This window comes from Cupriavidus sp. GW823-FHT07A04, from assembly GCF_058794615.1.
The window spans coordinates 1-56,057 of record NZ_JBXAHA010000003.1; the positions used below are offsets into that span (position 1 = coordinate 1).

A 56,057-nucleotide genomic window follows, 5' to 3' on the forward strand; every position below is an offset into this window, starting at 1 on the left:
CTTTGCCTACTTTCTTGGCAAGACAAGAAAGTAGGTCGCCGCCCCGCAGGGGTGGTGAAACTGCAGTTGCAGTTGCCGTTGACGTTAAGCGTTGCAGTTGCAGTTGCAGTTGCAGTTGCAGTCATCACCCCCCCACAACCTCAACCCCGATTCCACCACCGCAACCGCGCCACACCACCACCCAGCGTAAACCGGCAACTCGCCCCATAACCAAGATCCCACCCCAGCGTAGTAGCCAGCGGCACCCCGAGCCAGTGCGCTGCCAGCATACGCATCGGCCCCGCATGCGCAACAACCCACAGCCGGTCCGGAGCATCCACCGGCAAGGCATCAGCCCAAGCCGCCACACGCGCCATCGCCTGCGCGACGGTCTCGCCCCCATGCGGCCGCGCATGCAGCAGATCCGCAGCCCACGCATCCAGCTCGGCGCGCGGCACGGCGTCCCATGCGAGGCCTTCCCAACGGCCAAAATCGAGTTCGCGCAACCGCGCATCGGCTTGCGGCAGCAGGCCGAAATCCCGCGCAAGCAAATCTGCCGTGGCGCGAGCCCGCGTCATCGGGCTGCAAACAATGCGCTGCGGCGCAAGGCCATCGAGTGCCAGCAGCATGCGGGCAGGCTCGGGCAAAACGGGCTGAGCCAGCGGCAGGTCAAGCGCGCCGTAGCAGATCCCCTGCGCCACCTCGGGCGCCGCGTGTCGGATCAGGACCAGGTCCATGCCGCCGCCACCAGATAGATCAACAACTCGGCCAGCTGCTGCGCCATGCCGAGGCAATCGCCGGTGTAGCCGCCTATGCGGCGAACAAAGTAGCGTCCCAGCAAAAAGCGCAGCACCACCAAGGCAACGATCACCACAGCAGCAAACAGCGGCGACACCAGCAGCAGCGGCAATGCACCGCAAAGCAGCGTGAAACCCAGCCCCATGCCGGACAGCCGCTGTGCCACCGGCTTGGCCTTGCCCTCGGCACGCACGTAATCCAGCGTGGCAAGATAGCTCACCGCCATGGCGCGGCTGGCCGCATGCGCGGCCACCAGCACCAGCAGCAACTCCGCCATGCCGCTGCGCGCGGCAATCGCCACCAGCAGTTGCCACTTGAGCAGCAACGCCACCACCAGCGCGATGGCGCCAAATGCGCCAATGCGCGAGTCGTGCATGATGCGCAGCACGTCCTCGCGCCGGTAGCCGCCGCCAAAGGCATCCACGCAGTCGGCCAGGCCGTCCTCGTGAAAAGCGCCGGTGGCCAGCAGCGTCACGGCCATGCCCAGCAGCAAGGCCACGCCCGGCGGCCACCACTGCAGCGCGCCCCAGCTAGCCAGCGCGCCCAGCACGCCAACCAGCAACCCCACCAGCGGAAAGTAACGCGCCGCCGCGTTCAGGTAGTGCGGCGCAAAGCCGACCCAGCGCGGCACCGGCACCCGCGTGAAGTAGCCAACGGCGGTCAGGAAGTAGCGAAGTTCGTCGAGCATGGGCGGGTGCGTTGGGCCAGGTAGCGAAAGCGTGCCGCAGTCTACGCCGACGCGGTGCTGACGCCGGCCGCGCCGAAGGTGGCCATCTCGCGCAGGAAGGCCGCGGCGGACGCGACCAGCGGATAGGCCAGCGCGGCGCCGGTGCCCTCGCCCAGGCGCAGATCCAGCGCCAGCAGCGGCTCGGCGCCGAAATAATCCAGCAGGCGGCGGTGGCCATGCTCGTGCGAGCAATGCGAGAACACGCAGTATTCCAGCACCTCGGGCGCGAGGCGCTGCGCCACCAGCAGCGCGGCCGAGGCGATAAAGCCATCGACCAGGATCACCATGCGGCTGGCCGCCGCGGCCAGGAAGGCGCCGGTCATCATGGCGATCTCGAAGCCGCCGAAGGCGGCCAGTACGTCGAGCGGCTCCACCGCATCCGCATGCAGTGCCAGTGCCTGCGCCAGCACCGCGCGCTTGCGCGCGAGGCCCGCGTCGTCCAGGCCGGTGCCGCGGCCGATGCAATCTTCAATCGGTGTATCGGTAAGCCGGCTCACCAGGCAAGCGGCCGACGAGGTATTGGCAATGCCCATCTCGCCAAAGCCAATCACGTTGCTGCCCTGCTGCGCGTGGCGCAGCACGCGCGCCATGCCGGCGGTGAGCGCCGCCTGCACCTGCTCCGCGCTCATGGCGCGCTCAAAGGCAAAATTGCGCGTGCCCGCGGCAATGCGGCAGTTGACCAGCCCGGGCGCGGACGGCAGCGGCGCGCGCACCCCCGCGTCCACCACCTCCAGCGCCAGCCCGTGCAGGCGCGAGAACACATTGATGGCCGCGCCCCCGGCCAGGAAGTTGAGCACCATCTGCGCCGTGACCTCGGCCGGATAGGCGCTCACGCCGGCATCGGCCACGCCGTGGTCCCCGGCGAACACGATCACCGCGGGACGCTTGAGCTCCGGCGTGCCACTGCCGGTAATCAGGCCGATCTGCAAGGCCAGATCCTCGAGCCGGCCGAGCGCGCCGAGCGGCTTGGTCTTGGCATCGATGGCGGCTTGCAGGGTCGGGCGCAGGGAGGCGTCGAGCGGGGTGATGGCGGGTAACTGCATGGTATTTCTTGGTGTGGCTGAGAAAAGATTCGATTCGCTGGAACAAGAATAGACGTTTTACATCTCGACGCCACGTTGGGCCTTGATGCCTTGCTGGAAGGCATGCTTGACCGGCGTCATGTCCGTCACGGTATCCGCCGCCTCGATCAGCGCGGGCGGTGCGCCGCGGCCGGTGATGACCACGTGCTGCATCGGCGGGCGGGCACGCAGGTCGGCGATGACGGTGTCGACATCCAGGTAGTGCAGCTTGAGCGCGATATTGAGTTCGTCCAGCAGCACCAGCCCGATCGACGGGTCGCGCAGCAGCGAGCGCGCCACCTCCCACGCGGCCTGGGCCTTGGCCACGTCGCGCGCGCGATCCTGCGTTTCCCAGGTGTAGCCTTCGCCCATCACATGGAAGGCGCACTGCTCTGGAAAGCGCCGCAGGAACAATTCCTCGCCGCTGGGAATCGCGCCCTTGATGAATTGCACCACGCCGGCCTGCATGCCGTGGCCAAGCGCGCGCACCACCATGCCAAAGCCGGAGCTGGATTTGCCCTTGCCATTGCCGGTGGTGATGACGATCACGCCGCGCTCGTCCTGCGCGGCGGCAATCTTGGCATCCACGACATCCTTCTTGCGCAGCATGCGCGCCTTGTGGCGCTCGTCGCGGGCGGCGTCTTCCGACGTGGAGGTCTCAAGGGCTTTGGGTTCAGTCATGTTGGGTTTCGTCTGGTGCGGGAGAATGCGCCCCGTCGGCGATCAGCGCGGTATGGCGGCCGTCGCTGACGCTGACAATGGGCGTGCGCAGCGCGTGCGAGCAATGCGCGGGAGTCAGGACCTGCGCAGCGGGGCCATGCAAGCACAGGCCGTCTTCGGCCAGCAGCAGAGCATGGGTCGCGTAGCGCCGCGCCAGGTTAAGGTCGTGCAGGATCACCACGATGGCGTGGCGGCCGGCGCGCGCCAGCCGGGCCAGGGTTTCCAGCACCATGATCTGGTGGCGCAGGTCGAGGTGGGCGGCGGGTTCGTCCAGCATCAGCAGCGGCGCCTGTTGCGCCAGCGTGGCAGCCAGCGAAACGCGCTGGCGCTCGCCGCCGGACAGGGTCAGCACGTCGCGCCCGGCCAGCGCATCGAGATCCATCTCGCGCATCACTGCCGCGACCACCGCGTCATCCTCGCGGCCGGCCCAGCCCCAACCGGAGAGATGCGGGTGACGGCCCACCGCCACGGCGTCGCGCACCGACATCGAGAAGGTGTCGTGCACCGCCTGAGGCAGGTAGGCACGGCGCAATGCCAGGGCCGCGGGCGGCGTCTCCAGCGGCGCGCGGCCATCGAGCAGCACCACGCCGCCGTCCGGCTTGCGCAGCCCGGCCAGCACCGACATCAGCGTGGACTTGCCGACGCCGTTCGGGCCCACGATGCACCACAGCTCGCCCGCCTGCATGGACAAGCTCAGGCCATCGAGCAAAGCGCGCGTGCCGGCGCGCAACTGCAGGGACTGCAGCACCAGCGGCGGACAAGCGCAGACGGGTTCGTTCCAGGTCGGCATGGTGCTCAGCGCGGCCTGCGCAGCAGGAGAAAGAGGAAGGTCGGCACGCCCAGCAGCGCGGTGATCACGCCCACCGGCAACTGCGCGGGCGCAATCACCGTGCGCGCCACCAGGTCGGCGGCCATCAGCAACGTGCCGCCGAGCAACGCCGAGGCAGGCAACATCAGGCGTTGGTCGTTGCCCCAGGCAAGGCGCACCAGGTGCGGCACCACCAGCCCGACAAAGCCAATCGAGCCAGCCGAGGTAATGGCCACCGCGATCGCCAGCGAGGCCAGCACGAACACCGACAGGCGCACCGCGCCGACGCGCACGCCCAGCGCCTGCGCCACGGTCTCGCCCATCAGCATGGCATTGAGCGAGCGCGCCATCGGCATGGCCAGCAGCACGGCCAGCGCCAGCGCACCTAGCGCAAGGCCGTAGCTGGCGGTGCCGCCCAGGTCGCCGGTCAGCCAGAACAGCATGCCGCGCAAACGGGCCTCGGGCGCCACGCTCAGGATCAGGGTAATCAGCGCGCCCCAGCCGGCGGCCAGGATCACGCCGGTCAGCAGCAGGCGCGAGCCGGCCTCATGATGGCCGCCCTGCACCTGCGGATGCAGCAGGTCGCGCCGCGCCAGCGTGGCCACCAGCACCATCGAGAACAGCGCGCCGCCGGCCGCGCCGGCCTGCACCGTCCACAGTGGCCACATCATCAGCATGGCGGTGAGCGCACCGGTGGCCGCGCCGCCCGATACGCCGAGCACATAGGGCTCGGCCAGCGGATTGCGCAGCAGCACCTGCATCAACGCGCCGGTCAACGCCAGCAGGCCGCCGCACGCGAATGCCGCGGCCGCGCGCGGCAGCCGCAGCTCACGCACGATGGCCCCGGCGGTATCGTCGGCGCCGACGGACAGCGCGTGCCAGACCTGCGCCCCCGACAGCGGCACGCTGCCCACCGCCAGCGACAGCAGGAACACCGCCACGCCGGCGGCGGCAAGCATCAGCCAGACGGCTAGCGCGCGGCGCATGTCAGGCGGCCACCATCATTTCTGGCGCCAGCCCAGCGTGACAAAGCCGGCGCGTCCCTGCGTGTTGTAGGGATAGGCGAGCTGGTAGTTCTTGTCGAACAGGTTTTCCACACGGGCGGCCACGAACCATTGCTTGTCGATGTTATAGCGGGCATTGAGGTTGACGATACCGTATCCGCCCAGCGTGCGCGAGCCGCTATCCATGCGCGTCGAGGAAATGATCCACTCGCCGCCGAGGCGGAAGTCGCCAAACTGGCGGCCCACGTCGAAGGCGGCATGGCGGCGCGCGCGGCGCAGCAACTGCGTATTGCTCTGCTCATCCACCGGGTTCTGGAAGGTGATGCTGGCGCCCACGTCGGTGCCCATCAGCTTGGCGCGCCAGGAGGCTTCAATGCCTTGCACCTTGGCCTTGTTGACATTCTGCGCCAGGAACAAGCCATTGGGCTGCAGCGCCGCGGTAATCAGGTTGTCGTAGCGGGTCTCGAACGCGGTCACGCGCAGCAGGCCGGCGGCGTCCGTGTTGTACTGCGCGCCCAGCTCGACCGACTTGGCGCGCTCGGGCTTGATGCCCGGCTGGCCATAGCCCGGGTAGTACAGCTCGTTGAACGTCGGCGCGCGGAAGGCGTTGCTGGCGTTGGCGATCAGCTTGAACGCCTCGGTCACGTTATAGCCATAGCCGGCGAAATAGCTCGCCTGGCTGCCGAAATCCGAGTAGTGGTCGTTGCGCACATTGAGCTGCAGCTGGTGCTTGCCCAGCCGGCCATCGTAGCCCCCGAACACCGACGCAATATTGCGGCCCGGCGCGCCATACGTGTTCGAGCTGAATTCCTGCTGCGCATACTCCGTGCCGAACAGCAGCTTATGGGTCGGCGCCAGCGCATATTCGTTCTGCCAGGTGTACTGGCGATTGCGCGTGTTGAAGTTGCTGTTGAACAGTCCGTTCAAGGTGTTTTCGCTATTGTCCCCGCTCTGCGCGACCTTGAAATGCGTGGTCCAGTCCCGGGTGAGCTTGCCGTTGACAAAGGCGGATACAGTGTACAACTCGCTGTTCATCCACCAGACATCGGTCGGTTTGCCTGTCGTGGTGTCGTAGGAGAGCTTGCTCTTCGAGTAATAGGCTGTGACGCCGGCGTCCCAGTCGCTGGTGAAACGATGCTTCACCTGGCCCGATACGCTCTTGTTGTCATACGGGTTGTCGTTCGGGTTCGGGCCCATGCCCTTCTTTGCCTTGGCCGGATTGTCACCGTTCCATTGGGCCGCATTGATCGCCGAAAAACCGTCTGTCTTGACTGCCGACCCGGTGATATTGAACGAGGTATCGCCCACCTGCCCGCCGTAGCCCACCGTACCCTGGCGCGTATTGTTGCTGCCGTATTCAATCTGAGCGTTGGCTGCGGGAGCCTGGCCCGCACCGCTCTTGGTGAAGATCTGTACCACGCCGCCGATCGCATCCGAGCCATAGAGCGCCGAGACATTGCCGCGCACGATCTCGATATGGTCGATCTGGTCGGGCAGGATATTCGAGAGCTGGGCCGTGCCGCTGCTGGCCGCCGAGATCCGCACGCCGTCGATCAGGATCAGCGTCTGGTTGGAGTTGGCCCCGCGCATGAACAGGCTGGTATTGGCACCCAGGCCGCCGTTGGCGGCAAACTCCACACCGGCCTGCGTGCGCAGCAACGAGCGCAGGTCGATGGCTTGCGAGTTGACGATGTCCTGCTGGGTCACCACAGTGGTATGCGGCAGCGCCTCGGTCAACGGCTGGACAGTGCGGGTGGCAGTGACCACCACCGGGTCGAGCTGCGCGTCGGGCGCGGGCTGCGCAGCGGATTGCCCGGCGGACTGGGCCATGGCGGCGCCGGGCGCGCTCATGGCGAGCCAGGCGGCGAGCGCGGCGGGCAGTTGCCGCGAGACGAAAACAGGTATGGTGTGGCGGCGCGCCGGCAATGCCGGACGGCTCGACGTGGGGGGCGAAAAGCGCATGATGCTGAGTGGGAGAGAGCTGCCTGGTCCGTTCCCCCGCGGACCGTCTGGCGACGAAGCGCGCCGCTGGCTTGCGCGGCAAAAAGCAGCGGAGGGCGGCGCACTCTCGTTCAGGCCGGTATCCGGGCTGACGACACCAGTCCGACCGCCTTCCCGAACCTTGCGGTTCAGTGGCTGAGTGGTCGGCCTTGCGATCTTGCGATCACGGTCGCTTACCGTTGCGGGGGCAGCACAGGTTGGCTCGGCCCTGCCCTGGCGGCGGTGGCTGGCTCCCTGTTTCCCGTTGAACTGCAACCCTGTAGTGAATAGGATTACGAGCACCTGGAACGTGCGCGAGTGTAGGCAGTTTCGAGGCAAGCGTCAATGCCGCGGCAAAACAAGGCGAAAGCGCCTGGAAACAGGCATAAAGCCGTCGCCACGGATGCCGTTAAACGACGATGCATGCAACTTCGGCGCGCAGGCCTGGTCACACACGTCTGCGTTCGCCGTCCGCACGATAGCGCTTGGGCTAAAATCCCAGAACCCGAGACCCTAGATATGACAGGCTCTATGCTCACCGAACTCGAACAACTCGCCGCCAAGATCGGGCGTGTGCTGCACCATGCCGATACCCTGGCGGCTGAGAACCAGCGGCTGCGCGAGGAGATCGAACGCCTGCAGGCCGACGCCAGCCAGCTGCGCGGCGACCGTGAAGCCATGGCCGCCGACCGCGAGCTGCTCAATATCAAGATCGAGGAAGCGCAGCTGCGCATCCAGTCGATCCTGGACAAGCTGCCCACCGCCAGCGACGCCCGCCAGCTCGACCTGCTGGGCGAAGGCGACGCGGCCGGCCGCGCCGAACAGAAGGCACCCGGAGAAAACGCATGAGCAATAAGCAAGTCGAAGTGAACATTGCCGGCCAGTCCTACCGGTTCGCCATTGCCGCCGACAACGAGGCCGCGCTGCTGGAGGCCGTGGCACTGGTAGACGGTCAGATGACGCGGCTCAAGGGCGGCGTATCCGCCAAGGGCGTGGAACGCGTTGCCGTGATGGCCGCGATCAGCATCGCCTCGGACCTGCTCTCGCTCAAGCGCAAGCAGCAAGAAGATGGTGCGATTCCCGTTGATGCAGTGCGTGCGCGCATTCGCGAGCTGAACGAACGCGCGGACGAAGCCCTGCGCCAGTACGCGCATGTGGGCACCAATTCGCCCGTGCCGCGCAACTGATGCCCTGCCCTGCGCCGGCTGTACCACACGGCACAGGCAGGCGGTGATACGCTCGCGATTTCGGCCCGATGTGCCCCACATGCCGCGCGCGTCAGCAAAATGTAACGACACGCAAAGACGGGCTTGGTATGGAAAGCCTCGCGGTGTATAGTGGAGCCAAGCCGCACCAAGCCACATAGTTGCGGCACCTTAGGTCGGGTTATCGCGCCTGACCGCCGTTTTCATCCCATCCAAGTTAGAAACGGCAAACGTCTGACAGCCATGCCAAAGCAGTATGCGTTTGGCAGTGCAAAAAAGTCAGACGTTTGACAGTTTCCCTGCCTGGTTCGTCAGGATCATATTCCTTGAACCGATAAGCATTTGTTGGTGCGGGATTATGCCGTGTGGGCGAGCGCGTCGCATGGTTCATAGTTGCAGTCTGGACTCCCTGAACCGGTGATGTACCCGAAATGCGGCTTCCGCAGCCACTCTGAACCTCACTTGGGTTCAGGATGCCGATCCAGCGGCCGAGGCGGGGACCCCTCTAAAGGCGGTGGTTATTCAACCACCGCCTTTTCCTTTTGTGGCGCAGATTGACCTGCGCTGCCTCTGCAGTGCCCTCCCTCTGTTTCTGCGCCACGACCCACGCCCACATCCGCCAGACGGTTTTCTTTTGGCCGTGCTTGCTGCACCATATCGCTGTCGCCAACGTCACGCCCGCCCTGCCCGCCCATGAGCCGATCCACGCAAGCCAATGCCGCCGCGCGCGCCCGCCAGTACTGGCTGATGAAGTCGGAACCCGACGAGGCCAGCATCGATACGCTAGCCGAACGCGGCACCCTGCCATGGACCGGCGTGCGCAACTACCAGGCCCGCAACTTCATGCGCGACGGCATGCAAATCGGCGACGGCGTGCTGTTCTATCACTCCTCCTGCCCACAGCCCGGCATTGCCGGCCTGGCCGAGGTCAGCTCGCAGCCCTACCCCGATCCCACCCAGTTCGACCCGAAGAGCGATTACTACGACGCCGCCGCCAAGCTGGATGCACCGCGCTGGATGCTGGTTGACGTGCGCTTTGTCGGCAAGGGCCCGCTGATCTCGCTGGCCGACTTGCGCGCGCATGACGAACTGGCCGACATGGTCGTGCTACGCCGTGGCAACCGGTTGTCGATCACGCCGGTGACCCCGGCCGAATGGCGCTTCATCACCACGCGGCTGATGCGCTAGCCTGGCACCGGCGGTCACAGCAGCGGCATGACACAATGGCTGCCGACGACATAACTACAACGCCAACAAGGTCGATTCCGCGTCATGAGCTTTTCCCTGATTCCCGGACTGCTGCTGCTCGGCGCCTTTACCGGCTTCTGCGCCGGCTTGCTTGGCGTAGGCGGCGGCATGCTGATGGTGCCCTTCCTCACGCTGCTGTTCACCGCCCTGGCCTTCCCCCATGAGGCCATCGTCCATATGGCCATCGCCACCTCCATGGCGACCATCCTGTTCACCTCGCTGTCCTCGGTGCGCGCCCACCACAAGCGCGGCATGGTGCGATGGAAGCTGGTGCTGGCCCTGGCGCCCGGCATCCTGATTGGCGGCATGATCGGCGGCGGCAAGGTCTTCGCGGCGCTCAAGACCAGTTGGCTGTCGCTGCTGTTCGCCGTATTCGTAGGCTTTTCGGCGTGGCAGATGCTGCGCAACCGCAAGCCCGCCCCGCACCGGCAACTGCCGGGCACGCCGGGCATGCTGGGCGCGGGCGGCGTGATCGGCTTCCTGTCCAGCCTGGTGGGCGCGGGCGGCGGCTTTGTCTCGGTGCCGTTCATGACCTGGTGCAATGTGCCAATCCACAACGCCGTGGCCACCTCGGCCGCACTCGGGTTTCCCATCGCGGTGGCGAGCGTGATCGGCTATGTGTGGAGCGGGCTGGGCCAGACCGGGCTGCCGGCAGGCTCGCTCGGCTACATTTACCTGCCCGCGCTGGCGGTGATCGCGGTTGCCAGCGTGCTGACCGCGCCGCTGGGCGCGCGCACCGCGCACCGCATGGATGTCGCACAGTTGAAGAAAGTCTTCGCCTGCCTGCTGTTCAGCCTGTCGGCCTACATGATGTGGAAGGCCTGGCACGCGTTCTGAGGCCACAGGTGCCAGCGATGCACGCCGCGGATACAAGTAGATACAAGGTCGCACGGGACGTAGCGGAACGATCACCTGGGCGGCGCGTCTGATACCCATCGTCTGACAAGGGAGAATCCAATGAAACATCTGCTTGCCGCCACGCTGCTCGGTACCACCGCCATGGTTGCCTCCGCCCAGGGCGGCGGCCCGACCCACGAGCCGGCCCCTGCCGGCGTGCTGTCGCTGTCCGCCCAGGCCGCCACCGAAGTGCCGACCGACGTGGTGCACCTGACGCTCGCCGCCGAGCAGGAAGGGGCGGAACCGGGCGCGATTTCCTCGGCGCTGTCGGCCAAGACCGCGGATGTGATCGCGCAGGCCAAGCGTACCAATGGCGTGCAGGCGCAATCGGGCGGCTTCACCATCTATCCGTCCAACGACAAGAACGGGCGCATCAGCACTTGGCGCGGGCGCGCCGAGGTGATTCTGGAATCGCGCGATTTCACCGCCGTGTCCAAGCTCGCGGGGCAGCTCGCCAGCCAGATGCAGGTGCAGAACATCAGCTTCTCGCTCTCGCGCGAAGCCCGCCAGGCGGCCGAGACCAAGCTGACCGAGCAAGCCGTGGCCTCGTTCCGCGACAAGGCTCAGGCCACCACCAAGCTGTTCGGCTACGGCAGCTACACCATCCGTGAAGTGCAGGTGGGCGAAGTGGGCGCGGTGCAACCGATGCCGCGCATGTACGCGGCCAAGGCCATGATGGCCGATTCCGCGCCGGTGCCGGTCGAGGGCGGCAAGGCCCAGGTCACCGTGACTGTGAACGGCTCGGTGCAGATGCTCAAGTAAGCGCCGTCCAAAGCCACAGGCTCAAGGGGCAAGGCAGAAGGTAGAAGGTAGAAGGCAGAAGGCACGGAACAAGGCCCCTGCCGCGCAAGCGGCAGGGGCCTTGTCTTTGATGCATGAGCCATCAAGGAGCGGCGGTGCTTACAGCGCCCCGAACTGCTGGCGCAGCACGTTCTTCTGCACCTTGCCCATGGTGTTGCGCGGCAACTCATCCACCACGTGCACGCGCTTAGGCACCTTGAAATTGGCAATACGACCCTTGAGCCCGCCAATCAGGCTCAGCGCATCCAGCGAGGCACCTGGCTTGCCAACCACCACCGCCACCACCGCCTCGCCGAAGTCGGCATGCGGCACACCAATCACGGCGCTTTCCGCCACGCCCGGCATCTCGTCGATAAAGCTCTCGATCTCCTTGGGGTAGACGTTGTAGCCACCGGAGATGATCAGGTCCTTGCTGCGGCCGACGATGGTCAGGTAGTCGTCAGGCACCTTGCGCTCGCCAGCCTGGCTGACGATGGCACCGCCAAAGCGGCCCACGTCGCCGGTCTTGAACCAGCCGTCGGCGGTGAACTCTTCCTGCGTCTTCTCCGGCATGCGCCAGTAGCCCTTGAACACATTCGGGCCACGCACTTCCACATTGCCGATCTCGCCGGCCGCGCAAGGCTTGCCGTCGCCGTCCACCACGCGCACCGACACACCCGGCAGCGCCTTGCCGACGGTACCGCCGATACGCTCGCCGTCTTGCGCCTCGTACGGGTTGGAGACCAGCATCACGGTCTCGCTCATGCCGTAGCGCTCCAGGATGGTGTGGCCCGTGCGCTCGCGGAAGGCATCGAAGGTTTCCATCAGCAGCGGCGCGGAGCCGGACACGAACAGGCGCATGCGGCGGCAGGTGTCGTCGTCAAAGCGCGGCTCCTGCACCATGCGCACGTAATACGTGGGCACGCCCATCATCACGGTGCAACGCGGCAGGAATTTCAGGATCTGCGCCATGTCGAGCTTGGGCGCCCAGATCATCTTGGCACCGGCCAAGAGCGCGCCGTGCGACGCGACGAACAGGCCATGCACGTGGAAGATCGGCAGCATGTGCAGCAGCACGTCGTCGCTGCGCCAGCCCCAGTACGCATGCAGCGTCTTGGCGTTGGAGGCCAGGTTGCCGTGCGTGAGCATGGCGCCCTTGCTGCGGCCCGTGGTGCCCGAGGTGTAGAGAATGGCGGCGAGTTCGTCGGCGCCGCGCGCCACCGTGGCGAAGCGGTCCGGTTGCACGGCGGCGCGGGACAACAGCGAGCCTGAGCGGTCGTCGTCCAGCGTGAAGACGTGCTTGGTGCCGTGGCGGAACGCCACCTTGGACACCCAGCCGAAGTTAGCGCTGCTGCACACCACCACCGCCGGCTCCGCGTTGCCGACAAAGTAGTCGATCTCGGCTTCCTGGTAGGCGGTATTGAGCGGCAGGTAGATGTAGCCTGCGCGCAGCGTGGCGAGGTACAGGAACAGCGCCTCCGGCGATTTTTCCACCTGCACCGCCACGCGCGCGCCCTCGGGCAGCTTGAGCGCGGCCAGCAGGTTGGCCATCTTGGCGGTGGCGCGGTCCAGGTCGTCCCAACTGTAGTAGAGGCCGTCGTGGGTTTCAATGCAGCAGGCACTGCGGTCCGCCGGGAAGCGGGATTCGAATAGGGCGAACAGGTTGGCGTTCATATTGCGGAAGATGAAAAACGGAATCGGCAATAGCATGGGCAATCCGCATGGGCAATCCGATCAATAGCCGGCAATGATACCTAAAGCGATTGCCCGTGCTATTGCCCGTGCTATTGACCGCTGAAGCGCGGCGGCCGGCGTGCCAGGAATGCCGCCACGCCTTCGGCATGGTCGGCGCTGTCGCCATAGCGGAAATGCGCGTCGAGCTCCGCCGCGGTGAGCGGCGCGGGCACCGGCGCCAGGCGGCGGATGCTCTGCTTGTTGATGCGGGCGGCCAACGGCGCACCGGCCACGATGCGCTTGACGGCCGCGGCGACTTCCTCGCCGAGTGCCGCTGCCGGCACCACGCGCGTCAGCAGCCCTTTCTCGCGCGCCTCGGCGGCGTCGAACACCCTGCCCTCCAGCAGGATCTCCAGCGTCACGGCGCGGCCCGCCAGGGCCAGCAGCCCGGTCAGCTCGCCGGGCGCCATGGGAAAGCCGAGCCGGTTGATCGGCACGCCGAAGCGGCTGTCGTCGGCGGCGATGCGCAGGTCGCAATGGCAGGCGATCTCCAGCCCGCCGCCCACGCAAACCCCTTCGATCATGGCAAGCGTCGGATGCAGGCAGCCCGCGATGGCGGCCAGCGCAGGCGCAATCACCGCCTCGTGGTAACGGCGCAGCGCGGCGGCGTCGCCCCGCTCCTCGGGGAACTCGGCAATGTCGGCGCCGGCGGCAAAGTTGCCATCGGCGCCGCGCACCACCACGCAGCGCAGCGAGGGATCGGCGGACAGGTCCGCAAAGCCCTGCGCCAGCGCGCGCCACATCGCCACGGAGATGGCATTGAGCTTGCCAGCGTGGGACAGCGTGACCGTGGCCACGTCGCCCTCACGCGCGAACGCTACCGTGCCGCTCATGCCTGCGCTCCACGCGCACGGGAAACATCGGAAACCATGCGGCGATCCTCCATCAGTCGATCTTGGCGCCGGACTGCTGCACCACCGTAGCCCAGCGCTTGATCTCGGCGCGCTGGAACTGCGCGAACTGCTCTTGCGTGAAAGCCGGCGTATCGGAGCCGTTGGCAAGCCAGATCTGCTTCATCTCGGGCGTGTTCAGTGCCTTCTCCACTTCGGTGTAAAGCCGGTCGACGATGTCCTTGGGCGTGCCCTTGGGCACCCACATCGCGTACCAGGTGGAGACTTCGTAGTTAGGCACCCCAGCCTCGGCAGCGGTAGGCACATTCGGGAACGCGGCCGAGCGCTTGGTCGATGCCACCGCCAGCGCCTTGATGCGGCCGGCGCGGATATGCTGGGCCGAAGAACCGAGACCGTCGAAATCCATATCCACCTGGCCCGCGATCAGGTCGGACAGCGCAGGGCCCGCACCCTTGTAGGGAATATGCGTGATGAAGGTCTTGGTCTGCAGCTTGAACAGCTCGCCCGCCAGATGGTGGGACGAGCCGTTGCCGGCCGAGGCGTAGTTCAGCTTGCCGGGGTTCTTCTTGGCATAGGCGATCAGCTCGCCCAGCGTGTTGGCGGTGACCTTGGTCGGGTTCACCACGATCACCTGCGGCGGCTGCGCGATCACCGTGACGGGGATGAAATCCTTCTCGATGTCGTAGTCGAGCTTCTTGTAGAACGACGGCGCGATGGCGTGGTGCGCGCCGCCGATGAAAACGGTATAGCCATCCGGCGCGCCCTTGGCCGCGATGCTCGCGCCCACGGTGCCGCCAGCGCCGCCACGGTTATCGATCACGAACTGCTTGCCGAACTGCTTGGAAAGCTGCGCGGTCAGCGGGCGGGCGAAGGCATCGGTGCCACCGCCGGCCGGGAACGGCACGATGACGGTGATCGGCTTGGACGGCCAGGCGTCAGCCTGCGCCACGGGCGCTACCGCGCCCAAACCCGCGCCCAGCGCGCAAGCCAGCCCTGCCAGTTGAAACTGACGACGATTCATGACTCTGTCTCCTCTCTCTTCTCTCTTCTGCTGTGGAAAGTCAAAACGAAGAACTGCTGGAATGGCCCATGAACGCGGCCCGCGGCCTTGTCTTTTACCTGACCAGGGTTACAACAGCTTGCTCACCGCGCGGCTCATGCGCGGGGATCCGTTGCCAAGGCGCACCAGATTGTCATCTAGCGCCTCGGGCACGTAAAGATAATTCACCATCATCCCGCACGACTGCGCACGGCCCTTGCGCGACAGGTCGGCGGCCCAGTTCAGGCGCTCCACGCAGGCGCCATTGCCCAGGTGAAAGCGCGCCACCGGATCGGCCGGCAGCGCCTGCTGGCGCTCGCGCACCAGGTAGTGCGCGGCCAGCGCCAGCGCGATGTCGCGCACCGTCGCATCTTCGGAATCGGCAGGCAGCGCGGCCAGCCAGCCGGCGCCGTCGGCGGGTGGCGTGCCGTGGCGCTCGCTCCAGCGCGCCAGGCGCTTGTCGCCCAGCACCTTGGCCACCGCTTCTCCGTCGCGCTTGCGCAGCCAGTCGGCAAACCCGGGGATGGGCGAGAGCGTGGCGAACTGCTTGAGCTTGGGAAACTCGCGCTGCAACTCCCCGATCACGCGCTTGAGCAGGAAGTTGCCGAAGCTCACGCCGCGCAGGCCTGGCTGCGTATTGGAGATGGAATAGAAGATCGCCCACTTCACGCGGCGCAGGTCCTCCAGCGGCGCGGCTTCGTCCAGCAGCGCGTGGACGTTGGCGGCCATCTCGGGCACGAAGGCCACCTCGACAAAGATCAGCGGCTCGCGCGGCATGCGCGGGTGGAAGAAGGCGTAGCAGCGGCGATCAGAATCGAGCCGGTTGCGCAGGTCCGCCCAGGACGCGATCTCGTGCACCGCCTCGTAGCGGATCAGCTTTTCCAGCAGCGATGCGGGCGAGTCCCACGTGATGGGTTGCAGTTCCAGCAGGCCCACGTCGAACCAGTTGGAGAACAGCGCCTCCAGATCGTCGTCAAGCGGGCGCAGTCCCGGCACGCGCTTATGCCAGCGCAGCATGTCAGCACGCAGGCCGATCAGGAAATGCAGGCCGCAGACGCTTGCGCCCTCCTGCCCGTGCAGCGCGGCCAGCCGCTTGAAGAAACGGATGCGCGCGTTGGACATGGCCTGCGCAAGCCCCGACGCGGATTTGGGCGTCTTGCCATCCTTGGCATCGTCATCCGATTCCGGGCCGCCGCTGGCCGCGACTTCCGCCAGCACGCCGAGCATGGCCTGGCGTGCGTCATCGCCCGCGGCTTCGTATTCGGCCCGCCAGGTTTGCGCTGCGGTATTGGCGGCGCTGTCGGTCAGGCGCGCATCGAAGCATTGACGCAGTTGCTCGCGCTGCCGGCGCAGCACGCGCGCCGGCAGCCCCACGGCCTTGGCGTCCGCCTTGGCATCGGCATCCGTATTTGGCTTGGCGCGGTCATCGCCCTTGCGGCCCCACCACCGGCCAAAGCGGGACAACAGGGATTGCGCCGACGGCTCCAAGCCGCTCAGGGGCGCGCTGACTTTCTGTTCGCTATTGCTGAGGGAATCCATGGGCGTACCTGCTCTGTGCGCGTCAGTTGGCCGCTATCGATCAACGGGGGACTTACCGGCCAAGTGCAGGCGGCCGGGCTGTGCTTCGGGGATGGGATCGCCACCGCTATCGGCGACCTCGGCGACCTCGGCGGCGTCCAGTGCCCTGAGCGCGCCGCGCTGGCGCAGCAAGTGCGTCTTCATCAGGGTTTCGGCGCCCTCCGGGTCATGCGCCTTGAGCGCGGAGAACACCGACAGATGCTCGGCGCAGGATTCGCGGATGCGGCCCGGCAGCTTCAGGCTCTTGTGGCGCGACAGCCGCAGCACCTTGCGCAGGTCGCTGATCAGGCCGGACAGCCAGCGGTTGCCGGCGAGCCGCTGGATGGCTTCGTGGATCTGGTAGTTGGTTTCGTAGTAGGCGTCGATATTGCCGGCCTGCGCATACTGGGTCAGGTCGGCATGCAGGCTTTCGAGCGCGTCGAGGTCCTCGGCGGTGGCGTTGCGCGCCGCCTCATAGGCGCAGCGTCCTTCCAGCAGCGCCATCAGCGGGAAGATCTCGTCGAGGTCCTGCTCGGACAAGGCGTTGACAAAGCAGCCGCGGCGCGGCTCCAGCCGCACCAGGCCTTCGGCGGCCAGCACCTTGAGCGCCTCGCGCATCGGCGTGCGCGAGATCCCCATCGACTCGGCCACCGTGGCCTCATCAATCCAGGCGCCGGGCATCAGCGCGTGCTCGTCGATCATGGCGCGCAGGCGCTCCGCGACTTCGAGGTACAGGGCCTGCTGGATGATGCGCATGGTGCCTCCGGACGGAAGAATGCAATGGCATCGGGGTGGCTTGCGGCACGGTGAAATGTGTCTTGCCAGGCCCAATAATTCATAATTATGAATAACGGCGACCGGATGACAAGACAATTCGATGTTGCACAGCCGCATGTGCGGCATCTTCCAGCGCTCGCGCAACGCTTGCGCGCCGATCAACAGGAGGGTCAGTCTCACCATGCGCCAGGGGCGGCGCGGACGAATGCAAGGCAGGGAACGCCACGGGGCGCCGCGTGCGGACTAGCCCGCCGAACCCCTTGCCGCGTGGACGCCGAACCAGTGCGGCACGTGCGCAATGGCCTCATGCAGCGTGCCCAGTACCCGGAAACTGAATCCGGTCACGACCGGCGAAGGCGGCTTGATATCGGGCACCACCACCACCTGCGCCCCCGAGCGGTTCGCGGCCGTTGCGCCGTTCTCGCTGTCCTCGAAGGCCAGGCACGCCCGCGGCGCCACGCCGAGGCGCTCGGCGGCGAGCCGGTACAGCGCCGGGTCCGGCTTGCCGCGGCGCACCTCATCACCACCCGAGACGGAAGAAAAGAAATCCAGCATGCCCACGCGCCCGAGCCGGTCCCTGATCTCCTCGACACGGGATGACGATGCCACCGCGCAGGGAATGCCCGCGCCGCGCAGCGCCGAGAGCAATTCCCTGGCGCCGGGCTTCAGCGGAAACCGGGGCCCGGTGGCCGGCGCATGCAATTGCGCGCCCGCCATCGCCTGCACCTGGCGGAAGGCATGCTCGTCGCCAAGCAGGGAAACCAGGAAGGCATCGGACTCCGGCTTGGCCTTGCCGATGACCTGCACGTAGTCGCTGGCCGCCAGCGTGATGCCGATCTCGCGCGCGGCGCCGATCCAGGCTTGCATGATGGCGCGCTCGGAGTCGATCAGCAGGCCATCCATATCGAAGATGGCAGCGGTGAACAAAGTCATCTGCGCCCGCTTTAACGGATCGGGGCCTGCGCCGCCTGTCCGTGACGGTTCGCCCAGACCACCATGGCAATGCCAGCCAGGATCATCGGCAGGCTCAGCCACTGGCCCATGGAGAAGTTCAGCGCCAGCAGGCCCAGGAAGTTATCCGGCTCGCGCGCGAACTCGGCGAGGAAACGGAAACCGCCGTAGCCGATCAGGAACACGCCCGAGACCGCGCCCATGGGGCGCGGCTTCCTGGCGAACAGCCACAGGATGATGAACAGCGCCACGCCTTCGCCGGCGAATTGATAAAGCTGCGAAGGATGGCGGGGAATGTTGTCGCCGGCCTGCGGGAAGATCATGCCCCACGGCAGGTCCGTGGGACGGCCCCACAGCTCGCCGTTGATGAAGTTGCCGATGCGCCCGGCCGCCAGCCCGCAGGGAATCATCGGCGCGATGAAGTCGGTGACCTCCATCCAGTGCCGCCCACGCAGCTTGGCGAACAGCCACATCGCCACGATCACGCCCAGGAAGCCGCCGTGGAAGGCCATGCCGCCCTCCCACACCTTGAAGATCTCAAGCGGATGGCTCAGGTAGTAATCGGCCTTGTAGAAGAACACGTAGCCCAGCCGCCCGCCCAGGATCACGCCCAGCACGCCGAAGAACAACATGTCGTCCAGGTCCTTGACCGTCCAGCCCTGGGCCGCGATATGCGGCTGGCGGATGCGCAGGCGCCCGAACCACAGGAACATGATGAACCCGGCGAGGTACATCAGCCCGTACCAGCGGATGGCGAGCGGGCCGAGATGAATCGCAACCGGGTCGAATTGGGGATGAATCAGCATGTGTGCCGTGGTTAGGGTTGTAGGTAGAGAGATCGCGCACGGGCAACCTGGCGTCCGGCGCGATATCAGGGTTCAGGCTGCGTTAGTCAGGTGCGTTGCCGCAGCGGCAGTGCCAAGCTCCGCGCCCGGCTCCGTGCCCGGTGTTATGCCAGCGTTTTGCGTCAGCGTCATGGCAGCGGCCAGCGCGCCGGCGATCTCGATAAACGATCTCAGCACGGGGCTCACGCTGTCGGCACCAGCCTCACGCCACACCAGCCCGGTTTCGATATCGGGCCCGGCGTCGCGCAACGGCAGGTAGGACACACCGGTACGGCGAAGGTTGCAAAGCGAGGCCGGCACCAGCGCCACCCCCATGCCGGCGGATACCAGGCTGACGATCGTCTGCATCTGGATGGCCTCCTGGGCGATCACCGGCGTGAGGCCTTCGCGCGCATAACAGCCCGTAATGATGTCATAAAACGCCGGCGCGCTTCGCCGGGGAAAGATGATAAGCGGCTCGTGCGCCGCATCTTTGAGCGAAACGCCCTCCTCGGCTGCCGCCGCGCCATCCGGGCGCCAGCCTTCCGGCACGGCCAGCACCAGCGGCTCGCGCACCAGCGGCAGGTAGGCCACGCCATGCGGCATGGCCGGCAGTTGCGGGCGGATCACCAGCCCGGCGTCGATGCCGCCGTCCATCAGGGCCTCCAGCTGGATATCGCTGGTGGCCTCGCGCAGTTGCAGCTGCACATTGGGGTGCCGCGCCCGGAAGCGCCGCAGCAGGTCGGGCAGGATGCCGTAATCGGCCGTGCTGACAAAGGCCAACGACAGCGTGCCGGCCTCCCCGCGCGCCAGCCGCTGGGCCAGGCCCGGCAGCGCGGCCGCATCGGCCAGCACGCGGCGCACCTCGGGCAGCCATTGCTGGCCCGCAGGGGTGAGCGCCACCGAGCGCCGCGTGCGGGCGAACAGCTGCACGCCAATCTCCTCCTCCAGCGCCTGGATCTGCTGGGACAGCGGCGGCTGCGTCATGGTGAGCCGCCGCGCGGCGCGGCCGAAATGTAACTCCTCCGCCACGGTAACGAAGTAGCGCAACTGGCGCAGGTCCAAAGGAGCTCCTGATATGTTTATCGACTCAATAAAGGTTGAATAATATATTTGACACGATAAAAGGCAAGCGGCATGCTCTCGTCCACAACATGGCAAGAGCCTGCCCGGTCCTCGGAACCCTGAGGCGCCCCGCGCAGGCCGGCACACTTCCCCCGGAGATTCCCATGGCATACAACAAACGCTCGCAGCACATCACGCAAGGCGTGGCGCGCTCCCCCAACCGCTCGATGTACTACGCGCTGGGCTACAAGAAGGAAGACTTCGACAAGCCGATGGTGGGCATCGCCAACGGCCACTCCACCATCACGCCGTGCAACTCCGGCCTGCAACGCCTGGCCGACGCCGCCGTGGCGGCCATCAAGGCCTCCGACGCCAACCCGCAGATCTTCGGCACCCCGACCATCTCGGACGGCATGTCGATGGGCACCGAAGGCATGAAGTATTCGCTGATCTCCCGCGAAGTCATCGCCGACTGTATCGAGACCGCGACCCAGGGCCAGTGGATGGACGGCGTGGTCGTGATCGGCGGCTGCGACAAGAACATGCCGGGCGGCATGATCGCGCTAGCGCGCACCAACGTGCCGGGCATCTATGTGTACGGCGGCACCATCAAGCCGGGCAACTGGAAGGGCAAGGACCTGACCATCGTGTCGTCGTTCGAGGCCGTGGGCGAGTTCACCGCCGGCCGCCTGAGCCAGGAAGACTTCGAGGGCGTCGAGAAGAACGCCTGCCCGTCGTCGGGCTCGTGCGGTGGCATGTACACCGCCAACACCATGAGCTCCTCGTTCGAGGCGCTGGGCATGTCGCTGCTGTACTCGTCGACCATGGCCAACCCGGACCAGGAAAAGGTCGACAGCGCAGCCGAATCGGCACGCGTGCTGGTCGAAGCCATCAAGAAGGACATCAAGCCGCGCGACATCATCACGCGCAAGTCCATCGAGAACGCCGTTGCGCTGATCATGGCCACCGGCGGCTCCACCAACGCCGTGCTGCACTACCTGGCGATCGCCCACTCGGCAGAAGTGGAATGGAGCATCGACGACTTCGAGCGCATCCGCCGCAAGGTGCCGGTGATCTGCAACCTGAAGCCGTCGGGCCAGTACGTGGCAACCGACCTGCACCGCGCGGGCGGCATTCCCCAGGTCATGAAGATCCTGCTCAAGGCAGGCCTGATGCACGGCGACTGCCTGACCATCACCGGCCGCACCCTGGCCGAGGAACTGGAAAACGTGCCGGACACCCCGCGCGCCGACCAGGACGTGATCATGCCGATCGAAAAGGCGCTCTACAAGGAAGGCCACCTGGCCATCCTGAAGGGCAACCTGGCACAGGAAGGTGCCGTCGCCAAGATCACCGGCCTGAAGAACCCGGTCATCACCGGCCCGGCCCGCGTGTTCGAGGACGAGCAAAGCGCCATGGACGCCATCCTGGCCGACAAGATCAACGCCGGCGACATCCTGGTGCTGCGCTACCTGGGCCCCAAGGGCGGCCCCGGCATGCCTGAAATGCTGGCCCCCACCTCGGCCATCATCGGCAAGGGCCTGGGCGAATCGGTCGGCTTCATCACCGACGGCCGCTTCTCGGGCGGCACCTGGGGCATGGTGGTCGGCCACGTCGCGCCGGAAGCGCACGTGGGCGGCAACATCGCGCTGGTGCAGGAAGGCGACTCGGTCACCATCGACGCGCACAAGCTGCTGCTGGAACTCAACGTGAGCGAAGAAGAGCTGGCCAAGCGCCGCGCCGCCTGGAAGCAGCCGGCACCGCGCTACACCCGCGGCGTGCTGGCCAAGTTCGCCAAGCTGGCTTCGACCGCCAGCAAGGGCGCTGTGACGGACTGAGGCTGCGGCTTCATCGCCAGAAGGACAAAAGCCCGCGAGCAATCGCGGGCTTTTTTTTGGCAGCGCAGACTCAAGCTCCCGCGTGGTTGCTCCCCTCTCCCGCCTGCGGGAGAGGGGTTGGGGGAGAGGGCGGGCGCTGGATACGTCGCCATGCTGGAAACAACCACGGGCTTCGCTTCAAGTGGCTCCTAGCTAAGCCACCCCTCTCCCCGGCCCTCTCCCCCTGAGGGGAGAGGGAGAGACAGCCGTCGTCATCGCCGGCGGCTTTGGCCTGTTCGCCGGCTTCGTTCGGTGCCTGGGGCCTTCACATGCCGCCCGGGTCCCGCTCGATTTCTTCCAGCGTGGCGTCCAGCCACTCCACCAGCCGGGCCTCCATCGCCTGTGTCAGTTCCGCCGCCAGTTGCGCGGTCAGCGGGGCCAGGCGCGATTGCAGCGTGGCTTCGGTATGGGCCTCCACCACCTGCGGCCACTCAGTGCGAAACCGCATCATCACGCGGGTCAGCAGCTCGCTGCGCACGGCGCGCAACTCGTCCGGGCTGGGCGGCGGGCTGGCGTGGTGCGTGGCGTGCGAGACCGAGTAGGCGCCATCCTGGGTTGACGGGGTTGGCTGGTGCAGTGCCGGGATATCGGGCGCGGGCATGCCGTCGCCGGTCTCACGGGGCATGACGACGTGGGTGACCGGGCCGGGCCAGGTCATGTCATGCACGGGCTGGGCATGGCTGGGGCTGCTAGCGCCGGCGTCCGACCACGCTACCGTCTGCGGCGCTCCTGCCGCATCCGGCGCCGGTTGCCTGGCGCCGTCGGTGGGCAGGTCGATCACCTCCGTCAGCAGCGGAATGCTGTCGTTGGGCCCGATGCGCGGGATCACCCGCGAGGTGGTGCGTTCGGTCATGCGGCATCCCCCTTACCCTGTGTTGGCTGGCCGGCCTGGGCGATATCGTGATGCGCCAGCGGATAGCCGCGCTCGCGGTACAGGCGAAAGCGCTCGCGCCCGGCGGCACGGTCGTCGGCGTCGCTGCCGACCACCTCGATCATGCGCTCGAAGCTGGCGAACTGCACCGGCGGCTCGGCGCTAAGGTTGATCAGCAGCTGATGGTGCGGAGCCTGGTCCAGCGCGGCCGCCAACACGATCGGCGTCACCCCGGCGTTCGGGCTGTCCACGCCGCAATGCGGCAGGAAATCCAGCGCGGAGAACGTCCACAAGCGCGCATCGAGCTGCGCCAGCTGCTCCGGCGCGCCATGCACCACCAGTTTCTGGCCGGCGCCGTACGCCTTGCGGATCAGCCGGCAAGCGTAGCCGAGCTTGTCGGGCACGTTGCTGTGGAAATCGATACGCGTCATGGTTGAAAGCAATCCTGTGAGAATGAAGCTAAACAGGGACGGACCCGCGCAGATGCCGGCGCCGGCCCGTCCCTGCTGTCAAGCATCAAGCTTAACCATCCAGCTTCAGCCAGCGCGATCCATCAGGAACTGCGCCAGCAGGGGCACCGGGCGGCCGGTGGCGCCCTTGGCGGCGCCGCTCTTCCAGGCCGTGCCGGCGATGTCCAGGTGGGCCCAGTCGTACTTCTCGGTATAGCGCGCCAGGAAGCAGGCGGCGGTCACGCTGCCGGCCGGGCGGCCACCGATATTGGCCATATCCGCAAAGTTGGACTTGAGCTGGTCCTGGTAGTCATCGTCCAGCGGCATGCGCCAGGCGGTGTCCATGGCCTTGCGGCCGGCTTGCAGCAACTGGTCCGCAAGGCCGTCGTTGCGCGCGTACAGGCCGCTGTTGACGTGGCCCAGCGCGATGATGCAAGCGCCGGTCAGGGTTGCCACATCCACCACGGCGGCCGGCTTGAAGCGCTCCACATAGGTCAGCGCGTCGCACAGGACCAGGCGGCCTTCGGCGTCGGTGTTGAGGATCTCGATGGTCTGGCCGGACATGCTGGTGACCACGTCGCCGGGCTTGGTGGCGTTGCCGGACGGCATGTTCTCGCAGGTGGGGACCACCGCGACCACGTTCAGCTTGAGGCCCATCTCGGCCACCGCCTGCAGCGTGCCCAGCACCGAGGCGGCGCCGCACATGTCGTACTTCATCTCATCCATGCCCTCGCCGGGCTTGAGCGAGATGCCGCCGGTATCGAAGGTGATGCCCTTGCCCACCAGCACCACCGGCGCCTGCTTGGCCGAGGCGCCGTCGTAGCGCAGCACGATGAACTGGGGCGGCTCCACCGCGCCCTTGGTGACCGCCAGGAAGGCGCCCATCTTCAGGGCCTCGAGCTGCTTGCGGCCCAGCACTTCCACCTTGAGCTTGTGGCGCTTGGCGATGCCGCGCGCGGTATTGGCCAGGTAGGTCGGCGTGCAGATGTTGGACGGCAGGTTGCCCAGGTCCTTGGTCAGCTCCATGCCGTTGGCGATGGCCGCGCCGCGAATCACGGCCTGGGCGGCCGCCTTGGCGTCAGCCGCGTCCACGGTCAGCACCACCTTGCGCAGGCCGGTGAGCTTGTCGGCGCCGTTGCCGTTGCCCTTGGCGTTGGCATTGGTGCGCTTGAGGCCCGGATGGCGCTCCAGCAGGCGGTAGCCCGCCTCGCGGATCAGGGTGACGGTGGTGATCAGGCGCCAGGCCAGGTCGCGGGCGTTGCCAGCTTGCTGCGGGGCCTGCTGCTGGGCCAGGCACCACAGCACATTGGCGGCGCGCGTGCCGGACAAGGCACGCAGCGCGGTGCGCACGGCCTCGGCGAACGCCTTGTCGCCGAACTCGGCTTCCTTGCCAAAGCCCACCAGCAGCACGCGGGCAGCGCCCACACCGGCCACTTCGTGCAGCATCAGCTGGGTACCGCGCTTGCCTTCGAAATCGCCCAGCTTGATGAGCCGGGAGACCAAACCCTTGGTTGCCACGTCGAGTGCCTTGGCCACACCGGCCAGGCTCTGTCCTTCAAACAGGCCCACCACCAGACAATCGGTCTTGGTTGCCAGGAAACCATTTTGGCCCGCTTTGCTCCAATCCAAGGCTTTTGTGCTAAATTCCATCGCGCTTCCTTCCAGGGGCTTGTCCACCACGAAAGCTCCTATTATCCGCGATTTGCTGCCGGCGGTCCGCTATGCTTGCTAGCAAGCCCCCCGGCACCGACATCGCCCGCGCCGGCCGGCAGCCCGGAACCGACTCCGCATGATCTTTCAACAAGCCTTGCGTCGCGAGCTCGCATACACCGCCGGCGCGGTGTTTCTGGTCATGCTGACCTTCATGCTGACCTCGCTCGTGATCCGTATTCTCGGCATGGCCGCCAATGGCCAGGCCAGCCCCAATGACGTCCTGATGCTGATCGGCCTGGCCACCATCGGCTACCTGTCGATCCTGCTGTCCGCCACCCTGTTCATCTCCACCCTGATCGTGCTCACGCGCTGGTACAAGGACTCGGAGATGGTGGTGTGGTTCTCGGCCGGCATCTCGCTGCGCGACCTGGTCAAGCCGGTGCTGCAGTTTGCCGCGCCCTTCATCATCATGTCGCTGCTGCTGGGCATGTTCGCCTGGCCGTGGGCCAACCAGCAAAGCGCGCTGTTCCGCGACCGCTTCGAGCAGCGCGGCGTGCTGTCCATGATTGCCGCCGGCCGCTTCATCGAGCCGGCCAAGGGCAATTACGTGCTGTTCATCGAAGGCATCGACGCCGACATGAAGCACGCGCGCAATGTCTTCGTGGCCAACGCCGAGGCCGACAAGATCGGCGTGGCACTGGCCCACCAGGGCCAGTTCCAGACCATGCCCAACGGCGACCGCATGGTGGTGATGGAAAACGGCCGCCGCTATGCCGGCACGCCCGGCAAGATCGACTACCGCATCGTCGAGTTCGACCAGTACGCGGTCAAGGTGGACAACAAACCACCTGAGTCGGACGCCAACCTGCCGACCAAGAGCCGCGACACCATCGACCTGCTGCGCAACCGCACCAACGAGAACCTGGGCGAGTTGCTGTGGCGCCTGTCGCTGCCGCTGCTGGCCTTCAACTTTGTGCTGATCGCCATCCCGCTTGCCTACGTCAACCCGCGCCTGGGCCGCTACACGCCCCTGGTCTTCGCGGTGCTGATCTACCTCACCTACAGTAACGTGATCAATCTCTCGCAGGCCTGGGTGCGCTCCGGCTCCATCCCGTTCGCGTTGGCCTGGTGGCCGTTCCACCTGATCGCCCTGCTGGGCGCGGTGATGCTGTTCCGCTACCGCCAGAACCGCAGCCTGGGTGGCTGGCGCGCGGTCTTCGGCCTGCCCCGCAAGGGCGGCGCCCGGGGGAACCAGGCATGAAGGTATTGCGTGTCTACGAGCGTTATTTCGCGCGGCTGATCTACGGCGTCTTCGCCTTCATCCTGTTTGCGGTGCTGGCGCTGTTCGTGTTCTTCGACATGCTCAGCGAGCTGGAGAGCGTGGCCGGCCGCTACACCTCGCTGGTGGCGTTCTTCCACGTCATCCTGCAGGCGCCCACCCGCATCTATGAGGTGCTGCCGATCGCCGTGCTGATCAGCGCCATCTATGTGTTCTCGCAACTGGCCAGCCAGTCCGAGTACACCATTTTCCGGGTGGCCGGGCTGAATACGCGCCAGGCGCTGTTCTCGCTGTTCAAGCTGGCGATTCCGCTGGCCATCGCCACGTTTATCTTCGGCGAGTTCATTGGCCCCAAGGCCGAGCAGTATGCGCAAAAGGTCAAGCTCGAAGCACTGGGCGCCACGGTGTCGGCGGGCTTTCGCTCCGGCGTGTGGGTCAAGGACCGCGACCGCGATGCCTCCAAGGGCCATGAGGTCACGCGCTTCGTCAACGTGGCCGGCCTGCGGCCCGACCAGAGCATCACCGGCGTCACCATTTACGAGTTCGACGACCAATACCGCCTGAGCGTGATCCGCGTGGCCAAGGAAGGCCGCTACGAGGGCGGCCAGTCCTGGCAGCTCACCGGCGTGACCGAGACCCACTTCCTGGAACTGCCCAGGGGCGAGCCCGGCAAAGCGGACGCCCTGGCACCGGCCTTCCGCGGCGAGCAGCAAAGCGTGCCCACCATGGCCATGCGCTCCGAGCTGACGCCGCAGATCCTGTCGGTGCTGCTGGTGGAGCCGGAGCGGATGTCCACGGTGGACCTGTTCCGCTATATCCGCCACCTGCGCGACAACAAGCAGGACACCCAGCGCTACGAGATCGCCTTCTGGAAGAAAGTGATCTACCCGCTGACCCTGTTCGTGATGGTGGCGCTGGCCCTGCCCTTTGCCTACCTGCACGCGCGGGCCGGCGCGGTGGGCGTGAAGGTGTTCGGCGGCATCATGCTGGGGCTGTCCTTCCACTTGTCCAACACCCTGTTCTCGCACGTGGGGCTGCTGCATACCTGGCCGCCCATCGTCTCGGCGCTGATCCCCGGCACGCTGTACCTGCTGGTGGCGCTTGGCGCGTTGCGCTGGGTGGACCGGCATTAAGCCAGCCAGCGCAAGCACTAAGGCTCGAAGATGAATACCACGCCCCTTCCCCGCCAGGCCATGGTGCTGTTTGGCCACGGCGCGCGCGATGCGCGCTGGCGCGAGCCGTTTGACCGGCTGCACGCCAGGCTGACCGCTGCGCTGCCGGATTGCGCGGTACGCCTGGCCTTCCTGGAACTGATGACGCCTTCGCTGCCGGATACGCTGGCGGCGCTGGCCGCAGGGGGCGTTACCGACATCAATGTGGTGCCAGTGTTCTTTGGCCAGGGCGGGCATCTGCGGCGGGACCTGCCGGCGTTGCTGGATGATTGCCGGGGCAAGCTTCCGGGGGTGACGATCCGCTGCGCGGCGGCTGTTGGCGAGGATGACAGCGTGCTGGATGCGATTGCGGCTTATTGCGTGGGGACGCTCGGCAGCGCGGAACAGCGCACCTGAAACATCGAACGAAGCCGAAGAACGGGCCACAACCCCGCGCTACGACGACGGCAGTCGCTCCCTCTCCCCTCAGGGGGAGAGGGCTGGGGAGAGGGGTGGCTTAGCTAGGAGCCACTTGCAGCGAAGCCCGTGGTTTTTGACGGCACGACGGCGTAACGAGCGCCCGCCCTCTCCCCCGGCTTGCTCTCCCGCAAGCGGGAGAGGGGAGCAAACCGGCGCAGCCCGAAAGCTCACAAGCACACAAGCACAAAGAAAAAGCCGGACAACGCTACGTTGTCCGGCTTTTTTACATCGCACCCAGTGCTTCAGGCCGCGCGAGTCTGCGCGTATGCAACGTCGCCATCCACATCCTGCGGCACCACCTCGCTAGCCCGCGAGGCCAGCGCTTCGCCGATCATCAGCAGGCTGGGATGCACCGGATTGATCCAGGCCGCCGCTTCGCCCGCCGCCATCTGCCGCAGCGTGAACTGGCGGCTGCGCTGGTGCGCCGAGGTAGCGGCCTCGACCACCCAGGCAGGCGTGGAAGCCGGCTTGCCGTGCGCGATCAGCTGCGCGGCGATGGCTGCTGCCTGGTCGCGGCCCATGTAATACACCACCGTATCGGCCTTGACATCCGCCTCCACGTCGATCGTGTCAGCCGCCTTGGATTGCGTCGCAAACGCCACGCTGCGCGACACACCGCGCTTGGTGAGCGGCTTGCGGATCGCGGAAGCCGCCGCCAGCGCGGCGGTGATGCCCGGCACGATCTCGTACTCGATGCCGGCCTCTTCCAGCGCCTGCAACTCCTCGTCGGCGCGGCCGAACAGCATCGGATCCCCGCCCTTCAAGCGCACCACGCGCTCGAACTTGCTGGCCTGGTCCACGATCTGGCGGTTGATGAACAACTGCGCGGTGGAGCGCTGGCCGCAGCGCTTGCCCACCTCGATCAGCTGCGCCTGCGGACACCATGCCAGCATCTCGGGCGAGACCAGCGCATCGTGCAGCACCACCTGGGCTTCGCCCAAAAGCCGTGCACCGCGCACCGTAATGAGGTCCGCGGCGCCGGGACCCGCGCCGATCAGATAGACCTTGCCCATGCCATGCTCCTTCGCGCTCACTGGATCGATTTGTCTATGCACTCGCCTTAAGCGAACGCACGGATCATGCCAGCGGCCACGGTGTGGTTGGTGGCTTCGTCGATCAGCACGAACGCGCCGGTTGCCGGGTTGTCGCCATAGTTGTCGCAGACGATGGGCTTTTGCAGCGAGATCTGCACCGAGCCGATATCGTTCAGGCCGATCTCGTGGCGGTCGGTCTCGTGCAGCAGCGTATGCACGTCCAGCACGCGATCCACCGACGACACGCGCGCGAACACACTGGCCGTGGTGTGCTTGAGCACATATTTGCGGGCCGGATTGAGCGATTCATCGTCGAACCAGCACAGGTCGGCGGTCAGCTTCTTGGCCGAAACGCTGTCCGCCGCGGCAGCCACGAACATATCACCGCGTGACACATCCACGTCTTCCGACAAGCGCACCGTCACGGTCTCGCCCACGCTGGCCGATTCGGCCACGCCGTTGGGGGTCAGCACTTCCGCCACCAGCGCATCGCGGTTGGCGGGCAGCACGCGCAGCTTCTGGCCCACGCGCACGGTGCCTGCCTCGACCCGGCCGGCATAGCCGCGGAAATCGTCAGCCTGGGCGCCGTCCTGGCGGATCACCAGCTGCACCGGGAAACGCAGCGCGGCGTCGCCTTCGGGTGCGGGTTCTTCCACCGGCAGGGCTTCCAGCAGCGGCAGCAGCGGCTCGCCCTGGTACCACGGCATGGCCTGGCTGGCGTTGACGATATTGTCGCCACGCAGCGCCGACACCGGCACGTAGCGCACATCCTTCAAACCCAGCTGGCTGGCCAGCTCGGTATAGGCCGCGCGGATCTGGTTGAAGCGCTCTTCGCTGAACTCGACCAGGTCCATCTTGTTGATGGCCACGATCACGTGTTGCAGTTCCAGCAGCTTCAGGATGGCCGAATGGCGCTTGGTCTGCGCCAGCAGCTCGGCGCGGCCGTCCGTCACCGTCACGCGGGTGGCGTCGACCAGCACGATGGCGGCGTGCGCGGTTGAGGCGCCCGTCACCATGTTGCGGGTGTACTGCTCATGCCCCGGCGTGTCCGCGATGATGAACTTGCGGCGCGCGGTGGAGAAATAGCGGTAAGCCACGTCGATGGTGATGCCCTGCTCGCGCTCGGCTTCCAGGCCATCGGTCAGCAGCGAGAAATCGATCTGCTCGCCGGCGGTACGCTTGTTCTTGGCGTTGGTCAGCGCGGTCAGCTGATCGGACAGCACAGCCTTGCTGTCGTACAGCAGGCGGCCAATCAGGGTGCTCTTGCCATCGTCGACCGAACCGGCGGTGATAAAACGCAGCAGGCCTTGGTGTGTTGCTTGGGTGCTCATTTTAAATCCTTTCTTCGTCCCTCTCGCAGCGCTCGCTCCGGCGCATAGGCGGGAGGCAGCGCTAGGCGCGTGAGGGCGACGTGTACATTGGTACACGAGCACTCTCGCAACGACGCGATGTGCCCGCCTATGCGTCCGGGTTAGAAGTAGCCTTCTTTTTTGCGGCGTTCCATGGACGCTTCGCTGGTCTGGTCGTCCATCCGCGTGGCGCCGCGCTCGGTGATCTCCGTCACGGCCGTCTCGGCGATGATCTCGATCGGCGAGGCCGCAACGCTGGCCACCGGGCAGGTGCAGCTGATGTCGCCCACGGTGCGAAAACGCACCGAGATCACTTCGCTGACGTCGCCGTCTTGCTTCGGCGTGATCGGGGTGACCGGCACCAGCAGGCCGTTCTTCTTCACCACTTCGCGCTGGTGCGCGTAGTAGATCGGGGGCAGCTCAAGCGCTTCGCGGGCGATGTACTGCCACACATCCAGCTCGGTCCAGTTGGAGATCGGGAACACGCGCATCTGCTCGCCGGCCGCCATGCGGGCGTTGTACAGGCTCCACAGTTCCGGGCGCTGGGCCTTCGGGTCCCATTGGCCGAACTCGTCGCGGAAGGAGAAGATGCGTTCCTTGGCACGCGCCTTTTCTTCGTCGCGGCGGGCACCGCCCATCAGCGCGTCGTACTTGTTGGCTTCGATGGTTTCCAGCAGGGTCACGGCTTGCGCGGCATTGCGCGAGTCGGTTTCCTTGCGCAGGCGCACGGTGCCGCGCTTGATGGAATCTTCCACATGGCCCACCACCAGGCGCGCGCCAAGCTCGGCCACGCGCTGGTCACGGAAGCGGATCACTTCCGGGTAGTTGTGGCCGGTGTCGATATGCACCAGCGGGAACGGCAGTTCGGTCTTGCGGTCGCCCAGGCGGAAGGCCTTGAGCGCCAGGTGCAGCATGACGATGGAGTCCTTGCCGCCCGAGAACAGCAGCGCCGGGTTGCGGCACTCCGCCACCACCTCGCGGATGATGTAGATGGATTCCGCCTCGAGCTTGTCGAGGTGATCGTTTTGCACTTGCAGCAGGTGCGCCACTTCCGGCGCGCCGGTCAGTTCGTTCATGATGCCCATTTCGTCTGGCCTCAATGCTTGATGTTCTGTTCGTGAAGCCCGCACTCTTTCGAGTCCTTGCTCTCCCACCACCACCGCCCGGCGCGTACATCCTCGCCAGCGCGCACGGCACGCGTACAAGGCTCGCAGCCGATGCTGGGGTAACCCTTGGCATGCAGCGCGTTGACCGGCACGTTGTGGCGCTTCAGGTAAGCCCACACCTCGGACTCGCTCCAGTCGGCGAGCGGGTTGAACTTGGGAATGCCGCGTGCCTCGTCCATTTCCTCGAACGGCAGCTCCGAGCGCGTCACCGCCTGCTCGCGGCGCTGGCCGGTCAGCCAGGCGTCCGCGTGGGACAGCGCGCGGTTCAGCGGCTCCACCTTGCGGATGCCGCAGCAGTTCTTGCGCAGGTCCACGCTGTCGTAGAACGCGTTCAGGCCGTGGTTCTTCAGGTAGTTCTCCACCGCCTCGGGATCCGGCGTGAAGCGCTCGATGTCGTAGCCGTAATGCGCCTTGACCTCATCGAGCACCGCCAGCGTCTCGGCATGCAGGCGCCCGGTTTGCAGCGTGAACACGCGGATGCCGGCGCGCACGGCCTCGGTGCCGCGCAGGATGGCATCGGTCACCACCATGTCTTCGGCTGCCAGGCTGGACGCAAAGCGGGCGCGGAAAAAGCGGCCGGCGATCTGCGCCAGGCGCAGGCCCAGCGCACGCTCCTTGGCCTCCAGATCCGCCACGCTGCCGGTGTACGCCGGCGCGGTCCACAGCGCCGGCGGGCGCAGTGACGAGACGGCAGCCTCGACGATTGCAATCTCGCTCATGCCGTTTCCTTGCCCAGCGCTTCGGCGCGGTTGCGGCGAAACAGCGGCAGCGGCTCATCCACCGATGCCTGGTAAGCCACGGTGAACTCGGTGAAGCCCTTGATGGCGTCATCGATGTTCTTGTCCGCGCGCACCGCAAAGGCGTCAAAGCCGCAGCGCTTCATGAAGTTCAGCTGGTCGCGCAGCACGTCGCCGATGGCGCGCAGCTGGCCGGTCCAGTTGTAACGGGTGCGCAGCAGGTAGGCGGTGGAAAAACCACGGCCATCGCGGAACACGGGGAAATCCACCGCCACCACGGCCACGCTGGCAAACGCGGCCTGCGCGTCGGCCGGCTCGTCTTCCGGCGCCAGCCAGATGCCGGTGATGTCGGCAGCGCGGCCAGCCAGCACGCCGTCCTTGTGCGCCAGCCATGCGGTCAGCGGGAACAGCACAGCGTCCTTGCCTTGCGCGGCGGCGGCGATCTGCTCTTCCGTCAGGGCCGCGCCCTCGGCACCGCGCAGCACCGTCCATGCGTCGTCGATGATGACCGGAACCGGGTTGGCGCCTTCGCCGCGTTGCAGTTGAATAATCTTTGCCATGTCGTTATCTCCGGTGCTCAGGCTTCGGCGCGTTCGCGCTGCTTGTCGGCGTAGACGCGTTCCTTGAACGGGGCGATGCCGATACGGCCCAGCACATCGATGAAGCGTTCGTCGTCATGGCGGTTGGCCACATAGGTGTCGATGATGTGCGACACCACATCCGGCATTTCCTCAGCCTTGAACGACGGGCCAATCACCTTTCCGATGGCGCTCTTGTTGCCTTGCGCGCCACCCAGCGTGACCTGGTACCACTCCTCGCCGTCCTTATCCACGCCCAGCACGCCGATGTTGCCAACGTGGTGGTGGCCGCAAGCGTTGATGCAACCCGAGATATTGAGCGAGATCTCGCCCAGGTCGTGCACGTAGTCCAGGTTGTCGAAACGCTCCTGGATGGCCAGCGCGATGGGGATCGACTTGGCATTGGCCAGCGAGCAGAAATCGCCGCCCGGGCAGGCGATGATGTCGGTCAGCAGGCCGATGTTGGCGGTGGCCAGGCCGCCCTTCTTGGCCTCTTGCCACAGCGCGTACAGGTCGCGCTTCTTCACGTCCGGCAGCACCAGGTTCTGCTCGTGCGCCACGCGCAGCTCGCCGTAGCCGTAGCGGTCAGCCAGGTCAGCCACCAGGTCGATCTGCGCATCGGTGGCATCTCCCGGGGGCGATGCCGGGCCGGGCTTGGTCGACAGCGTGATCGCCGCGTAGCCCGGCACCTTGTGCGCATGCACGCTGCGGCTCACCCAGCGGGCGAAAGCCTTGTCTTCCAGCAGGTGCTTTTCATATGAAGCGTCGGTGTCCGGCAGCTTGTCGTAAGCCGGGGGCGCGAAGTACTGCGCCACGCGGTCGAACTCGGCCTGCGTGATGGTGGCGGGACCATCCTTGCTGTGCTGCCATTCTTCCTCGACTTCCTGCGCGAACTTCTCCGCGCCGATGGCCTTCACCAGGATCTTGATACGCGCCTTGTACTTGTTGTCGCGCCGTCCATAGCGGTTGTACACGCGAATGGCCGATTCCACGTACGACAGCAGGTGCTGCCAAGGCAGGTCGTCCTTGATCACCGAACCCAGGATCGGGGTGCGGCCCAGGCCGCCGCCGGCCAGGATGCGCAGGCGCGTTTCGCCCTCGGCATTGCGGTAAGCGTAGATGCCGATATCGTGCATCTGCACCACGGCGCGGTCATCGGCCGAAGCGGAGATGGCGATCTTGAACTTGCGCGGCAGGAACGCAAATTCCGGCTGGAACGTGCTCCACTGGCGCAGCAGCTCAGCCAGCACGCGCGGGTCCACGGACTCATCGGGCGCAACGCCAGCGAAGTGGTCGGTGGTGATGTTGCGCACGCAGTTGCCGGAGGTCTGGATGCCGTGCATCTCGACGCTGGCCAGTTCGGCCAGCACGTCGGGCACGCGCTCCAGCTCCATCCAGTTGTACTGGATGTTCTGGCGGGTGGAGAAGTGGCCATAGCCGCGGTCATACTCGCGCGCGATATGGCCCAGCATGCGCATCTGCTTGCTAGACAGCAAGCCGTACGGAATCGCCACGCGCAGCATGTAGGCATGGCGCTGCATGTACAGGCCGTTTTGCAGGCGCAGCGGCAGGAATTCTTCCTCGGACAGCTCGTCGGACAGGCGGCGGCGCACCTGGTCACGGAACTGGGCTACGCGTTCGTTGACGATGCGCTGGTCGTATTGGTCGTACTGATACATGGTGTGGGTCCGTTCAGTATTCGTTAAATTCAGGAGACGAGCTTGATGGCCACCAGCGTCAGCGTGGTAGCCAGCGCGGCACGCACCAGCCGCTCGGGCAACGCCCGCGACAGTTGCGCGCCCAGCCAGATGCCGGGGATCGAGCCCACCAGCAAGGCCAGCAAAAGGGTCCAGTTCACCGTGCCCAGCCACACATGGCCCAGGCCGGCAAGCGCCGTCAGCGGGACGGCGTAGGCGATATCGGTGCCCGCCACTTCGGCAGGCTTCATGCGGGGATAGAGCAGCAGGATCAAGGTGGCGCCAACCGCACCGGCGCCGATCGAGGACACCGTCACCAGCACGCCGATCACGGCACCCACCACGATGGTGGCAATGGTCTGGGCACGGCCTTCCAGCTGGAATTGGGGGTTGCGGGACAGCCACGCCAGCAGCTGCCTGCGGAACAACAGCGACAATACCGTCAGGATCACCGACACGCCGATGGTCATGCGGATGGCGTGCAGCCACTGCGCGTTGAGTTCACCGGCGCTCTTGAGCACCAGGATGGCCACCACCGCGGCCGGCAGGCTGCCGATGCACAGGCGGCGCACCACCTGCCACTGCACATGGCCGTGGGCGCGGTGCGCCAGCGTGCCGAAACCCTTGGTGATGGCGGCAAAAGCCAGGTCGGTGCCAACCGCCGTGGCCGGCGAAAAGCCGAACAGCAGCGTCAGCAGCGGCGTCATGAGCGAACCCCCGCCTACCCCGGTCAGACCGACGAGGACGCCTACTAGCAGACCGGAAACGGTATAGGCAAGAGACATTGGGGTTCACCGGGCCGGTAAGCGCCCGTTGCTGCCTAAAAGTGAGGCAAGCACACGGAGGTTCCGACCGTTCATTAACAAAGTTCGAGAATCGTAATAAACTGCCCTCATATCTCAAACTAATAAGAAGTTGTTTGTTTATACGAACACAGTTATATGAACCTGCATCAGTTCCGCTTTGTGCGCGAAGCCGTACGTCAGAACTACAACCTGACCGAAGCCGCTAAAGCGCTCTACACGTCACAACCCGGTGTCTCCAAGGCCATCATCGAGCTGGAAGAAGAGCTCGGCGTGGACATCTTTACCCGCCACGGCAAGCGCATCCGCAGCCTGACGGAGCCCGGCCGCCGCATCCTGGAGTCGGTAGAAAAGATCCTGCAAGAAGTGGAAAGCCTGAAACGCGTAGGCAAGGACTACGCCGCCCAGGACCAGGGCAACTTCACCATCGCCACCACCCACACGCAGGCGCGCTACGCCCTGCCCCGGGTGATCGCGGAGTTTACCAAGCGCTACCCCAAGGTGCGCCTGTCCATACAACAGGGCAATCCCGCCCAGATCGCCGACATGGTGCTGCACGACCACGCCGACATCGGCATCGCCACCGAAGGCATCTCGGCCGACAAAAACCTGATCTCCCTGCCCGGCTACCAATGGCAGCACGTGGTCGTCATGCCCCCCGACCACCCCCTGCTAGAAAAGAAGCACCTGGCGCTGGAAGACCTGATGGGTTACCCACTCATCACTTATGATCCCAACTTCGCCGGCCGCCCCAAGATCGACAAAGCCTTCGAGCTGCGCCACCTCAAGCCCGACATCATCCTGGAAGCCATCGACGCCGACGTCATCAAGACCTATGTGGAAATCGGCCTGGGCGTGGGCATCGTCGCCGGCGTAGCCTTTGACGCCGAGCGCGACCGCAACCTGCGCGGCATCCCCGCCGGGCACCTGTTCGGCACCAATGTGACGCACCTGGCGGTGAAGCAAGGCGCCTACCTGCGCAGCTTTGTGTATACCTTTATTGAGCTGTTCTCCCCAACGCTCAACCGCAAGCTGGTAGAACAAGCCATGTCGGGCGACCACGAAGCCTACGAACTCTGACGCACCCCATCCAGCGCGGCTGACCAAATATGGATAGCCATCAGCCGCGCCATGCCAGCCCCGCCACGGCGCCCCGGATGCAACCGGCGCGCGGCAGGGACGGATCACCTTGAATGGCCAACCCCGGTTGGCCAGACTTATCAGCACAACGCAGCACAACCCATTGGCCGCCCCAGGCAGCCAGAAAGACCCTATGACAGAGCAAGCCACCATCCACTGGACCGAAAACGGCGAAGAACGCAGCGCAAACTGGCAATCCGAAGCCGGCACGCCCCCGCCCAAGCGCGTCGTCATCGCTGACGACACCACCACCGGCGACACCGCCTACCGCCTCGCCTGCGAAGGCACCGCCATGCTCTGGCGCGGCGACTTCCAAAACGCCCGCCAGCTGCTCCAGGCCCTGGCCCGCCGCGCCGACAAGCCCAAGAAAGCCGCCAAGGCGTCCAAGGTGCCCAAGGCCAAGCCCACCCCCACCGAAGCCTTCCACCTGCACCGCCAGGCCCAGTCCCAGCGCGCCCGCACGCTCTCCATGCTGCTGCTGCCCTTTGACGCCGACCACCTCGTGCCCCTGCGCCGCTCGCCGGATGTGCGCGAAGCCTGCCTCGAAGCCTACGGCGAGGTCGACGCCCCCTACGTGGCATCCATGCGCGAACTCCTCGGCCTGATCGGCGCCCACGAGTGGCGTAAAAAAGGCGTGGAAATCCCCGCCCTGGCCGAACGCATCCACCCCTACTACGGCGTGTTCTCCCCCGTGCGCGGCGAATACATCGACCTGGTGGCCAAAGCCCAGCTACCCGCCGGCGCCCTCAACCTCGCCTTCGACATCGGCACCGGCACCGGCGTGCTGGCCGCCCTGCTAGCCCAGCGCGGCGTCAAGCGCGTCATCGCCACCGACATGGACCCGCGCGCACTCGCCTGCGCCAGCGACAACATCCACCGCCTGAAGGCCGCCGCCCAGGTCGAGGTGGTGGAAGCCGACCTCTTCCCCGAAGGCCGCGCCCCGCTGGTGGTGTGCAACCCGCCGTGGGTACCGGCACGCCCCAACTCGCCGATTGAACGCGCCGTGTATGACCCGGACTGCCAGATGCTGAAGGGCTTTATCGCCGGGCTGGCGGATCACCTGGAGCCCAAGGGCGAAGGCTGGCTGCTGCTGTCGGACCTGGCCGAACACCTGGGCCTGCGCACGCGGGACCAGTTGCTAGGCTGGATCGATGCAGCCGGGCTGAAGGTGCTGGGGCGGCTGGAGGTGAAGCCCAACCACCCGAAGGCGGCGGACATGACCGACCCGCTGCACGCTGCGCGTGCGGCTGAGGTGACTTCGTTGTGGCGCTTGGGTATCAAGTAAGCTGCAGCCGATAAACCGGGCGACGCTCGTCGCCCGTTAGCCCGGAGCTCGCCTCCACGATCTTGTTAGTGTCGTGCGGTAGTGCCGTGCGGCCGGCCATCCGGGTAGATCAGCGGGCAACTGACGAGGTCACCCAGGCGCGCCAATGGCTGGCCGTCCAGCAAATCGCTGGCAGACCCACGGATGACTTCGCCGCCATGCGTGGTCTTATCGCCTTTCTTGATGCGTTTCTTTGGCATTTGGATTGGCTTTGCGACTATTGGGTTACCACCACTTCGACACGCCGGTTTGCAGCGCGACCCGCGATGGTCTTGTTATCGCCAACGGGTTCGCTATCGCCCTTGCCAATCGCTTCGAGCCGGCCCTTGGCGACCCCTTGACTTGCAAGACACTCACTGACGACGGCGGCGCGTTCTTCGGATAACACCTGATTGGACGGAAAGCGCACGCTCTTGATGGGCTGGTTGTCGCTGTGGCCGATCACTTGCGCCTTGCCTTGCACCTTGTTGATTTCGCTGGCCACCTTGTTGAGCGTTGGCAACAGTCGCTTGCTCACATCAGCCTGACCGGCACGGAACATGTCATCGCCCCGGAATACCACGGTCGTACCTTGGTCGTTGTCATGGACCGCCACCACGCCACGTGCGATCTCATCCTTGAGCAATTCGGCCAGATGCAGCGCCTGGGGCAGCGGTGGCGGCGTCATCCTGCCAATGGCCTCGATCTGCTGTACCACATCATGCTGCTTGAGCAGCAAATCGTATTTCATCCAAGCGAACAGCCCCAAGACAACCACGGCAAGCACCGAAACCGTCGCCCACGGCGACACGCTGTACAGATGGCGAAAGCGCCCCGGCGGCGCGGGTTCAATGTGCGGCGACAGTTCGTTGGGGACGGGGCCGTAGTGCTTCAGCAGCAAGTCGTACAAGCGCTGCCGAATCGTGTAATGCTGCCGGTCTCCGTCGGTCATCCTGCGATAACGCCCCATGAATCCCAGGGACATCAAATGGTAGATCAGTTGGATGACCGCGATATGCTCGTGGGGCGACTCCACCAGACGGCCCAGCACTTGATATACCTTCTCGCCGCCCTGATTGTCCTGGTGGTGTTGAACCAGCAGACTGTGGTTGGCCCACCAGCCCTGTCCCCATTCGTGCTGCAAGGCTACGTCGTCCAGCGCCGTGCAGATGGCATAGTGCGAGGCAATGACATGTTCGCGCTTGACGTTGGCGCGCTCGACCAGTGCCTTGAACGTGTCGAGCTCTTCGTTGATCAGCTCGCGCAGACGTTCCGTTTCCGCCGGCGCCATGCGCTCCGGTAGGTCGCAGAGACAACGAACCAAGCGCCGTGCTGCCTCCAATATTGGATTCGGGGCACGCTGCACATCGGCGAGACGCTGCTCAAAAGTATGCGGCGGCTGCGAATCGCTACCGGCTGCTGGTTTGTTGTCCGGTTCGGGCGAGGGGATGCCTTGCGGGTCCATGTCGGCCATCTTGCTTAGACTCCGTTCGTGACCGGATGGGGCTCATCGGTCACCGTGTAGCCCAAGTCGCGCAGCTTCTGCTTGACCAGCTCGCGCTGCTCCTTGGAATAGGTCACGTCGTCCTCGATCTTGAACGGCATGTCGATGTTCAGCGTCTTGACAAGGATGTTCAGCGCGTAGTCGCGCGCGCGTAGATAGCGCAGCTCTTCGGGTGTCATGGCCGATTCGCTGCCATCCGCGTTATAGCGGCGCAGTCCGATATCCTTGATCGGCATGGGGTCGTTCAGCACGGGAATCAGCACCGGCACAAATTTCGGTGTGCGCCATGCGCGGAACTGGTAGAAGATCATGAGTGGGTCCCTTTTCCCGTCACGGTCATCCGCACTCAGCGCACGCGTCATCAGTTCCATACTGCCGGGGTCGTCCAGCAGCGCGAGGCCGAAGACCGCGCCGACGCGCACCCCGTAGTTTTTTGCCGCTAGATAGGGCTTCAGATCGGCGATGCGCTGCTCCGGTGGCACGGGGATTTGCGCCATCGTGAGCAGGAGATCCCTGTCGCCTTCTTTTGCAGGTGGTCGCATCTGCCCCTTCAGAATAGGGTAAACCTCGGAACGAGGGTTCTCGATCAAGCCGAGTACGCTTGCTTGACCTCCTCCTTTACTAAAGCCTTGCGCCAGTAGCGTCGCCGATTCAAGCGTGGGAACTTTCCGCAGAAAGCCGTAGGCAATTTCCATCGCGGTACTGCTCGTCCTTGGATCGCTCACGATAACGCGGACTTCCGGCACGATGGCATTCTGTTGTCGGCGAACATAGGCATAAGCTTCATCCCACTGTTCGTGGTCGATCATTTGTGCCAGGCCAGGCATATTCGTTTGCTCCTGTATGACTTGATCTTGCGCAGCACACACCTGTGGTACTGCTACGCTGCAGGTGAGCAGCAGGCTCAGGCAAAAACGCCTTGCCCAGCGTTGTCGGACGGTGGTGCCCATACGCTGCTCAAGAGTTCGCGGCGGCGGAATCCAGCGAGGCGTCGGCTTGACGCCTTCGGCTCGCGTCGGCTGCGAATCGTTACCGGCTGCCGGTCTGTTAGCCGGCTCGGGCGAGGGGATGCCTTGCGGGTCCATGTCGGCCATCTTTCTTACACGCCGTTCGTGACCGGATGGGGCTCATCGGTCACCGTGTAGCCCAAGTCGCGCAGCTTCTGCTTGACCAGCTCGCGCTGCTCCTTGGAATAGGTCACGTCGTCCTCGATCTTGAACGGCACGTCGATGTTCAGCGTCTTGACAAGGATGTTCAGCGCGTAGTCGCGGGCGCGTAGATAGCGCAGTTCTTCGGGCGTCATGGCCGATTCGCTGCCATCCGCGTTATAGCGGCGCAGTCCGATATCCTTGATCGGCATGGGGTCGTTCAGCACGGGAATCAGCATCGGCACAAATTTCGGTGTGCGCCATGCGCGGAACTCATAGAAGATCATGAGTGGGACCTTTTTCCCGTCACGGTCATCGGCGCCCAGCGCACGCGTCATCAGTTCCATACTGCCGGGGTCGTCCAGCAGCGCGAGACTGAACGCCGCCGCGATTCGGGTCTGATAGTACTTGGCCGTCAAATAGGGCTTGAGATCGGCGATGCGCTGCTCCGGTGGCACGGGGATCTGCGCCATCGTGAGCAGGAGGTTCTTGTTTTCCTCCTCCTTTGGAGGTTGGAGCTTTGCTTTGAGAATGGGATAGACCTCAGGACGAGGGTTCTCGATCAAGCCAAATACGCTTGTTCGACCGCCCCCTTTTCCCAAGCCTTGCGCCAGTAGCGTCGCCGATTCAAGCGTGGGAACCTTCCGCAGAAAACCGTAGGCAATTTCCATTGCGGTACCGCTCGTCCTTGGGTCGCTCACGATGGCGCGGACTTCCGGCACGATGGCGTTTTGTTGTTGACGGACGTAGGCATAGACGTCATCCCAATCATCCCACCGATTTTGGCTGATATGTTGGTTCATCAATTGTGCGAGACGAGGCATGTTCGGTTGCTCCGGAATGGCGAGATCTTGCGCAGCCCATGTTTGTGGCAATGCAATGGTGCTGGCAAGCAGCAGACTCAGGCAAAGACGCCTTGCCCAGCGTTGTCGGACGGTGGTGCCCATACGCTGCTCAAGAGTTCGCGGCGGCGAAATCCAGCGAGGGGTCGGCTGCGAATCGTTACCGGCTGCTGGTTTGTTGTCCGGCTCGGGCGAGGGGATGCCTTGCGGGTCCATGTCGGCCATCTTGCTTACACGCCGCTCGTGACCGCATGGGCCTCATCTGTCACCGTGTAGCCCAAGTCGCGCAGCTTCTGCTTGACCAGCTCGCGCTGCTCCTTGGAATAAGTCACGTCGTCCTCGATCTTGAACGGCACGTCGATGTTCAGCGTCTTGACAATGATGTTCAGCGCGTAGTCGCGGGCGCGTAGATAGCGCAGTTCTTCTGGCGTCATGGCCGATTCGCTGCCATCCGCGTTATAGCGGCGCAGTCCGATATCCTTGATTTCCATCGGGTCGTTCAGCACGGGAATCAGCACCGGCACAAATTTCGGCGTGCGCCATGCGCGAAACTGATAGAAGATCATGAGTGGGACCTTTTTCCCGTCGCGGTTACCCGCACCCAGCGCACGCGTCATCAGTTCCATACTGCCGGGGTCGTCCAGCAGCGCGAGACCGAAGGCCGCCGCAATTCGGGTCTGATAGTACTTGGCCTTCACATAGGGCTTGAGATCGGCGATGCGCTGCTCCGGTGGCACGGGGATCTGCGCCATCGTGAGCAGGAGATCCCTGTCGCGTTCTTTTGCAGGTGGTCGCATCTGCCCCTTCAGAATTGGGTAAACCTCGGGACGAGGGTTCTCGATCAGGCCAAGTACGCTTGCCTGACCTCCTCCTTGACTAAAGCCTTGCGCCAATAGCGTCGCGGATTCAAGCGAGGGGACCTTCCGCAGAAAGCCGTAGGCAATTTCCATCGCGGTGCTGCTCGTCCTTGGGTCGCTCACGATAGCGCGGACTTCCGGCACGATGGAATTCTGTTGTCGGCGAACATAGGCGTAAGCGTCATCCCACTGTTCGTGGTCGATCATTTGTGCCAGGCTAGGCATATTCGTTTGCTCCTGTATGACTTGATCTTGCGCAGCACACACCTGTGGTACTGCTACGCTGCAGGTGAGTAGCAGGCTCAGGCAAAAACGCCTTGCCCAGCGTTGTCGGACGGTGGTGACCATGCCGTTTTCTTCTCCGTTGACGATTCAGACTTGTTGAGTAGTGCAATCCCGCGTGCCGTTACAATTTCAGAGTCTTCTGGCGAAGACACGACCTTCGGCACCGTCTTGCAGCACAGCATCTTGCCGCCCACATGCCAGCCATTGCCAACATCCTGTTGCCGTCCTCGTTGCCGGGTATTGGCGTCCAGTGGACCGATGCCGTTCAAGCCGGTATAGACATACATCAGCATCCGGCGAGACCAGAAATCCTCCAGGTTGTGGCGTTCATCCCTGCCTTGAATTTGCACGTGAACATCGTCCCCCTTGGGGTTATGCGTTGCGGGGTGCCACAGTCCAAGAAAATGCCCGATCTCGTGGGCGAACGTCTGGATGAGCTGATCCTGACTGGAAGGCTGGCCACCATGCATCTGCTCGGCGGCCACCAGGGCGGTATTGCAAAGCCCCCAGCCAATGCCACTACCGATTGTGGATTCCACCACATACATGTTCAGATGCCTCGCCTTGCGATTCAGACTGGTCACCGCGTGGAACTCGTTCACTGCGGGTTGCCCGTCTTTGGCAGGCTTGACGGTCATCGCCCCTGCCTGCATCAAGTCGATGGTGTCATTCAGCCATTGTTTGACCTCAAAGCGAATCCCCGCTGCCCGCCAGATGTCATTGATCTTGTTGAAGATGGGCTCAAGCTTTGGACGCTGAAGTGACGGAGGAATCCGTGGAATCTCCGGCTTGCCGGCCTGTCCAATGGACACAAAATGCACCGCCACAGCGACGTTGATGGGCGCGTAGACCTGCACAGCCAGGGTGTGTAGTAGCGGCCCGCTGGGACTGCCATAGCGCACTTCAATTGCGGCGGTCGTTCCTTCCGCTTTGTTGCGCAGACCGGCGATTCCCGTCAACTCGATCAAGTCACCCGTCGCCTGACTGATCTTGACCGTGCTCTCATCCGTGCTGACGAAGCTCAGCGGCACGCTTGCCCCGACATGCAGGCGCAGCAGCAACAGGTCAATTCTCTGTCCAGCCATCAGGCTCACGATTGGCCCGTTATGCTCCCGGTAGCCGCGCTCGTCCAGTTCGGGCCTGCCCGGATGAAAGGTGGTCGATTCGTTGTACCGCACGAAACGCACCGGTACAAACCGGTGTCCATCGTAGATTTCGCGTGCCAGCGGTTTTGGCGACGGTCCCGGGGCGGCAGATCCGACTGCGCCTTTGTTTTTCGGTCGTGGCGGAGGCGGGACGGTACATGGCTCCATGGTGCCCGGAGGGGCGCTGCCGCCGCCCGCTGCCAGCTTGGCGACGAAGTCGGGGTGAAACTGCTTGACGCTCGAGCCAGTGAGGTCGCGGTGAAAGCCAAACGCCTGCGACGGATCGATCTTGCTGCCAGCGAGTTCGTGCCGCTCAATTTCGCCATTGGGCTCGAAGCCGCTGTCCACCTGAAAGCGCAGGATCGCGTCCTCGATTTCGATGTGGTCCAACTTGTCATCGGGCGTCTGCGACACAGCCACTTGCCCGGGACGTACGGACCGATAAGGCTTGTCGTAGTAACCCAGCACCATCAGGCGACGCTTGGCACCCTGGATGCCCATCGTCGTTGTGCCGTCGGTCTTCTCGTCATCGCTGTAGTCACGCGCGGTCAACTGGATCAGCGTGCCAAGAATTTCCAGTTCGCCTGTGATGCCAGGTTGCAGGCCCGGCAAGAGAATCTGGCCGTTGGCCCCAGTCGTGCCTTCGCTGTCCGTTTGTCCAGGGATGCGCAGTTTGTAGCTGAGGCCGGCCAGCCCGCGCTCGGCTTCAGTCCGGGAGATACCCGGGAACAGCTGGAAATAGATGCGCAATGGGCGCAGCGGTATCGCCACCTTGCACACCGCGCCGCCCGGCTTGAGGGTCAACTCCGGATACGATGCAGGCTGCGCGGGCGGCTTTTGCGAAGGATGTGTGGAATGGGTTGCCATAAGCGGTCTTATATAATTTCAATCTTTACGGTTTCGCCGAACTCGGCTAGCTTGAGCGCAGTCTCCCCGTGCGCATTGGTCACGCCTTCGATGAGGCTGCCATCGGCGCGCGTAATGCGGTACGACTGGTGCGGTGCAAGGTGGTCGGTGCCATCCCAATGCAGCTTGTAGAAGCCCCCGTAACCTTTGCCGAAGCTCGGCATCGGCACACTGGCAGTCTTCGGGCCGGTCAATTGCTTGCTGCCCGCGTGAACCGTCCATGCGCCACTGGTGCCGCTCTCGATGCCGCTGGGCGTCATGCGGTAGTAAGTGCCTCCAACGTTGAACACGATCTCCTTGGCGGCGGTGACTTCGATCCTGCCTTCGGTGCTGGTGACCTTCAGGGTGTCGCGCGCCACGACTTCCATTTCGTTGTCTTGCGCCTGCACCGCGACTTTGCCCTTGCGGGCGATCAGCTTCACGTCTTCGGTATGGCCGCACAGCGAGACACCTTTGGCCGCGCTGCCGACAATGCTGTGACCCGCAGACATAGACAAATGCTTGCCGGTGGTCAGCGCCGTATGGTCGCCGCTGTGCAGGTGCGTGGTCTTCGGTGTCGTACTGGCGATCCCGGCAGGACTCGCCATGACCATCATCGGCTGTGACAGTTCGCCCAGCGCTTCGCCCGTCCCTTTGATGGCGTCGTTCTGTTCGGCAATGGCCTGCGCCACATTCTTCTGTTCATCGGTCTGCGCGAGTGCCGCCACGCTGGCATCCAGCACGTTGCGGGCTTCGGCCAGTGCCTGTTCCAGCCGCCGGATCGTTTCCCGCATTGCCAGCACATGGCCGTCTGCGTTACGTCGGGCCTCGGTGGTAATCAGCATCCCGTCTGCGCGGATGGCCCCCTTGCCATCGGTGCGCAGCTCGAAGCCCTCGCCGCGCTTTTCCTCGCGCCCCTGCCAATCGTTCACGCGCACGTTGTGGCCGAGCGCCAGCAGGCTGTTCTGGTGGGCCGAGGCGACCTGCACCTGCTGCTGGCCCTGCGTGTCGTCATAAAGCGTCTGGTTGCGGCCTTCGCCGAATAGCTCTTTACTCTGGTAGCCGGATAGCGCGTGCTGATCCGGCAGGTTCCACGCTGGTAGGTTTTCCTGATTGTTCACCACCCCGACGATGATCGGCCGATCCGGATCGCCGCCCAGGTAGGCCACAACGACCTCCTGTCCGATGCGCGGCAGGTGCGTGTTGCCGAAGCGGCTTCCCGACGCAAAATTGGCGACGCGAATCCAGCAGGAACTGTTCTCGTCGTTGTTGCCGTAGCGGTCCCAGGCAAACTCGCAGCGCACGCGACCGAAACTGTCGGTCCAGATTTCCTGATTGGCCGGACCGGTGACCTTCGCGACATGCGTGCCGCCGATGTAAGGCTTCCTGACCCATTCGGGCCGGAACATCTCGCGGGTCGGCTGTGCTTCGAATTCCACCTCGCAGCGCCATTGCTGGCCGCTGCCCGAGAACTCGCCCACATCCTCGATCAGCAGGCGTGTGTCGAAAACCAGGTACTCGCAGTTGGCCTTCCTGCGCAGGGAGCGCGCGAGCGTGAACGTATTGCCCGGCGCCATCGCGCGGACATTCCCCTTGCCGCGCACACGGTGTCCATGCTGCCGGATGGCTTCCATGCGGATGTGCGCCCGCATGTCGCCCTCGGCGCGGGCTTGCTTGCCGCCCGCGGGCTCGGCGTGGTCACCCGGCCAGTCGAACCGCTCGTAGGTCGAATGACTGGTGTCGCGCGGCGCTTCGGCAGACACGTTGAGGTCAGCGCGCGGTTGCTTGAAATCGTAATCCCCGTGCGTCCATTGGCCGGTGATCAGCCGGTCGCGCGCCTCAAACTGATAGAGGTGTTCTTCGTCAACCCGGTCAGAGGATGGATACCAGCTAATGGTGTGATACGCGGCACTGGGAATGACCTTGAACGCGCCGTTGCCATCGGTCAGCACCAGACGGTGGTGACCATCTGAATGCTCGAAGAAGAACGATATGCCCCATTCTGCCAGCAGGCGCCGCACGAATTGGTAATCGGTTTCACCGGCCTGCAATTGATACTCACGCTGAGGATATTGGCTATCCAGCAGGCGACGCTCGACGGGGAAGGTGTAGTTGCTGAGTACCGCTTCGACGATTTCCAGTACGTTCATGTTCTGGAACCGCTTGTAGTTACTCGTCAGTGTTGCCAGCCACAGCCACGCACGCAGGGTCAACCGGTACAGAATGCGCTCGTTGTCATAGAACGGCCCCCGAACTTCCGTGACGAGGCCGGTGATTTCCCGCGTGCCCTGACCCAGGCCACCGGCTTGGCCGGTGCCAGATCCGTCCAGTTCAATACTGACGGTGAGTTCCTTGCCCTGCATGGCCTCCATATCAAGGTCGCCTGCCGGACCGTAAAGGGCATTGCGGTCGTCGGGGGTCTTTAACTCCAGTTCGTACTCGAAAAGGGCGTTAATGCCCTCGGTGCCGGATATGCGGGAAAACACCAGCAGCGGCTGTCCCATCAGTTCCGGCAACCCCTCGCCGGACACGGTGACGGTACGAGAAGAGAGCAGCAAGCGGTTACCCATGCAAGTAAGCTCCGTGATGTCAGGCGCCCTCGGCGCATTCCTGACGCGACGCGAAACAACCCAGGCCACCTTACGTGACTTGGGCTCCCGAAAAAAATCCGCTACTCCGATGAATTTAGCTTCACAAGCCTATCGACTTGGAAACGGGAGTGTCTATGAGACTATTCCGGAAATGAACCCAGACAATTCGTAGTAATGCGAGCATTACAGAGATTTTGGATGGCACTGCGAACAAGCATGCCGCCAATTCGGCCAGCCATCGCGCTCGACCGGATCGCGCTAAGCCACGTCCACCTCGCCACAAACCTCATCGACATGCCGCCTACAAGGCTTGCTGAGGCCTAACTTGGGTGGATTGAGGATGGGCCCCGCATCAAGGGCGCTAGCCTCAGCGCACCAGATGCAGATCTACGGCAATTTCGCCCTTACGCGATCCAGCCAGGTCGGCGGTAGGTCCACGACGCCATTATTCTCAGTCGCCCCCAAATCGTATTGCACGAAAATTGGATTCCAAATCAAGCTACGCCGATCAGGGTCTAAATATGTGCGCTCGGCCAGTAACTCCCCAGTGCGGGTCTCATACAGACGAAATAGCGTGCCGTACTCGCGCGGAAGATAGCAAATTTCGCCTATGTATTGGCCTGTAGGAGAACGCTCTCGCTCGCATTGATACCGGGCTGATCGGTTCAGCGCGTTGCAGCCATAAATCAGCGAGCTAAACAGAGCTACGAGAATGACCAGCAACTTAGCCAGAAATTTAACGAGGCGCATCATAGCTCAAACTCCACTATGATCGGATTTAGAAGATGCAAGACCATCCGGTCTGAATATAGGATCGGGTCGCCCAAGGATTTCTGGCATGCCCGGACCCGTCACGCGGACAGTACGATTGGAAGCCGATGGCAAACGAATACCCATGCGAAAACACTCCGCCGCAGGTGAAGTTGCAAGATCCGCAAGGCCATGAGGCTTGAACCTGATGTACCTTGTGCCAGTGCTGGCGCACCGATCCGCAATTGATTTTCACAAATACCAGAACGGTATCCTGCAGCGAGAAATGCTATGCCGCAATCGGACAAGTACGAAATTCGATGAGAAATTTGGCGATGAGGGCGGCTATGAAACGATCAGAAAAGCGGCTACCGTTCGGTTCATTCAGCACCCCGTAGGTGCTCAGGCGCGAGCCGGCATGCTGCACCATCGAGGATGTGGAAGCGTTCTAACTTCCAACGGAACACCCTGCCACCCTCCTCCGCAACCGCCCCATCGCCGCCCACACCGCCACAACCGAAGGCGCAGTGCGCCCGCCGACATCGCGCATCGAAAGACGATTCTGGCGTTTCGCTAATGGCTGAACGCGCCCGTCAAGATCCGCTTGTTGTGGAGTTGGACCTATGAACATAGGCACCAAAATCAAAGCCGAACCTCGGCTACGTTCGGCGATCAGGCTGGCGGCGCTCGCCGCCGCTGCCGTATTTCTTGTTCTCTATGGCTTGGATGTTAGAGACAGATCCACTGCGCACGAATGCCAGCGGGAGAATTCTGGCGACTACATCGCAGAAACCTGCTATTTGGCGCGTGAGTATGGCACTTTGTTTCGCCTTTATGCTGCACGTAGCGATGAATTACTCGCAGAACGCACGTACCTTGACCCCGACGCTCCGCGCCTGCTTTGGTTTCACGACCATGTGCTGTATGACATCGGCGCGCGCGATGGTAAGGGCTATGTAACACTGCCACCGACACGTTGGGACTGACTACGGGCTAGACTCCCGTAGCGAACGAAGGCACCTGCTTCCGGTCGTGGAATGACAGCCGTGAACTGACTGTTTGGGAGGGGGCACAGGAGCGACACGCGCCGAACCTATGCAGCCCCTCCTCCCCCTACCTCAAAGCAACCCCTGCACCCGATTCAAAGCCGCATCCAACTGCTGCTTCAACGGCGTCAGCAAGCAATGCAGGCCGTGACTGTCTTCTACCTCGTCACTGTCGTAATCCAGCAATCTCAGAACAGAGCCAAGGCCCGCGCTAACGCGTAGCAAGTCAGCACAGCTTTCCTGCGCGATGCCTTGGGCGTCGTTGCGCAGCGCGTCTAGTTGGTAGGCTAGTTCCTGGACGCTTAGCTTTGTGGGGGTGTCTGCTGGGAAGGTGATGCGGATCAGGTCGGCGAGCAGGTCGGATTGCCGGGAGAGGGTGAGCGTGCGGTCGGGGTACTGCGAGGGGATGGACTGGTCGATGTGAGCGGAGGAGTCGGACATTGCGGTTCCATAGAAAAATTAGCCGCGTGCGGCGGCTGGTCGCCTATGCTTTCGCAGGTTTCCACTCCTGGTCACCTTTGTTTGAGGTGAGTAAGGATTGTCGGGGAGGTTTGGGGAGGATGTCAATCCGGAGCGGACTTGCGCTGTGGACGACTTCTGCGTCCGGACACGTGATCGGCGCGATGGCGCTTGTAGCGGTCGCTTGCCGGCCCTGCGCTGATGCCTGTTTTGAATTGAAGGGAAGCGACGACGGACGTCCGCAGTCGACCCATTTGGGACACTGAACCGCACTCTACCGTGCGGCCGCAACCCAGTGTAAAGCGGCCGCTCGCGCTTATAGAGCTCGACATAGAAGAACCAGGGTCTCGCTGGGCTGGCCGATTGGCTGACATGTTCGACTTGGCTGTGCCGATGCGGTCGAAGTCGTCGACCTCGGCCGGGGTGTTGTCGGCCGGATGCGGCATCGAGCGGTTTCCATGAACAAGACATGGCGGATGACGTCACGCCACTTCGGTCTCGACTACTTGCCCGCGTATTTTAATCTCCGGCCGCGTGTTCCTTTTCATCGCCTACGACCACTGCTTTTAGCCCTTCACGCAGTGCGGTCGCATTTTCTATGCCGTTTAGTTCCTCGAACTCCCGTTGTGCAGCTCGCCAGAACGGGGCTGCTCTTTCGTGCAGCCGTCGACCGTCCTTGGTGAGTTCGATCAGTCGGATTCGGCCGTCCGTTGGCGACGGCTTGATTTTCACGAAGCCATCGCGTTCGAGAAAGCCAACCATCTTTCCCATCGCCGTCCGCTCAATATCGAGTCTCTCGGCCAGCGCGTTGACCGGGGCACTTCCCACCTCGTCCAGTGCCGCAAGCGTCAGGAATTGTGTAATGCGCAGACCCACCGGTTCGAGATGGCTATCGTAGAGTCGCGAGATCTGCCTGCTTGCCTTCCTTGCGGCGAAGCAGTTGCACTGATCGATTCCAAGCGGCTGGTTAAACAGCGACATCGCGGTTCCACTCCTTATCTATTTGGGCTAGTCATGCATTAAATTTGGAGCAGCTTGCGCCGAGCCGGGCTCCGGGCCACTCGGATACTCGGGTCGGCCGACCGGACGATACGCGTGCAAAACGGCCATCGTCATCGGACGGTCTACACTCCGTCCGGCGGTACGATATACCCAGGCACTTCGGCCGCGAGGGTGCTCTTCAGGACTGCAGTGCCTTTGTCAGCCATTACTTCGCTCTTGCCGGCGGCTAGAGCGTCGTAGGTCTTCCGAACAACATCATCCGGACTCGCCTTAGGTACGTCAATGCCCTTGGTCAAGTCTGTATCGACGAAGCCGACGTGCAGGCCGAGCACGTGGATGTTACGCTCTTTCAGGTGAAAGCGAAGCTGGTTCGTGAAGCTCCACGCCGCTGCCTTTGACGCGGCATACGGCGTCAGATAGGGGCGCGGCAGCCACACAATGTCGGAAAGGACGTTGATGATGGCCGCATGTGATTTGATTGCTAGTATCCCTTCGAAGGCTTGAGAGACACGCACGACGCCATAGTAGTTAGTATCGAACATCTGCTGGGACTGGGTTTCTGTGTCGACCGCGAGAGGCCCATCTATCAGGGCGGCAATGCCGGCGTTGTTGATCAGAAGCGTGGTGTCGGCGGCTACTTTCGCGGCTGCGGCGATCGATGCTCTATCTGTGACGTCAATCTTGATCGGCAAGATACCTGGTTCATCGAATCCGGTGATGTTGCGCATGCCAGCGTAAACTTTCTTCGCCCCGCGACGAACCGCCTCGCGAGCGAACTCCAAGCCAAGGCCACGGCTGGCGCCGGTGATGAAGACAGTTGCGTTCTTCACTTCCATGACAACTCCTTATTAGTGGTGCGAGCCATCGGAGGCGAGTATCCCGGCCCCCAACGCGCCCGTGGTATCAAAGAAAAATCTCTTCTGGAAATCGCTCCGAGAACATTTCCCGCAGATGGGTAGCGATGCTTAGGACAGCACCGAGCGGGGACATTCGTACGCTTACTCTCGGCACCGATCCATCGGAATTTCGGTCGGCGACGACGGTTGCGCTCAGCTTCTCGCCGCTTGTCAGAACAGCCTCGTATTCGAGCACCAGCCGCACGTCGCTGGTTTCAAGGAACGTTGGCGTTTGGGAGCCGTAGAGAGCTCCAACGGCATTGATCAGGAGCCTGATGTCATCGCGTCCTACAACGCGATCACGCAACACGGAACTCGCTAGCTCCGCGTCTGCCGTCAGATCATCCAGAAATGGGTGACGTTCATTCCGTGAATCGGACACGTTCATCTCCAATCGTTGCAGGACAACGTTCATGCAAAAGCGGCGCGATTCTGTGCAACATACTGTTCGACCGAGAGCGGTGGCTTACCGGTGATCCTCGCAACAACGTCGTTGGTACCAGAGAAAATTCCTTCTTGGTAGTTTTGCGCCACTTCCACCAAATGCTGGGTGAGGAACGGCGGAAACCTGTAGAGGTTCTCCATCTTGTGCTGAAACTCTTCGATTGAAGTCGGTGTGTATTCGATGCGAGCGCCAAGTACCTCGCTCATCGCTGCTGCGATTTCCGTGTGGTCCATCTCGACGGGACCATGGAGCGTGTAGGTTTTTCCTGCGTGGGCCTCAGGCGCTGCCAGCACATGGGCGATCACTCGGCCCTGATCGTCACTGGCAATCGGCGCATGTCTGCCGTGGCCAAAGGGGAACTCAATTCTTTTCTTGGCCCAGATCTCCCTCGCAAAGTGCGGATATACCAGCCAATCGGCGAAAAAAGTGGGACGCAGGTGCGTAGTCGGAACGTCCGACCAGTCGAAAACACGCTCGGAAATCCAGTGATCCTGAGCGGCGTGGCTTGCCGACTCCCGGCGTGCAGAAATCTGTGACATGTTGACGATCGCCGCGACGCCCGCTTCCTTCGCGGCCTGCGCGAAGGAAGCGGCAGCGCTGATAATCCCTGGCGCGATCGGATGAAGGAAATACGCCGAACGGATGCCCTCCATCGCCGCGCGGATCGCGTCAATACTGGTGAAATCGCCAACAGCGATATCCACTCCACGCTGCCTCAAGGCGGCAGCGCGATCGTCGTCCGTGCGGACGTAGGCCCGCACGCGTCTGCCGAGCGTGAGCAGTTCGTCGATGGCTGCACCTCCAGTGCGCCCGGTTGCGCCGCTTACAAGAATGTCAGGTTCGTTCATTGTTTCGCTCCGTTTTTGAAATGAGGGCATATGCTCTCTTGCGGTAAGAGTAGGAGCATATGCTCGTAATGTCAAGAATTGCCTAGCGCCGGCCTGTCCGGATGGCACTCCCAAGAGCGTTTTGCCCGTCCCGGGGTGGCGAACCAGCACGATGTTGTGGGTGGGTTCAAGGGCTTCTCAGCGGTAGAGTTGCCCCAACAGTGCCGCGTCGGACTCGCCGCAACTAAAGTCGCAGCCAGTTAGACCATGATGACCGGGAAGCGGGCCACCTTCATCTTCCAGGCCTTCTAGTGCACTTCCTGCTCAGTGGGTTCTGCCTCCAGCAGGCGAGACAGAATGGGAACGATGCTCTAATAGACAGTGAGTCCTGCGCCGTCAGGTCGTCCAGCGGCTGAGCGATACCACGCAGCGTCAAGGATTTGAGAATCTCTGTCATGGCTCTATGCGGCATGCGGTACGTCCTGGTCACGCAGACACTGAACCGCCCCGGGAGTCGTGGGGGCTGGTTGGTTTAAGTTAATAGCGGTTCAGCGCAGAGTGGCGAATGGGACCGTGGACGTTATGCAGGCGCCTCGAGGCCAGAGATCGGGCCGCCGGACCGCCGCTGCCCCCCCGCGCCGCTACGCGAGCAGCTCTCGAATAGTTAACGGCTGCTTCCGACGGCAAGGCTGCCGTCCAGATGTCTGAGCGACAGATCCGACGGCTGTCCCTTTGTGGCCGAACTCGGAAGTTCGTCGCCGGCCAGCGCTCGATCGACCCGACTCAGCTCTGAACTTCCGTAATCGCACCTACGACATCCAGGAAGGCCAAGTCCTGGGCAACTAGGCCTATCTCCGCAACCACATCCGCATGACCGTAACGCCGCCTGACGGCAGCCCAGCCATGCACCGCTCCGGCTACACGCTGACCATCATGCGCAAAGACCCCGACGGACGCTGGCGGCTCACCCGCGACGCAAACCTGCTGGCAGCGGAAACCGCAGCGCCCCCGTGACAGCGGCATCGCCAAGTGAATTGCGGGAATGAAACAGTCATTGTGCAGCGCACTAAAAAGAATCTCCGGCTCACAGTCCCCCACCACGCACACCGCCCCCACCCCACCCCAGATCCGGATTCACCCCACATGGCGTTCCCACCCCATATCGCCAATAATGATCTCACTGCCATTGCCGGACGAGGGCGACCATGCTTTATAGTCCCGATGCAATTCGTACCGTCGCCCTGCTGGGGCACGCGGGGTGCGGCAAGACCTCCCTGATGGAGGCGCTGCTGCACAAGGGAGGTGCGCTGCACATGCCCGGCAGCGTGGAGCGCGGCACCACGGTCTGCGATTTTGATCCGCTGGAGCGCAAGTACCACCACTCGCTCACCACCGCGGTGGCCCACCTCCACTATCGAGATACCCGCATCTACCTGCTGGACACGCCCGGCTATCCGGATTTCTCCGGGCTGTCGATGAGCGCCCTGGCGGCGGTGGAGACGGCTGCCATCGTCATCAACGCGCAGACCGGCATCGAGATGACGACGCGGCGCATGATGGCCTGGGCGCAGGCGCGCAAGTTGTGCCGGATGATCGTGGTCAACGGCATCGACAAGGAGAAGGTGGATCTGCCCAAGCTGCTGGCCGATATCCAGGAGGCGTTTGGCAAGGAGTGCTTGCCGATCAACCTGCCGGCGGGGCGCGGCGGCGAGGTGGTGGATTGTTTCTTTAACCCGGCTGGCGAGGCGGATTTCCTGTCGGTGGCGTCGGCGCATGAGGCGCTGGTGGATCAGGTGGTGGAAATCGATCCGAAGCTGATGGAGTTGTATCTGGAGCAGGGCGAGCAGATTGCGCCGGAGCAGTTGCATGCGCCGTTCGAGCGGGCGCTGCGCGAGGGCCACCTGGTGCCGATCTGCTTTACTTCGGCGGCCAGCGGGGCTGGTGTCGCGGAGCTGCTGGATGTGTTTGTGCGCTTGCTGCCGAACCCGGCCGAGGGCAATCCGCCGTTGTTTTACCGTGATGCGGGCGAGCGCCGGGTGGCCATTCGCGCGGAGCCGGTGCCGGACAAGCATGTGCTGGCGCATGTCTTCAAGATCACGATGGACCCGTATCTGGGCAAGATGGCTGTGTTCCGCATCCACCAGGGCACGGTCACGCGCGACAGCCTGCTGTTTATCGGCGATGCGCGCCAGCCGTTCAAGGTGGCGCATCTGCTGATGCTGCAGGGCAAGGAGCGCGTTGAAGTGCCGCAGGCTGGGCCGGGCGATATCTGCGCCGTGGCCAAGATCGATGAGATCGCCTTTGATGCTGTGCTGCATGATGCCAGCGAGGACGGCAACATCCACCTGGCCCCGCTCGATTTCCCCACCCCGATCTATGGCCTGGCGATCGAGCCGGCGCGCCGCGGCAACGAGCAGCGCTTGTCGGAGGTCCTGCAGAAGCTTGGCGCGGAAGACCCCTGCCTGCGCATCGAGCACCCGGCGGGCACCAATGAGACGGTGATGCTTGGCCTGGGTGAGCTGCAACTGCGCTGCGCGCTGGAGCGCCTGACCGGCCAGTACAAGCTGGAGGTGGTGACGCGGCCGCCGAAGATCGCTTATCGCGAAACCATCGGCGGCAAGGCCGAGGGGCATCATCGCCACAAGAAGCAGACGGGCGGTGCCGGCCAGTTTGGCGAGGTGCAGCTGCGCGTGGAGCCGCTGCCACGCGGCACGGGGTTCGAGTTTGTGGATGCGGTCAAGGGGGGTGCGATTCCGGGCCAGTTCATCCCCGCTGTGGAAAAGGGCATCCGCCAGGTGCTTGAGTGCGGGCCGCTGGCGGGCTTTCCGATGCAGGACGTGCGCGTTACCGTGTTCGACGGCAAGAGCCATTCGGTGGATTCGAAGGAGGTGGCTTTCGCGGCGGCGGGGCGCAAGGCCTTTATCGAGGCCGTGCTCAAGGCGCGGCCGAGCGTGCTGGAGCCGATCGTGGATATCGAGGTGACGATGCCCGAGGCGGCAATGGGCGACATCATCAGCGACCTTTCCGCCAAGCGCGGCCAGGTGCGTGGCACGCGCACCGCGGCAGGCAACAGCGTTCTGGTGGCGGGACAGGTGCCGTTGTCGGAGTTGAACGACTATCAGTCGCGCCTGAACAGCATCACAGGCGGCCACGGCAACTACACGATCCAGCTCAGTCACTACGAAGCCGTGCCACCCGCCCAGCAGCAGGTGATGGCGTCGCAGCACAAGGCGCATGGCAACGGCGTGGACTGAGGGGCGGCCGCAATGCCGCGATGCCGGGATGGGCATCGCGGTGAAGACTGCCGGGCTTGCGCTATGGCTCGGCTGTCTTCTGCCGTGCCCTGCCCTTGCGGCGCTGCAAGACCAGTTCCTGTATTTTCCGGCCAAGGCGGCGTTGCCGGAGTTGCTTGCTGGCGGGCTGAAGGCGTGGCCGTCTTCGCAAGACTTCAAGGGCTTGGCGGCCGAGCCCACCGGGCCGGTGCGCGCCACCGCGATTGTGTTCCATGGCAATGCCGGACATGCCGGCCACCGTCGAGCCTACGCCGCAGCGCTGGCGCCCCAGGGCGTGCGCGTGATTCTTGCCGAGTACCCGGGCTACGGACCGCGCCCGGGGCCGTTGGGCGAAGCCAGCCTGGTGGCCGATGCCGAGCAGATCATCGCGCAGGCCTATCGCCAATACGGCGCCCCGCTGCTGGTGATCGGCGAATCGCTGGGGGCTGGCGTTACGGCCGCGGCCGCGGCGCGCCAGCGGGACAAGACAGCAGGCCTGATGCTGATCACGCCGTGGGATACGCTGCAACA

53 protein-coding genes, 1 other RNA gene and 1 riboswitch (1 of these 55 running past the window's edge) are annotated in these 56,057 nt (G+C 64.2%); of the genes, 16 read left to right on the forward strand and 38 right to left on the reverse strand.

Translation table 11 applies throughout. From position 1 onward, the window contains the following. Positions 1-140 precede the first annotated feature (140 nt). From cobC to AC1Q7Q_RS05750, 7 genes are read right to left on the reverse strand one after another with little or no spacing between them, the layout of a single operon-like run. Entirely contained in the window at positions 141-716 is a 576-nt protein-coding gene (cobC, locus tag AC1Q7Q_RS05720) for an alpha-ribazole phosphatase (RefSeq protein ID WP_492376694.1), read from the reverse strand. Continuing rightward, positions 701-1,465, reverse strand: a complete 765-nt coding sequence (locus AC1Q7Q_RS05725) for an adenosylcobinamide-GDP ribazoletransferase (RefSeq protein ID WP_492376693.1) — start codon at positions 1,463-1,465, stop codon at positions 701-703. The genes cobC and AC1Q7Q_RS05725 overlap by 16 nt, the downstream gene beginning before the upstream one ends. A 41-nt stretch (positions 1,466-1,506) precedes the next feature. Continuing rightward, positions 1,507-2,547: a nicotinate-nucleotide--dimethylbenzimidazole phosphoribosyltransferase gene (cobT, locus tag AC1Q7Q_RS05730; protein ID WP_492376692.1), complete on the reverse strand. Its 1,041-nt coding sequence runs from the start codon at positions 2,545-2,547 to the stop codon at positions 1,507-1,509. Between the two features lie 57 nt (positions 2,548-2,604). Beyond that, positions 2,605-3,246: a cob(I)yrinic acid a,c-diamide adenosyltransferase gene (gene cobO / locus AC1Q7Q_RS05735; RefSeq protein ID WP_150984001.1), complete on the reverse strand. Its 642-nt coding sequence runs from the start codon at positions 3,244-3,246 to the stop codon at positions 2,605-2,607. Next, entirely contained in the window at positions 3,239-4,075 is an 837-nt protein-coding gene (locus AC1Q7Q_RS05740) for an ABC transporter ATP-binding protein (protein ID WP_492376691.1), read from the reverse strand. Before AC1Q7Q_RS05740 ends, cobO begins: the two co-directional genes overlap by 8 nt. Before the next feature lie 5 nt (positions 4,076-4,080). Next, positions 4,081-5,079 (reverse strand): FecCD family ABC transporter permease, encoded by a 999-nt coding sequence (locus AC1Q7Q_RS05745; protein WP_174427962.1) that lies wholly within the window; start codon positions 5,077-5,079, stop codon positions 4,081-4,083. 15 nt (positions 5,080-5,094) lie between these two features. After that, complete coding sequence (locus tag AC1Q7Q_RS05750; RefSeq protein WP_492376690.1) at positions 5,095-7,059, reverse strand: TonB-dependent receptor plug domain-containing protein; 1,965 nt, start codon at positions 7,057-7,059, stop codon at positions 5,095-5,097. Positions 7,060-7,155: 96 nt separating this feature from the next. Further along, a riboswitch (cobalamin riboswitch) is annotated at positions 7,156-7,400 on the reverse strand. Positions 7,401-7,608: 208 nt separating this feature from the next. On the opposite strand from AC1Q7Q_RS05750, the gene AC1Q7Q_RS05755 reads away from it, so the two are divergent. The 6 genes from AC1Q7Q_RS05755 (at position 7,609) to AC1Q7Q_RS05780 (ending at position 11,189) form a co-directional block, all read left to right on the forward strand. Beyond that, on the forward strand, positions 7,609-7,926 hold the full coding sequence (locus AC1Q7Q_RS05755; RefSeq protein ID WP_183036798.1) for a hypothetical protein: 318 nt from the start codon (positions 7,609-7,611) through the stop codon (positions 7,924-7,926). After that, complete coding sequence (locus AC1Q7Q_RS05760) at positions 7,923-8,264, forward strand: cell division protein ZapA (RefSeq protein ID WP_416049477.1); 342 nt, start codon at positions 7,923-7,925, stop codon at positions 8,262-8,264. The genes AC1Q7Q_RS05755 and AC1Q7Q_RS05760 overlap by 4 nt, the downstream gene beginning before the upstream one ends. A gap of 311 nt (positions 8,265-8,575) precedes the next feature. After that, a non-coding RNA gene (gene ssrS, locus AC1Q7Q_RS05765) (6S RNA) lies at positions 8,576-8,786 on the forward strand. A gap of 189 nt (positions 8,787-8,975) precedes the next feature. Next, entirely contained in the window at positions 8,976-9,470 is a 495-nt protein-coding gene (locus AC1Q7Q_RS05770; RefSeq protein WP_441633252.1) for an EVE domain-containing protein, read from the forward strand. A gap of 84 nt (positions 9,471-9,554) precedes the next feature. Further along, a complete protein-coding gene (locus tag AC1Q7Q_RS05775) occupies positions 9,555-10,367 on the forward strand; it encodes a sulfite exporter TauE/SafE family protein (RefSeq protein ID WP_441633250.1) in 813 nt (270 codons plus the stop codon). A gap of 120 nt (positions 10,368-10,487) precedes the next feature. Further along, positions 10,488-11,189, forward strand: a complete 702-nt coding sequence (locus tag AC1Q7Q_RS05780; RefSeq protein WP_492375471.1) for an SIMPL domain-containing protein — start codon at positions 10,488-10,490, stop codon at positions 11,187-11,189. A gap of 138 nt (positions 11,190-11,327) precedes the next feature. Here the strand turns inward: AC1Q7Q_RS05780 and AC1Q7Q_RS05785 are convergent, their stop codons facing one another. The 8 genes from AC1Q7Q_RS05785 to AC1Q7Q_RS05820 form a co-directional block, all read right to left on the reverse strand. Then, positions 11,328-12,881 (reverse strand): malonate--CoA ligase, encoded by a 1,554-nt coding sequence (locus tag AC1Q7Q_RS05785; RefSeq protein WP_441633470.1) that lies wholly within the window; start codon positions 12,879-12,881, stop codon positions 11,328-11,330. Positions 12,882-12,991: 110 nt separating this feature from the next. Next, the gene (locus AC1Q7Q_RS05790; protein WP_492375470.1) at positions 12,992-13,774 is read right to left on the reverse strand and encodes an enoyl-CoA hydratase/isomerase family protein; all 783 of its coding nucleotides are present in this window, start codon (positions 13,772-13,774) and stop codon (positions 12,992-12,994) included. Positions 13,775-13,826: 52 nt separating this feature from the next. Continuing rightward, a complete protein-coding gene (locus AC1Q7Q_RS05795) occupies positions 13,827-14,813 on the reverse strand; it encodes a Bug family tripartite tricarboxylate transporter substrate binding protein (RefSeq protein ID WP_492375469.1) in 987 nt (328 codons plus the stop codon). A 108-nt stretch (positions 14,814-14,921) separates the two neighbouring features. Next, positions 14,922-16,370, reverse strand: coding sequence for a malonyl-CoA decarboxylase domain-containing protein (locus AC1Q7Q_RS05800; RefSeq protein WP_492375468.1), 1,449 nt, complete (start codon positions 16,368-16,370; stop codon positions 14,922-14,924). A gap of 33 nt (positions 16,371-16,403) precedes the next feature. Continuing rightward, on the reverse strand, positions 16,404-17,144 hold the full coding sequence (locus AC1Q7Q_RS05805) for a GntR family transcriptional regulator (RefSeq protein WP_492375467.1): 741 nt from the start codon (positions 17,142-17,144) through the stop codon (positions 16,404-16,406). A 264-nt stretch (positions 17,145-17,408) separates the two neighbouring features. Then, positions 17,409-18,092, reverse strand: a complete 684-nt coding sequence (locus tag AC1Q7Q_RS05810) for an HAD family hydrolase (RefSeq protein WP_492375472.1) — start codon at positions 18,090-18,092, stop codon at positions 17,409-17,411. Between the two features lie 17 nt (positions 18,093-18,109). Beyond that, positions 18,110-18,922, reverse strand: coding sequence for a prolipoprotein diacylglyceryl transferase (gene lgt / locus AC1Q7Q_RS05815; RefSeq protein ID WP_492375466.1), 813 nt, complete (start codon positions 18,920-18,922; stop codon positions 18,110-18,112). 72 nt (positions 18,923-18,994) lie between these two features. Next, positions 18,995-20,005: a LysR family transcriptional regulator gene (locus AC1Q7Q_RS05820; protein WP_492375465.1), complete on the reverse strand. Its 1,011-nt coding sequence runs from the start codon at positions 20,003-20,005 to the stop codon at positions 18,995-18,997. A gap of 164 nt (positions 20,006-20,169) precedes the next feature. On the opposite strand from AC1Q7Q_RS05820, the gene ilvD reads away from it, so the two are divergent. Further along, positions 20,170-21,843 (forward strand): dihydroxy-acid dehydratase, encoded by a 1,674-nt coding sequence (gene ilvD / locus AC1Q7Q_RS05825; protein WP_043348892.1) that lies wholly within the window; start codon positions 20,170-20,172, stop codon positions 21,841-21,843. A gap of 304 nt (positions 21,844-22,147) precedes the next feature. Here ilvD and AC1Q7Q_RS05830 read toward each other — a convergent pair whose 3' ends face one another. From AC1Q7Q_RS05830 to AC1Q7Q_RS05840, 3 genes are all read right to left on the reverse strand, one after another. Beyond that, a complete protein-coding gene (locus tag AC1Q7Q_RS05830) occupies positions 22,148-22,735 on the reverse strand; it encodes a hypothetical protein (protein WP_492375665.1) in 588 nt (195 codons plus the stop codon). Next, positions 22,732-23,184 (reverse strand): DNA polymerase III subunit chi, encoded by a 453-nt coding sequence (locus tag AC1Q7Q_RS05835; RefSeq protein WP_492375664.1) that lies wholly within the window; start codon positions 23,182-23,184, stop codon positions 22,732-22,734. Before AC1Q7Q_RS05835 ends, AC1Q7Q_RS05830 begins: the two co-directional genes overlap by 4 nt. 105 nt (positions 23,185-23,289) lie before the next feature. Beyond that, positions 23,290-24,852 (reverse strand): leucyl aminopeptidase, encoded by a 1,563-nt coding sequence (locus AC1Q7Q_RS05840; RefSeq protein ID WP_492375663.1) that lies wholly within the window; start codon positions 24,850-24,852, stop codon positions 23,290-23,292. 139 nt (positions 24,853-24,991) lie between these two features. Between AC1Q7Q_RS05840 and lptF the strand changes: the two genes are divergently transcribed. Genes lptF through AC1Q7Q_RS05855 form a run of 3 tightly spaced genes read left to right on the forward strand, consistent with a single transcriptional unit; the run spans position 24,992 to position 27,702 of the window. Then, a complete protein-coding gene (lptF, locus tag AC1Q7Q_RS05845) occupies positions 24,992-26,116 on the forward strand; it encodes an LPS export ABC transporter permease LptF (RefSeq protein WP_183036652.1) in 1,125 nt (374 codons plus the stop codon). Further along, positions 26,113-27,267: an LPS export ABC transporter permease LptG gene (gene lptG / locus AC1Q7Q_RS05850; protein WP_416049489.1), complete on the forward strand. Its 1,155-nt coding sequence runs from the start codon at positions 26,113-26,115 to the stop codon at positions 27,265-27,267. The genes lptF and lptG overlap by 4 nt, the downstream gene beginning before the upstream one ends. Before the next feature lie 30 nt (positions 27,268-27,297). Then, on the forward strand, positions 27,298-27,702 hold the full coding sequence (locus tag AC1Q7Q_RS05855; RefSeq protein ID WP_492375662.1) for a sirohydrochlorin chelatase: 405 nt from the start codon (positions 27,298-27,300) through the stop codon (positions 27,700-27,702). A gap of 305 nt (positions 27,703-28,007) precedes the next feature. Here the strand turns inward: AC1Q7Q_RS05855 and cobA are convergent, their stop codons facing one another. From cobA to AC1Q7Q_RS05890, 7 genes are all read right to left on the reverse strand, one after another. Further along, positions 28,008-28,778 (reverse strand): uroporphyrinogen-III C-methyltransferase, encoded by a 771-nt coding sequence (gene cobA / locus AC1Q7Q_RS05860; protein WP_492375661.1) that lies wholly within the window; start codon positions 28,776-28,778, stop codon positions 28,008-28,010. A 47-nt stretch (positions 28,779-28,825) separates the two neighbouring features. Next, positions 28,826-30,130 carry a sulfate adenylyltransferase subunit 1 gene (locus tag AC1Q7Q_RS05865; protein WP_174427935.1) on the reverse strand — a complete coding sequence of 435 codons (1,305 nt, stop codon included), beginning with the start codon at positions 30,128-30,130 and terminating at the stop codon, positions 28,826-28,828. 140 nt (positions 30,131-30,270) lie between these two features. Then, on the reverse strand, positions 30,271-31,233 hold the full coding sequence (gene cysD / locus AC1Q7Q_RS05870) for a sulfate adenylyltransferase subunit CysD (protein ID WP_174427934.1): 963 nt from the start codon (positions 31,231-31,233) through the stop codon (positions 30,271-30,273). 11 nt (positions 31,234-31,244) lie between these two features. Further along, positions 31,245-32,033 carry a phosphoadenylyl-sulfate reductase gene (locus AC1Q7Q_RS05875; RefSeq protein ID WP_492375660.1) on the reverse strand — a complete coding sequence of 263 codons (789 nt, stop codon included), beginning with the start codon at positions 32,031-32,033 and terminating at the stop codon, positions 31,245-31,247. After that, positions 32,030-32,611 (reverse strand): DUF934 domain-containing protein, encoded by a 582-nt coding sequence (locus AC1Q7Q_RS05880; protein ID WP_174427932.1) that lies wholly within the window; start codon positions 32,609-32,611, stop codon positions 32,030-32,032. Before AC1Q7Q_RS05880 ends, AC1Q7Q_RS05875 begins: the two co-directional genes overlap by 4 nt. Positions 32,612-32,628: 17 nt before the next feature. Further along, entirely contained in the window at positions 32,629-34,308 is a 1,680-nt protein-coding gene (locus AC1Q7Q_RS05885; protein ID WP_492375659.1) for a nitrite/sulfite reductase, read from the reverse strand. A 29-nt stretch (positions 34,309-34,337) separates the two neighbouring features. Then, positions 34,338-35,111 carry a sulfite exporter TauE/SafE family protein gene (locus AC1Q7Q_RS05890; protein ID WP_183036659.1) on the reverse strand — a complete coding sequence of 258 codons (774 nt, stop codon included), beginning with the start codon at positions 35,109-35,111 and terminating at the stop codon, positions 34,338-34,340. Positions 35,112-35,267: 156 nt separating this feature from the next. Between AC1Q7Q_RS05890 and AC1Q7Q_RS05895 the strand changes: the two genes are divergently transcribed. Further along, the gene (locus tag AC1Q7Q_RS05895; protein WP_183036660.1) at positions 35,268-36,209 is read left to right on the forward strand and encodes a CysB family HTH-type transcriptional regulator; all 942 of its coding nucleotides are present in this window, start codon (positions 35,268-35,270) and stop codon (positions 36,207-36,209) included. Between the two features lie 193 nt (positions 36,210-36,402). Further along, positions 36,403-37,554, forward strand: coding sequence for a 50S ribosomal protein L11 methyltransferase (locus AC1Q7Q_RS05900; RefSeq protein ID WP_183036661.1), 1,152 nt, complete (start codon positions 36,403-36,405; stop codon positions 37,552-37,554). 65 nt (positions 37,555-37,619) lie between these two features. Here AC1Q7Q_RS05900 and AC1Q7Q_RS05905 read toward each other — a convergent pair whose 3' ends face one another. The 8 genes from AC1Q7Q_RS05905 to AC1Q7Q_RS05940 form a co-directional block, all read right to left on the reverse strand. Next, positions 37,620-37,793: a PAAR domain-containing protein gene (locus AC1Q7Q_RS05905; protein ID WP_492375658.1), complete on the reverse strand. Its 174-nt coding sequence runs from the start codon at positions 37,791-37,793 to the stop codon at positions 37,620-37,622. Between the two features lie 17 nt (positions 37,794-37,810). Then, on the reverse strand, positions 37,811-39,046 hold the full coding sequence (gene tssL / locus AC1Q7Q_RS05910; protein ID WP_492375657.1) for a type VI secretion system protein TssL, long form: 1,236 nt from the start codon (positions 39,044-39,046) through the stop codon (positions 37,811-37,813). A gap of 5 nt (positions 39,047-39,051) precedes the next feature. Beyond that, on the reverse strand, positions 39,052-40,170 hold the full coding sequence (locus AC1Q7Q_RS05915) for a HEAT repeat domain-containing protein (protein ID WP_492387138.1): 1,119 nt from the start codon (positions 40,168-40,170) through the stop codon (positions 39,052-39,054). Positions 40,171-40,175: 5 nt separating this feature from the next. Next, positions 40,176-41,291, reverse strand: a complete 1,116-nt coding sequence (locus tag AC1Q7Q_RS05920; RefSeq protein ID WP_492375655.1) for a hypothetical protein — start codon at positions 41,289-41,291, stop codon at positions 40,176-40,178. A gap of 5 nt (positions 41,292-41,296) precedes the next feature. After that, entirely contained in the window at positions 41,297-42,148 is an 852-nt protein-coding gene (locus AC1Q7Q_RS05925; protein WP_492375654.1) for a hypothetical protein, read from the reverse strand. Positions 42,149-42,225: 77 nt separating this feature from the next. Next, positions 42,226-44,220: a zinc-dependent metalloprotease family protein gene (locus tag AC1Q7Q_RS05930; protein ID WP_492375653.1), complete on the reverse strand. Its 1,995-nt coding sequence runs from the start codon at positions 44,218-44,220 to the stop codon at positions 42,226-42,228. 8 nt (positions 44,221-44,228) lie between these two features. Then, a complete protein-coding gene (locus AC1Q7Q_RS05935) occupies positions 44,229-46,808 on the reverse strand; it encodes a type VI secretion system Vgr family protein (RefSeq protein ID WP_492375652.1) in 2,580 nt (859 codons plus the stop codon). 408 nt (positions 46,809-47,216) lie between these two features. After that, positions 47,217-47,582, reverse strand: a complete 366-nt coding sequence (locus AC1Q7Q_RS05940; protein WP_492375651.1) for a hypothetical protein — start codon at positions 47,580-47,582, stop codon at positions 47,217-47,219. A 620-nt stretch (positions 47,583-48,202) separates the two neighbouring features. Here AC1Q7Q_RS05940 and AC1Q7Q_RS05945 point away from each other — a divergent pair. Continuing rightward, a complete protein-coding gene (locus tag AC1Q7Q_RS05945; protein ID WP_492375650.1) occupies positions 48,203-48,565 on the forward strand; it encodes a hypothetical protein in 363 nt (120 codons plus the stop codon). A 132-nt stretch (positions 48,566-48,697) separates the two neighbouring features. Here AC1Q7Q_RS05945 and AC1Q7Q_RS05950 read toward each other — a convergent pair whose 3' ends face one another. The 5 genes from AC1Q7Q_RS05950 to AC1Q7Q_RS05970 form a co-directional block, all read right to left on the reverse strand. Beyond that, a complete protein-coding gene (locus AC1Q7Q_RS05950) occupies positions 48,698-49,066 on the reverse strand; it encodes a DUF1484 family protein (protein ID WP_492375649.1) in 369 nt (122 codons plus the stop codon). 537 nt (positions 49,067-49,603) lie between these two features. Next, positions 49,604-50,065, reverse strand: coding sequence for a MarR family winged helix-turn-helix transcriptional regulator (locus tag AC1Q7Q_RS05955; protein WP_492375648.1), 462 nt, complete (start codon positions 50,063-50,065; stop codon positions 49,604-49,606). A gap of 143 nt (positions 50,066-50,208) precedes the next feature. After that, positions 50,209-50,922 carry an SDR family oxidoreductase gene (locus AC1Q7Q_RS05960; RefSeq protein WP_492375647.1) on the reverse strand — a complete coding sequence of 238 codons (714 nt, stop codon included), beginning with the start codon at positions 50,920-50,922 and terminating at the stop codon, positions 50,209-50,211. A 67-nt stretch (positions 50,923-50,989) separates the two neighbouring features. After that, positions 50,990-51,370, reverse strand: a complete 381-nt coding sequence (locus AC1Q7Q_RS05965; protein ID WP_492387139.1) for a hypothetical protein — start codon at positions 51,368-51,370, stop codon at positions 50,990-50,992. Between the two features lie 23 nt (positions 51,371-51,393). Then, positions 51,394-52,275, reverse strand: a complete 882-nt coding sequence (locus AC1Q7Q_RS05970) for an NmrA family NAD(P)-binding protein (RefSeq protein ID WP_492375645.1) — start codon at positions 52,273-52,275, stop codon at positions 51,394-51,396. An 849-nt stretch (positions 52,276-53,124) separates the two neighbouring features. On the opposite strand from AC1Q7Q_RS05970, the gene AC1Q7Q_RS05975 reads away from it, so the two are divergent. The 3 genes from AC1Q7Q_RS05975 to AC1Q7Q_RS05985 form a co-directional block, all read left to right on the forward strand. Further along, a complete protein-coding gene (locus AC1Q7Q_RS05975; RefSeq protein ID WP_492375644.1) occupies positions 53,125-53,268 on the forward strand; it encodes a hypothetical protein in 144 nt (47 codons plus the stop codon). Between the two features lie 191 nt (positions 53,269-53,459). Beyond that, entirely contained in the window at positions 53,460-55,508 is a 2,049-nt protein-coding gene (gene fusA, locus AC1Q7Q_RS05980; RefSeq protein WP_492373808.1) for an elongation factor G, read from the forward strand. 28 nt (positions 55,509-55,536) lie between these two features. Then, on the forward strand, positions 55,537-56,057 hold the 5' portion of the coding sequence (locus tag AC1Q7Q_RS05985) for an alpha/beta hydrolase (RefSeq protein WP_492373867.1). It continues 283 nt past the right edge of the window; only the first 521 of its 804 coding nucleotides appear in the window; it begins with the start codon at positions 55,537-55,539; its stop codon lies beyond the right edge, outside the window.

Bases quoted from the DNA above. Each gene is read 5' to 3' on its own strand.
- cobC (WP_492376694.1), bottom strand. From the start codon at position 716: ATGGACCTGGTCCTGATCCGACACGCGGCGCCCGAGGTGGCGCAGGGG.
- AC1Q7Q_RS05725 (WP_492376693.1), bottom strand. From the start codon at position 1,465: ATGCTCGACGAACTTCGCTACTTCCTGACCGCCGTTGGCTACTTCACG.
- cobT (WP_492376692.1), bottom strand. From the start codon at position 2,547: ATGCAGTTACCCGCCATCACCCCGCTCGACGCCTCCCTGCGCCCGACC.
- cobO (WP_150984001.1), bottom strand. From the start codon at position 3,246: ATGACTGAACCCAAAGCCCTTGAGACCTCCACGTCGGAAGACGCCGCC.
- AC1Q7Q_RS05740 (WP_492376691.1), bottom strand. From the start codon at position 4,075: ATGCCGACCTGGAACGAACCCGTCTGCGCTTGTCCGCCGCTGGTGCTG.
- AC1Q7Q_RS05745 (WP_174427962.1), bottom strand. From the start codon at position 5,079: ATGCGCCGCGCGCTAGCCGTCTGGCTGATGCTTGCCGCCGCCGGCGTG.
- AC1Q7Q_RS05750 (WP_492376690.1), bottom strand. From the start codon at position 7,059: ATGCGCTTTTCGCCCCCCACGTCGAGCCGTCCGGCATTGCCGGCGCGC.
- AC1Q7Q_RS05755 (WP_183036798.1), top strand. From the start codon at position 7,609: ATGCTCACCGAACTCGAACAACTCGCCGCCAAGATCGGGCGTGTGCTG.
- AC1Q7Q_RS05760 (WP_416049477.1), top strand. From the start codon at position 7,923: ATGAGCAATAAGCAAGTCGAAGTGAACATTGCCGGCCAGTCCTACCGG.
- AC1Q7Q_RS05770 (WP_441633252.1), top strand. From the start codon at position 8,976: ATGAGCCGATCCACGCAAGCCAATGCCGCCGCGCGCGCCCGCCAGTAC.
- AC1Q7Q_RS05775 (WP_441633250.1), top strand. From the start codon at position 9,555: ATGAGCTTTTCCCTGATTCCCGGACTGCTGCTGCTCGGCGCCTTTACC.
- AC1Q7Q_RS05780 (WP_492375471.1), top strand. From the start codon at position 10,488: ATGAAACATCTGCTTGCCGCCACGCTGCTCGGTACCACCGCCATGGTT.
- AC1Q7Q_RS05785 (WP_441633470.1), bottom strand. From the start codon at position 12,881: ATGAACGCCAACCTGTTCGCCCTATTCGAATCCCGCTTCCCGGCGGAC.
- AC1Q7Q_RS05790 (WP_492375470.1), bottom strand. From the start codon at position 13,774: ATGAGCGGCACGGTAGCGTTCGCGCGTGAGGGCGACGTGGCCACGGTC.
- AC1Q7Q_RS05795 (WP_492375469.1), bottom strand. From the start codon at position 14,813: ATGAATCGTCGTCAGTTTCAACTGGCAGGGCTGGCTTGCGCGCTGGGC.
- AC1Q7Q_RS05800 (WP_492375468.1), bottom strand. From the start codon at position 16,370: ATGGATTCCCTCAGCAATAGCGAACAGAAAGTCAGCGCGCCCCTGAGC.
- AC1Q7Q_RS05805 (WP_492375467.1), bottom strand. From the start codon at position 17,144: ATGCGCATCATCCAGCAGGCCCTGTACCTCGAAGTCGCGGAGCGCCTG.
- lgt (WP_492375466.1), bottom strand. From the start codon at position 18,922: ATGCTGATTCATCCCCAATTCGACCCGGTTGCGATTCATCTCGGCCCG.
- ilvD (WP_043348892.1), top strand. From the start codon at position 20,170: ATGGCATACAACAAACGCTCGCAGCACATCACGCAAGGCGTGGCGCGC.
- AC1Q7Q_RS05830 (WP_492375665.1), bottom strand. From the start codon at position 22,735: ATGACCGAACGCACCACCTCGCGGGTGATCCCGCGCATCGGGCCCAAC.
- AC1Q7Q_RS05835 (WP_492375664.1), bottom strand. From the start codon at position 23,184: ATGACGCGTATCGATTTCCACAGCAACGTGCCCGACAAGCTCGGCTAC.
- AC1Q7Q_RS05840 (WP_492375663.1), bottom strand. From the start codon at position 24,852: ATGGAATTTAGCACAAAAGCCTTGGATTGGAGCAAAGCGGGCCAAAAT.
- lptF (WP_183036652.1), top strand. From the start codon at position 24,992: ATGATCTTTCAACAAGCCTTGCGTCGCGAGCTCGCATACACCGCCGGC.
- lptG (WP_416049489.1), top strand. From the start codon at position 26,113: ATGAAGGTATTGCGTGTCTACGAGCGTTATTTCGCGCGGCTGATCTAC.
- AC1Q7Q_RS05855 (WP_492375662.1), top strand. From the start codon at position 27,298: ATGAATACCACGCCCCTTCCCCGCCAGGCCATGGTGCTGTTTGGCCAC.
- cobA (WP_492375661.1), bottom strand. From the start codon at position 28,778: ATGGGCAAGGTCTATCTGATCGGCGCGGGTCCCGGCGCCGCGGACCTC.
- AC1Q7Q_RS05865 (WP_174427935.1), bottom strand. From the start codon at position 30,130: ATGAGCACCCAAGCAACACACCAAGGCCTGCTGCGTTTTATCACCGCC.
- cysD (WP_174427934.1), bottom strand. From the start codon at position 31,233: ATGGGCATCATGAACGAACTGACCGGCGCGCCGGAAGTGGCGCACCTG.
- AC1Q7Q_RS05875 (WP_492375660.1), bottom strand. From the start codon at position 32,033: ATGAGCGAGATTGCAATCGTCGAGGCTGCCGTCTCGTCACTGCGCCCG.
- AC1Q7Q_RS05880 (WP_174427932.1), bottom strand. From the start codon at position 32,611: ATGGCAAAGATTATTCAACTGCAACGCGGCGAAGGCGCCAACCCGGTT.
- AC1Q7Q_RS05885 (WP_492375659.1), bottom strand. From the start codon at position 34,308: ATGTATCAGTACGACCAATACGACCAGCGCATCGTCAACGAACGCGTA.
- AC1Q7Q_RS05890 (WP_183036659.1), bottom strand. From the start codon at position 35,111: ATGTCTCTTGCCTATACCGTTTCCGGTCTGCTAGTAGGCGTCCTCGTC.
- AC1Q7Q_RS05895 (WP_183036660.1), top strand. From the start codon at position 35,268: ATGAACCTGCATCAGTTCCGCTTTGTGCGCGAAGCCGTACGTCAGAAC.
- AC1Q7Q_RS05900 (WP_183036661.1), top strand. From the start codon at position 36,403: ATGACAGAGCAAGCCACCATCCACTGGACCGAAAACGGCGAAGAACGC.
- AC1Q7Q_RS05905 (WP_492375658.1), bottom strand. From the start codon at position 37,793: ATGCCAAAGAAACGCATCAAGAAAGGCGATAAGACCACGCATGGCGGC.
- tssL (WP_492375657.1), bottom strand. From the start codon at position 39,046: ATGGCCGACATGGACCCGCAAGGCATCCCCTCGCCCGAACCGGACAAC.
- AC1Q7Q_RS05915 (WP_492387138.1), bottom strand. From the start codon at position 40,170: ATGGCCGACATGGACCCGCAAGGCATCCCCTCGCCCGAGCCGGCTAAC.
- AC1Q7Q_RS05920 (WP_492375655.1), bottom strand. From the start codon at position 41,291: ATGGCCGACATGGACCCGCAAGGCATCCCCTCGCCCGAGCCGGACAAC.
- AC1Q7Q_RS05925 (WP_492375654.1), bottom strand. From the start codon at position 42,148: ATGCCTAGCCTGGCACAAATGATCGACCACGAACAGTGGGATGACGCT.
- AC1Q7Q_RS05930 (WP_492375653.1), bottom strand. From the start codon at position 44,220: ATGGCAACCCATTCCACACATCCTTCGCAAAAGCCGCCCGCGCAGCCT.
- AC1Q7Q_RS05935 (WP_492375652.1), bottom strand. From the start codon at position 46,808: ATGGGTAACCGCTTGCTGCTCTCTTCTCGTACCGTCACCGTGTCCGGC.
- AC1Q7Q_RS05940 (WP_492375651.1), bottom strand. From the start codon at position 47,582: ATGATGCGCCTCGTTAAATTTCTGGCTAAGTTGCTGGTCATTCTCGTA.
- AC1Q7Q_RS05945 (WP_492375650.1), top strand. From the start codon at position 48,203: ATGAACATAGGCACCAAAATCAAAGCCGAACCTCGGCTACGTTCGGCG.
- AC1Q7Q_RS05950 (WP_492375649.1), bottom strand. From the start codon at position 49,066: ATGTCCGACTCCTCCGCTCACATCGACCAGTCCATCCCCTCGCAGTAC.
- AC1Q7Q_RS05955 (WP_492375648.1), bottom strand. From the start codon at position 50,065: ATGTCGCTGTTTAACCAGCCGCTTGGAATCGATCAGTGCAACTGCTTC.
- AC1Q7Q_RS05960 (WP_492375647.1), bottom strand. From the start codon at position 50,922: ATGGAAGTGAAGAACGCAACTGTCTTCATCACCGGCGCCAGCCGTGGC.
- AC1Q7Q_RS05965 (WP_492387139.1), bottom strand. From the start codon at position 51,370: ATGAACGTGTCCGATTCACGGAATGAACGTCACCCATTTCTGGATGAT.
- AC1Q7Q_RS05970 (WP_492375645.1), bottom strand. From the start codon at position 52,275: ATGAACGAACCTGACATTCTTGTAAGCGGCGCAACCGGGCGCACTGGA.
- AC1Q7Q_RS05975 (WP_492375644.1), top strand. From the start codon at position 53,125: ATGACCGTAACGCCGCCTGACGGCAGCCCAGCCATGCACCGCTCCGGC.
- fusA (WP_492373808.1), top strand. From the start codon at position 53,460: ATGCTTTATAGTCCCGATGCAATTCGTACCGTCGCCCTGCTGGGGCAC.